This is a genomic window from Streptomyces silvisoli (assembly GCF_029269905.1).
In the GTDB taxonomy this organism is placed as follows: domain Bacteria; phylum Actinomycetota; class Actinomycetes; order Streptomycetales; family Streptomycetaceae; genus Streptantibioticus_A; species Streptantibioticus_A silvisoli_A.
The window spans coordinates 1-57671 of sequence record NZ_JARJBC010000019.1 but is presented as its reverse complement, the minus strand read 5'-3'; the positions used below and the strand labels follow the sequence as shown (position 1 = coordinate 57671).

The window sequence follows — 57671 nt, the reverse complement described above, 5'->3', positions numbered from 1 at the left end:
ACGCGTGTGTCGGCACAGCCATCACGACCACATCCGCCTGGTCGGCAGCTGCGGCCAGCGACGCGGTCGCCTTCAGCTCCGGATGCAACGGATGACCCGCCAGATAGTCCGGATTCTCGTGAGTGGCAGTGATCCGCTCAGCCAGTCCCGGCTCGCGCGCCCACAGCAGGACCGGCACATTGCGGGCGGCTAGCGACGCGATCGTGGTTCCCCACGAACCAGCGCCGACGACCGTCATCCGCGGCGTGCGCACGTAAAAAGGCTAAGTGAGTGCGCGGGATACCTCAAAAAGAGGAGGCAACCCAGCGCCCACGCGCGTCAGGCGGCGGCGTGAGACCACCCACCACGCACGTTGGGGAGACCGAGGACACAGGCTCTGACGGTGCGGGAGGTCGCGTCAGGGACCCGTTTCTCGTTGAGCGGCTGGGTTGCGGGCGGCGCGGGCTGCCGCTCGTTCCGATATCCGTGATCTACGCACGCAGCTGAGCCCCCTTCCGATGGCCGTGAGCGGCCGCCAGCAGGGGTCGTGCGGACGTCCGCCATGTTCGCCATCCGCAACAGATGCTCGGCACCGCGGCCGCGTCTCATCCGCAAAGACCGTCACGGTTCGACAGGTTACGCGCGGTACGCCGCGGCGCGGGGGTCTTGTCCAGTGGCGATCCATTGCAGGAGGGGTGGGGTGCGCAGGGTTACGGCCGGTGTGACGGGGTGGTGCGAGGTTGCGCCCAGGCGGGTTGGGCTGGCGGACGGTTGCGACCAGGCGTTTCGTTGCTTACTCGGCGGTAGGCGGCGGCACGAGAGGCGACGGGGCATCGGATTTCCAACTTGTGTGAGTTTTATGGTGTTTTGCTTGTATATGTCGGCCGAGTGGGCACACCATGGACTTGAGGAGCGGCAATCCGCCGCCCCCGTAAGAGGTTAGGAGAGCGCCATGCGCAAGCCGATACGGCGCCTCGCCGTGGCTGCGGCCACCGGGGTGCTCACTGCCGGTGCGTTCGCGACCGTCGGCGGCCTGTCCACCGCATCAGCTACACCGCAACACCCGACCCACGTCGCCACTGTCAGCGTCCGCGGCGGAGGCGGCGGCTGGGGCGGGGGCTGGTACTGACCACGGCGCCCGTTACGGCCCAGGCACTCTGCCTTGAGCAACGCTGGTGAGCGGTTGGCAGGTGCGGGAAGCGGCAAGGCGACCCGCATCGCCAGCCGCTCCACCGTGCATACGGCCCGGGCGTCGCACCAAGCCCGTGCCACGGCTGCTGATCCACCACGGTTGTCCGTCAGCCCTGGATCTGGTGCCAAGGTGTTCCCGCCCGTGGCGGCTGTGATGGTGTGTGGCTGCGGAAAGGTACCGGCGTCCTCGTCGGGCTTCTAGTGCCACCACAGGTTGGCATCAGTACCAAAGTCCTGCCGATGCTGGTCGCATGACCCAATCCGTCACAGCGCCCAGCGTGTCACCCTGAAACCACGTCCCTTTCGACGTTGTCGGAGGTGGCTGAGACTCGGAACTGCCGCCGGCAAGCGGTGGGGATCCTCCGTATCGCCAGGGGGACTGTCCGGATCGGCTTCGGCTGTCCCAAGGGCACGTTATCCGCAAACACCCCTCCACGACGAGAGGAGAAGTGACGATGAGCCGCTCCTCTGACGAACCGCGTTCCACCACCGAGCCGGACGCGCAAGCCCATGGCGCGCTACCGCACGGCGGCCCACTCGGCGCCCTGGCCGATGCCGCCTGGCAGGCGGTGCTTGCCGCCGGGGTTGCCGCGGTCGCGGTCGGCGTGGTGGTGCTGGTGTGGCCAGGCGCCACGCTGCGCGTGGTCGGCGTGGTGTTCGGCATCTACCTGCTGGCCACCGGTGTCTTCCACCTCGCCGCGACCTTCGGTAGCCACATTCCGGGGCACCTACGAGCCCTGCACTTCGTGGGTGGTGCGTTGCTGGTGCTGCTGGGCCTCTTGTGCTTCCGCGGCGCGGCGGAGTCGATCCTGCTGCTGGCCCTGTGGATCGGGTTCGGCTGGCTGCTGCGCGGCATGCTGACCACCGCCTCGGCGGCATCGGCCCCAGCCATGCCCGCGCGGGGCTGGCAGATCTTCCTGGGCATCCTCACGCTGCTCGCCGGGGTGGTGCTGATCATTTTCCCGTTCGCCTCGATCGCGGTGCTCACCGAGGTGGTCGGCATCGTGCTGGTGGTGCTCGGGCTGAGCGAGGTCGTCCACGGCTTCCAGCTACGTCACCAGTTGCGGCGCCTCACGGCGGCTGGCCGGACGGCCGCTGCTGGCCACACCTGGCGCCCGCATCTCGGCCACTCCTGAACCGACTATCCGCCGCCAGGCTGCGGCACGGCTGGGTTGCCGGAGCCCACGCCGAGGAGAGCCGTCGGCTACCGGCCCGAGGTGTGTCCTGCCGATGCGGCTGCGACAGTAGAAGGCACGGTCTTCGGACCGCAGCGTCGTTGTCTCCGATCCGGCTCCCGTCCGGGAGGTCCTTCATGCGTCCCGAAGAGCGGAACGCTACCAACCCGCCCACGGTGCTCAGCGACCAGGAACTCACCGAAGTGGACGCCCAATGGCGGGCCGCGAACTACCTCGCGGTCGGACAGATCTACCTGATGGCCAATCCGCTGCTGTCCGAGCCGCTGCGCCCTGAGCACGTCAAGCCGCGGCTGCTCGGGCACTGGGGCACCTCCCCCGGGCTGAACCTCGTCTACACCCACCTCAACCGGGTGATCAAGGCCCGCGACCTGGACGCGATCTGCATCTGGGGTCCTGGCCACGGCGGGCCTGCCGTGCTCGCCGGTTCCTGGCTCGACGGCAGCTACACCCGGACCTATCCCGACATCACCCGCGACGCAGCTGGTATGGGCCGCCTGTTCCGACAGTTCTCCTTCCCCGGCGGTGTACCCAGCCACGTCGCCCCGGAGACGCCAGGTTCCATCCATGAAGGCGGCGAGCTGGGCTACTCCCTCTCCCACGCCTACGGCGCCGCGCTGGACAACCCACAACTACTGGTCGCCTGCGTGATCGGTGACGGCGAGGCCGAGACCGGCCCGCTGGCCACCTCCTGGCACTCCAACAAGTTCCTTGACCCCGTCCACGATGGCGCGGTGCTCCCGATCCTGCACCTGAACGGCTACAAGATCGCCAACCCCACAGTGCTCGCCCGCCTGCCTGAGCCGGAACTCGATGACCTGCTACGCGGATACGGGCACCATCCCCTCCACGTCACCGGCAGCGACCCGCACGCGGTCCACCAGGCGATGGCCCACGCCATGGACCAGGCACTCGACATGATCGCTGCCATCCAGCGCAGTGCCCGCGAGGAGGGCATCACCGAACGGCCACGCTGGCCCGTGATCGTTTTGCGCACACCCAAGGGGTGGACCGGGCCCGCCGAGGTCGACGGCGTGCCCGTGGAGGGCACCTGGCGCGCCCACCAAGTACCGATGGCGGCGGTACGCGAAAGCCCCGCGCATCTACGTCAGTTGGAGCAGTGGCTGCGCTCCTACCGCCCCGAGGAGCTCTTCGACGAACACGGGCACCCCCGCCCCCACGTGCTCGCCTGCCTGCCCCGAGGCGAGCGGCGGCTGGGCGCCAACCCGCACGCCAACGGCGGACTGCTCACCCGTGAACTGCCCATGCCGCCACTGGAGAAGTACGCCATCGGCCTCGACAAGCCCGGCACCACCCTGAACGAACCCACTCGCATCCTCGGCGGCCTGCTGGAACAGATCATGGAGGACACCACCGAGCGCCGCGACTTCCGGATCGTCGGCCCGGACGAGACCGCCTCCAACCGATTGCAAGCCGTGTACCAGGCCACCGGCAAGGCGTGGGAAGCCGAGGTGCTAGCCACCGACGAGAACCTCGTGCGCGGCGGGCGGGTGATGGAAATCCTGTCCGAGCACACGTGCCAGGGCTGGCTGGAGGGATATCTGCTGACAGGCCGTCATGGCCTGTTCTCCTGCTACGAGGCGTTCGTCCACATCATCGACTCCATGGTCAACCAGCACATCAAGTGGCTGCGCACCACCCGGCGCCTGCCCTGGCGGGCCCCCATCCCCTCGTTGAACTACCTGCTCACCTCGCACGTGTGGCGCCAGGACCACAACGGCTTCTCCCACCAGGACCCCGGCTTCGTCGACCACATCCTCAACAAGAGCCCCGAAGCGGTGCGGGTCTACATGCCGCCGGACACCAACACCCTGCTGGCCACCGCCGACCACGTGCTGCGCAGCCGCAACTACGTCAACGTCGTGGTCGCGGGCAAACAGCCGTGCTTCGACTGGCTGACACTGGACGAGGCCCGGGAGCACTGCGCACGCGGCGCCGGAATCTGGGAGTGGGCAGGTACCGAGGACGGCACCCGGGAACCCGACGTGGTGCTGGCCTGCGCAGGCGACGTACCGACCCAAGAAGTACTGGCCGCCACCGGCCTGCTCCGCCGGCACGTACCCGACCTCGTCGTACGAGTGGTCAACGTCGTCGACATCGCCCGCCTGCTACCGGCCGAGGAGCACCCGCACGGCATGCCCAACAGCGAGTACGACGCGCTGTTCACCCGCGACAAACCCGTCATCTTCGCCTACCACGGCTACCCCTGGCTGATCCACCGCCTGAGCTACCGCCGCGCCGGACACCCGCACCTGCACGTGCGCGGCTACAAGGAGGAGGGCACCACCACGACCCCCTTCGACATGGTGGTCCGCAACGACCTGGACCGATACCGCCTGGTCATGGACGTCATCGACCGCGTCCCCGGACTCGCCGTACGCGCTGCCGCCGTCCGTCAGCGGATGGCGGACGTCCGCACCCGCCACCACGCGTGGATCCGCGAGCACGGCGTCGACCTGCCCGAGGTCGCCAACTGGACCTGGACACACTGATCAGGGCCTGCGGTTGGTCCGGCGAAGGTAAGTGGCCGCGGTCATGTCTTCGGGGAGGCGCCCATTGCCTCGGAGGCAGAAAACTACAGGCGCGCGTTCTCCTTCTTGAACGCCAACGCGAGCAATCGACACCGCGAGCATGTTGGCAACTGCCATTGTTCCCGGCGATGTCCACCGAATCGGTGGCACACGGAGGCGCTGCGGAGAGCTGCGGCGTAGTACTCGTAGCCGTGCCGGAGTGTCACTGTCCTGAACGAGAGCGCGCCCCACCGCTAGAGCCGGTAGGGCGCGCTCCGGAACGACGGGAGGGCTGCGTTACGGGGGCCGCTGGTCCTCCGCTACTCGTCGTCCTCGTCAATGGGTTCCGGTTCGCGGACGAACCACAGATCGAGGACGTATCGCTCGGTGACGGGGCATCGTTGCCAGGCTTGCCCAAATTGGTCCGGGCCCCATTCTTCGTCGGCGCCTTGCGCGATGGTGTCGCCGTAGTAGTCGCCAGTGGCCTGTCGCGCGGTCCACGAGACATGCCCTTCGTAGACACCGGACTTGGGCAGGTCCATGGTGCCAGCCGGTCCCAGTGTGAACTGGTTGACGACGAGCACGCCGGTCTCAGATTCCAAGGTCACCGGGACGCATCCCTCAGCTGCCTCGATCGGGTCCTGCGGCGTTTCCCAGACGCGAATGACGACTTCGACCTCGATGGCCGGCTGCAGGCTGAGGATGTAAAGGTGGTACCCGTTGCCAGCGACCACCTTGGTCTCCGCCTCGTCGAGTGCGTTGCTGTCTCCGAGGTAGGCGTCGGCATCGTAAATCTGGATGACACGACGATCTGGTAGAGCCACAGTTTGGAACTGCGCGATGGGCTCCATGCTTTGCCGCTCCAGCGTGATGGCTAGGAAGTGATCTTCACGTAGAAGGGGTCACCGTCGAGCATACGGTTCATCGTGTAGAGGGCGTTGATGCGCTCACCGCCCTTCCTGTTGTCAGGCCCACTGATCAGACTTGCGGAGAATCGGTTATTTCCGGCGTTAGCCTATGCCATTCGGAAACTCATCGCTGCTGCTCGGAGGCGGTCTGGCGCGCTACTACGGTCTACTGGAAGCTGTCCGGGTGATCGTCTCATTGGTGTACCAGGTGGCTCGGAAGCTGCTCGCGGCTCCGGCGTTGCTGCTGCGGCGGGACGCGGCCAACGACGCGGAACTGCTTGTTCTGCGGCGCGAGAACGCGGTGCTGCGGAGGCAGCTGACGAGGCCAGTGCGGTACGAGCCGACGGATCGCCTGTGGTTTGCGGCGCTGTCCTCGCTGATCCCCCGGCGCCGGTGGGCGCAGGTGTTTGCGGTGACGCCCGCGACGCTGCTCGCGTGGCATCGCAGGCTCATCACGCGAAAGTGGGACTACAGCATGCGACGGAAGCCCGGCAGGCCGTCGACCGCGGGTGCGGTGAAGGCGCTGGTGCTGCGGCCGGCCAAAGAAAATCCTCGTTGGGGCTGCCGTAGGATCCAGGGCGAACTGATTCAGCTTGGACACCCGGTCGGCACGACGACGGTCTGGGAGATCCTCACCGCGGCGGGGATCGACCCAGCCCCACGCCGTGGAGGACCGACGTGGCGCGAATTCCTGACCGCGCAGGCCGAGGGCGTCATCGCCTGCGACTTCGTGCTCTTCGGCGGAGGTTCGGGTGCTGGGCGTTCGTCCAGAATGTGGCGGACCGCCTCGATGCTCGTGCCGAGGACATCGGCTGCGTACTGAACCGGGTTTTTGTGCTGGCGAACGAGTCGGTGCAGACGTGAGATGTCGATGTGTGCCGGGTCGGGACCGGGAAGTTCGAGTCCGCTCAGCAAAGTGGCGGGAGGATGCCAGGTCACGGGCTCGTCGCGGATACGGTGCTCGGCGAGGAAGATTCTGGCTTCGTAGGCCAGCGCTGCGGCCAGCTTGGGGGTTTGCACGGCGGCAAAACGGGCGGCTTGGGCTCGGAACTCTGCTTCGTTGAATCTTTGGTGGTCGGGAGCCGCTTCGAGGGGAGGCCCGCTGATGCGCTGGAACAGGTGGCTGGGGGCAATGCGTTCACGGCGGCCGCTTCCCGGGCTTGTGTCTGTGCAGCGGCAAATCTCCCGCCAGCGTTCGGTCGGCAGCAGATTCGTGTAGTCCAGACCACGGCGTCGCCGGTAGTCGACGGGAACGTGAACAGCATCGAGGTGGTCGGCCAATCGAACCAGAGCTCTAATGCTGCAATCACAGTTATGGGGTTTGGTCTCGGCGTTTGTAGTGGCTGCGGTGGGCGCGGGTCTGGCTGAGTCGTCTCCACCATGACCAGTGCAGGTGGTGGGTCGGGGTGAGATGTTGTGGGTGGAGGAGCAGTCCGATCAGGCGGCGGATTTCCGCGACGGACAGGGGTATCAGGTGGGTTTGTCCAAGGGCGTGGCCACCTTTGACAGTTCGCGGGCGCGGATGGCGGTCAGTGTGGCGGGTGCGGCCATGGACAGGGTGATGTGCCGGTACCAGGCGTCGTAGCGGCGGACCTGGTAGTGGTCCAGGCCGCACTCGTTCTTCGCGGCCTGGAAGCATTCCTCCACCTGCCACCGAGCTCCGGCCACTGGGGCGGGTCCCTCAGCCGGGTGTCGGCCGGGCCGTAGCAGACGTAGTAGGCGATCTCGGTGGGATCGGCGAGGCTGCGGCGGGCCAGTACCCAGTGGCCGAACCCGTTCTCCCACCAGATCCGGATCGGCACCCGGGCCCAGTCGTAGAGCCGCTGCCCGTGGGCACCAGCCCCGGCTGACAGGCGCTTCCATGCCTGCCGCGGCAGGCCGGCCACAAGGCGTCGACCCGGATATCGGCACCCCGGGGGGTGATAACGGTGTCGTTGACCTTGGTCGCCAGCACGTGCGCGACCGCGCGCTGCTCCAGCCAGTACCGCAGTCGCTTGGCTTGCCCGTATGCCTCGTCCGCGGTAACCCACGCGAAGGGCACCTTCGCGTTCAAGGCGCGCTGCGGCATGGCTTGGAAGTGCTCGATCTTCGTGGAAACGGCACGTCGTCCGGGATACCGGCCGCTCGGCACCGCTGCCGGTCGTCGGTCCAGGACTTCGGCAGATACAGTTCCCGGTCGATCAGCGCTCGCCCCCGCTCGGAGGCGTAGGCGCGGAAGGTGCAGTTACTCGAAGTCTCCACCCGCTCCTTCACCCAGTGGAGACCGTCGGCGTCCGTCACGAACCGCACGATCTCGCCCTCCGCGACCCCGTCCTGCAAGAAGGGGGCGTTCTCCACCCGGGCGGTATCCCCGCTCAGCCGTGTGGCCCACAACCCCTCAGTGTCATGGGGAAGCCAGCCTTCACGTGGCACAAGCCGATACCACACCTTGATCCGATTGCGCTCAGCAGCGACGGGCTCGGATGGAGTCGTAGAGGTCACGGTCCAGATGATCGCGCACTTGCCTCTACCCATCGAACGCAGGTCCGGCTGCCCTTCGTCCGGAAAGGGGCCAGCGAGCTGCCAGGGGCCGGCCGGGGCGCAGAAGTAGCCGGGATGTCCGTGGCGACGGTGAATTCGCGGTGGCGGCCCATCTCGCTGTCCAGCCCCCTCCAGCCGCGGACCAGGCTCGGCCGCGGCTGATGTCCGGCAACTATCCGGCGTCGCGGTCGTTCGGAGGCGTGGCACGGGTGTGTTTTTGCGATAGGCGGTGCCCAGACGGTCGGATCATGTGCGCGCGGGCTCGCCCGTGCAGCATCATGACACCCGGCAACTTACCCGAGGCGTAGGAGAGTTGACTGTGTCAAGCTCGCGCGATGATGCGGACACCGGTGTCCCGCAGATCGATCTGGTGACGGCCGTGCAGGCGCTGCGGGCCCAGATTACGGAGGCCGCCGCAACCGATTCTGACTCGGACATCCGCTTCCAGGTCGGGCCCATCGAGCTCGAGTTCACCGTTGCGCTCACCCGCGACCGCAGCGTCAAGGGCGGCGTCAAGGCGTGGGTCGTCACGGCCGACGCCGACGCAAAGCGCTCAACGGCGCAGACACATCGCGTGAAACTCAACCTCACTCCGGTTAACGCCGCCACCGGCACGAGTCCTGAGATCAGCAACACGGACTCCGGTCACCGTCTCGTCCGGTGAGCGTTCCCCGGCACCCTGGCCGCACGCACCTCGTCGCCGTCACCACGGCGAACGATGAGGTACGCGGCAGCGGTTACCTTCTCAACCCTCGCCTGGTACTGACGGCTGGCCATGTCGTCGCGAACGTCCCAGCCACCGAACTGCAGGTCTGTCGTCTGCAGACGTTGCGCAGCACGTCGGCGGAGGTGCTGCGGATCGAGAGCGATGTGGCTCTCCTGCTCACGGCAGAGAGCCTGGCCGATCCGGACGAGCTGCCGTCTGTGGAGATGAGCGAACTGGCGTCAGACGCCCGCTTCGACGACTGCTCTGCTCTCGGTCTACCAGCTGTCATGACCAGGGCGACGGCTGGTGTCGCCCCGCTCGAGGTCTCCTTCCGTATAGCGCCGAACAGCGCCGACATCCACGGCTACCTCTCGCTCGAACTCCTCAGCAACCCTCCCCAGGGCCCAGCACCCTGGCGGGGCATGTCGGGTGCCCCGGTCTTCCATGCCGGGCGCTGGCTGGTGGGCGTGATCGTCCGTGACTCGGCCGACTGGGGCCACTCCCGGCTGGAGGCCGTACCGATCGGAGCCTTCTTCGATGCCTTGCCCCTGGCCGACGCGGTGTTCCGTGTCCCGCAGCCGATCACCGAGTCGGAGGCCCGCGACGTCTCCTTCCTGGATGCGTACCGCAAGGAGGTGATCCGCCGCTACGGGCATATCGAGCTGTTCGGACTGGGGATGCACGGGCATCTCGCCGATGACATCGGCATCGAGCACGCCTATGTCAGCCTCCACGCGGGGCTGCCCACTATAGGCCGGTCGTCTACCGCACAGGAGCGCCCAGTCGAGCAGTTGATCCCGAAGAACACCCGGCTGCTGCTTCGGGGTGACCCCGGGGCTGGCAAGTCCACCCTCCTGGAATGGCTGGCCGTCTCCATCGCACGCCGCTCGTGTGCTGGTCCGCTGGAGCCGTTCAACGAGCGAGTCCCCTTCCTCATACGCCTGCGCGACATGTACGCGCCGCGGTGGAAGCAGGTCGAGGGCCTCGATGGGGTTCCGCCGGAACCAGAGCAGTTCCTCCATTTCAACCGGATGGCGAACGGCTCCACTCCCCCGGACGGCTGGGTTCGTCGCATGCTCGACCAAGACCGTGCGCTGTTGCTGGTGGACGGTTTGGACGAGGTGCTGGAGGCCCACCGCGACCGGGTCCTGCGCTGGATCAACCAGTTACTGAGAGATTTCCCGTCGCTGCACATCATCGTCACGGGACGGCCGGAGGCACTGCACCACTGGAATCCACCGGACCGACTCGGTTTCGTCGAGCTCAAGCTCCTCGAGCTCAACGAGGAGCAGCGTGCCGAGCTCATCCACAAATGGCATCAAGCTGCCATCCTTGGCGTCAGCTCCTCCCGGCTCAGCGATGAGGAGCGTGGGCGCCGCATCGACCGTCTCTCCAGTCTCGAAGCCGCGCTGACGCAGCACATCAACGCCTCGGAGGATCTGTCCGCGCTCGCCGCGACCCCGCTGCTGTGCGCCGTCCTGTGCAAACTGCACGAGGTGCACGGCACCCGGCTCCCCCGTTTCCGGCAGGAGCTGTATGCCCGGACTATCGACATGATGCTTGGCCTGCGCGACGCGGACAGGGAGGTTCCAGACCCGCTTCCCCACCTCGATGTCGATCAACGCCGCGCAATCCTGTCCTGGATCGCCGGGTACCTCACCACCGAGGGAGAACGGGAGATCCCCCCAGAGCGGTTCGACGAGAAGGTCCAGGATCGGCTACGCAGCCTCGGTCGTGAGGCCGGGGCCCATTCGGCAGAGGACATCCGCAAGGCCCTGCAAGAACGCAGCGGGTTGCTCGTCGCCCCCAGCGAGGAGTTGCTGCGATTCAGCCACCGCACCTTCCAGGACTACCTCGCGGCTACCGACATGGTCGCCCAGCGCGCCTTCGGTCAACTGGCAAGCCATGCCGGGGAGGAGGCCTGGGACGACGTCCTGCACTTCGCGATGAGCCAGTGCAACCTGGCGGACACCGGCGAGTTCGTCGCGCAACTGCGCCGGAAACTACGCTTGGTGTCGGACCGAAACCACCGAGCACGCATGCGGATGGCCGCTGCATCGTGCATCCCATACGCCGTGCAGATGTCAGCGGAAGACCGAGAGTCCCTGATCGCCGGGGTCGCAAAGTCCTTCCGTACGATCGCCAAGAAAAGGCGTGGCCGTACCGACTTCAGCCCCGTGCGTCCTGACTTCAGTCAATACGCGGCCGTAGGCCCCGACCTGTTGGCCGCCCTGCAGCGCGACTTCGACTGGCAGGATCCGCAGCTCTGTATCAACGCCGTTTTCCTGGCGGGCGAAGTCGGAGGCCCAGAAGCCCTCCGATTCCTCGCCCGGATCCCGCGCGAGCAGCGCCAGGAGTTGGCCGCCACTCTTGCGGCGATGTGGGACGCCTTCCCGGGTCCCGACTATGTCGATGAGGTGCTGGCGGGACTGGACCTGCGCTTCCTGAGGATCCTCTCCCTCGATCAGTTTGCCCATGCGCGGGCTGTGGGCGAGGTCAAGGCCCTCATAGTGCAGAGGGCCCTCCCCATCGAAGCGACAGCCAAGTTCGCCGAGGAGCACGGCGTCCAGAGCCTGCACCTGCGTGAGTCGACCCTGCGCCACGGCATTTCACTCGCAGCCCTGTCTCACGCGCGCAAGTTGACTGAGCTCGATCTCGGATCCGGCGCCACGGGGGCCATGACCTCGTCCGAGGCCCCTCCGCTTCTTCCCATGGGGTGGGGCTTGGGCTCGGATGAAGCCTTGTTCTCGCTGCCGCCACTCCCAGGGCTCAAGATGTTGACTCTTATGGCCATGCCAGCTGACTGGGCAGCGCAGACGGCCGGATGGACTTCCCTTACCCACCTGTGGCTCTTCGACCGGGCCGCTGGAGCCATTGGCGAACTTCGGGGGCTGCCCGCCCTAACCGAGCTCAGCGTCGCATCCGAGACGGAGTACTCAGTACCATCGGCCCTGGTTCACCCCGGGGTGACCCGCCTGGCCCTGGTGCTCGGCGAAGCTGACTGGGAGTTGGACCTTGCCCACCTTCCCTCCGCTTTTCCAGCACTCACCGACCTGCTGCTCGTATCCGGACAGAGAGGCCGTCAGGCGATAGACCTGGCCCCGTTGCAGCGTGTGTCGGACCTCCGTATCTGGATCTCCGGGGTCTCCCGCGCCGACGGGCGGATCCGCGGAGCTGAAGCCTTCACAAATGGTCAAGTCCAATGGCACAACCACCTCCACCTCCTTCGACGGTCGTATCGGCCGCCGTCCAATTAGATAGCCCCCAGGGAGTCCACCCGCAGGTCGATCGATTGGCACCGAGGTTGCGGCGTCGTCCGAACCACGACGAGCCGCCGCAGCCGACCCAAGCCGCCAGCGGCAGGGTGCCTGTGGGCCTGCGATGCAGACCGGGTTTTGTGCTGCGAGAACACCGGTGGAGGACTACCGGCAGGCGGGTCCGGCCCGCAACGCGTGTGCGGTTCGCTATTACGGCTGAAGGGTGTCTTTACTGCCGTACAGCGGCTGACCAGCGGATGTGTGGGCGGCCGTGCCCCGGGCATGATCTCATTTCGTGGGTCTACGGCTGCTGTACTTGATCTTCTCCCAACTCTTGGGCTGGCTGACACTGCTGGGGCGCTCCTCCGCCGCGTACAAGGCCGAGCTCCTCACCCTGCGCCACGAGGTCGCCGTCCTGCGCCGACAGGTCAAGCGGCCGCGGATGTCATGGGCCGACCGTGCCCTGCTCTCCGCTCTTGCGCGGCATCAGCCGCCCGCCCTGCGACGGCACCGGTTGGTCGCCCCGGGCACGCTACTTGCCTGGCACCGGCGCCTGCTGCGCTGGAAGTGGCGCCAGCCACCGGTCAGGCCCGGTCGCCCCCCCACTGCCCGAAGAGATCGTCGCGCTCATCCTGCGCCTGGCCGAGGAGAATTCCACCTGAGGGTACGTCAGGATCCAAGGTGAGCTGCGGCGGCTCGGCCACCGAGTCGCTGCTGCCACCATCCGCCGGGTGCTACGTCGTTCCGGTCTGCCGCCCGCACCGCAGCGCGACTCGCAACAGACCTGGCGCACCTTCCTCCGCATGCAGGCCCACACCCTCCTGGCCTGCGACTTCATGCACGTGGAGACCGTCTTCCTCAAACGCCTCTACGTCCTCTTCATCATGGAGATCAAGACCCGGCGCGTCCACGTCCTCGGCATCACCGCCCACCCCACGGGCCAGTGGGTGACCCAGCTCCCCCGGAACCTACTGATGGAGTTGGGAGACCGGGCCGACAACTTCCGGTTCCTGATCCGTGATCGCGATGCCAAGTTCACCACCGCATTCGACGCTGTCTTCACCGGCAACGACACAACTGTCATCCCGACCCCACCGCAGTGCCCGCGATCGAACGCAGTCGCCGAACGGTGGATACGCACAGCACGCGCCGAATGCACCGACCGCCTCCCCATCACCGGCGAACGACACCTGCGCACTGCGCTCAGCGATTACGCCGAGCACTACAACACCGGCCGCGCCCACCGCAGCCTCAACCTACGAGCCCCCAACGATGATCCGAACGTCATCGCCTTACCCACTGCCGCAGTCCAACGCCGCCGAGTACTCGGCGGACTGCCCAACGAGTACCACGCCACAACGATTAGACCGCCTCGCGGCCCGCAGGAAGTCCCCAGTTCAGCAGCCTGATCGGAGTTTTGACACCCTTCAGAGGACCGAGGCCAGGCAGGGCCCAGGGCCGGGGGCACAGGCTTCGCTGCCCTTGGAGATCGCGGCGTTCTACCGTCAACAGGGTTACTTCGAGGACTTGTTGGTCGCCTTCCGTGATGCCGAAGTGCTGGCCCCGGTGAGGGGTGAGCGGTCGCGGGCGGTCGACCCGTCGCCGCGAGGAATGGCAGCCCGGGCCCCCGAGCAGCGGTTCTACCGACTGGGATCATCTTCGTCCTGTCCACGCTGTACACCGTCACCCGCCACCTGCTGTCGCTGCCCGCGTTGCTGCTGCGGCATGACATCTCCAAGGACGCAGAACTGCTGGTGCTGCGGCACGAGAACGCGGTGCGGCGCCGTCAGTTGGCTCGCTCGGTTCGCTGCGAGCTGGGGCATCATCCGCCAGGCACCGAGCCGCCTTCGTTCACCGAGGCACCGAGTGGCACGTGATGCGGCTCGGGTGTCAGCCGGTCAACCGTCCATCTGATGGAAACGCGTTTCCGCGAACGAGAACGCTGTCGGGCGCACGGCGAACGGCTGCCGGAAAGGGTGGTTGAGCTGTGCGGTCAAGCAGACGGCGAAGGCCACCGCCGCGCCGACGAAACACAGGCCCACGACGTTGCGCGGGTGGTCCGCCAGGCCCAGGATGGCCGGAAAGGCGATGAGGAAGCAGCCGGCCACCAGCAACGCGAGCCACGTCACCACCGGCATGCCCGCCTGGACCTGGGCCGCGCGGTCGGCGCGTGTCTGGTACACGGTCGCCAGGTTGGACTGGGCCGCGGACTTCGCCGCCACCTCGTCGGCCCGGCTGACCTCGATGGTGTTCAACGCCCCCCGCACGTCGTCCAGCGCTTGCCATGACGCCGGGTCGGTCCTTCCCGTGGCGAGGGTGGGAAACTCCTCCCGGACCACCCTGTCGGTGTACCGCTTCAGCAGCGCACGCACCTTGGTGCGGCCCTCATCCGGCAGCCCGCCCGCCGCCCAGTAGACGTCGGTGAGCGCACGGGCTTCGTCGTAGGTGCGGGCTCGTGCCGTGCTCAACGCGGACCAGCTGCCGGCGACTTGGAATCCGGTGAGCAGGACGAACGAGCTGAGCAGTACGCCTCCGATGAGGGAGAGTGCCTGGCCGCTGAACTCGCCCGTCGACACGCGCTGGCCGCGGCCCAGCAGTTTGCCGATGGCCAGGGCGAAGACGATCCCACCCAGGATGGCGAGGAGGCTGACGAGGTAGGCGGACATGGAAACTCCCGGACTGGCGAAGCGATGTGGGCGGGTTCAGCGAGCGAGGGCTCGATGAGCACGTGATTCAGCGGCCGCGATGGACGATGCGCGGTGCCACCGCGGCGAGGGCCGCGGGCAGCAGGACGGCCATCATGGTGAGCAGCCACCACCGCTGCGATTCATCGGGGGGACCTGGATCGGTTGGCTGCTCCGCCGACGGCACGGTCGGCGTCGGTACTGGGGCGGTGGCGTGCACCGTCGGGGAGGCGGGCGGATGCGACCGAGTCGACGGACTGAGGGGCTGTGGCGGGACCGCTCGCGAAGAGCGGATCGGCGGGGACGGGGGCACGCGAGCCGGGCCAGGGCGAGGGGCAACCCGGGTAGGCGGGACCGGGGCAGGCGGGACCGGAGTGGGCGGGGCCGGGGTGGGCGGGGCCGGGGTGGGCGGGGCCGGGGTGGGCGGGACCGGAGTGGGCGGGACCGGAGTGGGCGGGACCGGAGTGGGCGGGACCGGAGTGGGCGGGACCGGGGATTGTGGCGGTGGTGTCGGGCGTGGCATCAGGCAGTCCTCTCCCACATCGGTGGAGAGGCGTACAGCCAACCAGGGGCCCACCACACCCGCCGGCGACGACAATGACACCTCGATCAAGGAATCGCCATCGCAGACCACGACGGCGAGTGCACACCCGGCCGGGCCGGTGCGGGACACGGCAGGCGCTCCCGCGGGCGTTCGGGTGGAGCAGCCCATCGCGATGTGCACTCCCGACCGGCGTGCGACGGCCCGGCCGTGCCCGGTGTGTTCGGCTCCCAGCCCCGCGGACACAGAGCGGTTCGGCCTTCCTGCATCTCCTTGTGGTCCGGGTGCCGCTTGAACAGCAGGGGCCAGTGCGATCCCCAGGCCGCTGCCGGCGAGGAGCACGGCCATGGCCCGTCGGCGGGTCGAGCCGAGCGGCGCGTTGGCCGACCGGCCAACGCCGGCCGGCTCACACCACGCTGAGGGTCCGTCCTGCCTGGTCATGACCTGTCCCACCCCCTGCTCACCTGGACCGAAGCTTCCGGCGAGCGGCACCCGCGTAGTCATGCGGGATCAGCGATCGTTCAGTTCGAGGCCAACGCGGACTGCGCTCTCCAGGGCGCCTTCGATCCACGCCGGTTTGAGACTGGTGTGTTCTCCGGCGAAGTGGACGCGTCCTTCCACAGTCCGGCCAGCGGCATGATGTTCGTGCAACTGCCCCGGGGTGAAGATGACGGCCTCGCCCAGGGCGTAGCGGGCCCTGGCCCAGGACTGCGTGGCCCCCACCCCCGTGAACTCCGCACGGACCCGCGGGCCGAACAGCCGGGCGAGATTGTCCAGCGCGAACGCATATCGTTCGCCTGGGGTGAGCGAGTCCCAGCGCATGGCGTCGTCCGACCATGTGTAGGACGCGAGTACCACGCCGCCCCTCGCCCCCTCGACCAGGGAGGGGAAATAGGCGAATCGATTGGGGCTGTCGGTGACACAACCACCGCCACTGAACCCTCCCGGGCCCTGCTCCCAGAAGCGGTTCTTGAACTCCAGCAGCACCTTCGTGGCCGAATCGTAGTGGAGTTCGGTGATGGCTCGCTGCTTCGGGTAGGACAGGGCCGGTTCGAACTCGCAGAAGCGTACCGCCGAAAACGGCGCGGTGACGATCGCGTAGTCACCCCGGAACACCTCCACGGGACTTCGCGGGGCGCCATCACATGAGTCCTCCCCGCCAGACTCGGCAGTCGTCTCGATCACGACCCCATGCGTTGTCTGAACGAGTTTGGTCATGCGTCGGTTGAACCGAATCACGCCCTTCAGGGATTCGCTGAGCTTGTCCGTCAGCGACTGGGTCCCCCCTTCGAGTTCCCAGTACCGGGAGGTGGGATTGATGATGGCGCGGTCCATCAGGGCGGGGATCAGCGAGTAGTGCAGCCGCGAGGTCATGTTCTCCAGCGTGCCCGCCGCCTGAACCTGGGCGAGGTTCCAGCCAGCGTGCTCGATGAGGTAGCGGTGCGTCGAGTAGTCGTCGAAGCGGTTGATGACTCTGGTCCACGCCGCGATCTGGTCATCGATCTTCAATCCCGGCGAAACGGTGACGGGTGCGAGCGCCTTGTCCACGGCCACGGACATGGGGGTCGCCACCGAGGCCCCGAACGAACGGTTGACCGCGCCCGGTGCCTTGGCGTACTGCGCCCGCGTCACCTTCACGCCGTTGACCTGGACGAGGGTGTTCAGCGTGGCAGGAGGTGCGGTGAATCGCGTGGGCCCGCCGTTGGTCCACGTCTCACCGGTGAACGCTTTGTAGACCACCGGCGGGACCGCACCGCGGGCACGCGCTCCCGGTGCGACGTCCACGTTGTAGAACAGATGCCGCCTGACACCGAGCCTGTCGGCGAGCGCCAGCACCAACGGGTGGAAATCGGGAAGCCGCATGGCCCCCGCCTCGGCGTGCAGCGACGTGTCGGAGAACACCCCCCGGAACGTCTTGATCCGCCCCCCGGTCCGATTGCCGTTCGCCTCCAGGATGGTGACCGAGTGACCGGCCGCGCGCAGCAGGCTCGCGGCCACCAGACCGGAGATTCCAGCGCCCACGATGAGGATCTTCTTCGGCCGTCTGGTCCTGGGCAGTCCGTGGTCGATGAGGATGTGCAGGTAGTGGAGTTTTAGGTCCTCACCGTTGTCGCCGACCAGCAGCAGCTTGCGCGCCAGGTCTTCGCTGGTGCCCACGGTACGGCTGTCCGCCCGGGCAACGGTGAACGATTCAAGTCCGGTGGTGGCGGCCACAGTACCCGCCGTGAGGGCCGCGGCGACGCCGATGAATCCACGCCGTCCAACGGAACCTGGATTTTCAGTTTTCACACCAAATAGGCTATCCGGCTCATACATGAGCCGTCATCAGAACGGTTCGTTGTAGCTTGATTTCGCGTTCTATCCCCTCGAACAACATTCTTGTTTTTCGGTGACTAATTCGAACTAATTTTCCGGGGTGATTCCACCCCGCAATGCTGCAGAAACGATGCACCGGCCATCTACTCGGGCCGCTCGGCCCCTGCACTCCGTCCGCGGCGGCCACCAACCCCATCCCGCCCCGTCCCCCTGCACAGGCCGGAAAACCGGCGTCCTCGCTACGGGAACCACGCGACGACGGCGATTTCAAGCCACCTTCAGGCGGCTGCGGCGATGTCCGGGGCGAGCGCGCCCCTGTGGGTGCCGAGAAGTCCATCCATGCAGGTGAGAGGCGGATCGCGCCTTCTCACCACCGGCGGTCGGGGACGTCGAACATGGTGATCGATCGTGCTGCTCCGCTTGGCCTGTCTGACGATGCCGAACGCCTTCGCCGCGCTGCGTCCGCTACCGAGCAGCGGTCGGGACAAGGACGTGGAGGTCCTGGCGTTGCGGCACCAACTCGCCGTGCTGGAACGCCAGCTCCAAGGGTGCCCTTGCCGATAACCTCATCCGCCCTGGTGAGGGCCGTTGAGCAAGGATTCGCGGGGTGTCGACCGTGTCGCCGGGTCGGCGCTCTGGCGAGACCGGCGATTGCCCCGGAATGATGATCAGCCGTGCTGCTGCGATTGGCCTATCTGGGTGTGACAAACGCGTTCGCGATTCCGCGACTGCTGCCGACGCGCGACCGCGACAAGGATACGGAGATCCTCACACTGCGCCATCAGATCACCGTGCTGGAGCGGCAGCTGAGCGGACAGCGCGTACGGTTCGAGGCGAGCGACCGAGCCTTTCTAGCAGCCCTACTGCACCGGATGCCCACACACGCGCTGCACCAAATGCGCTTGCTGGTACAACCAGACACCGTTCTTCGATGGCACCGCGACCTGATCGCCCCCCGCCACGCCACTCGCTCCCGGCCCAAGCGCGGCGGCCGACCGCACACCATGCGCTCCATCCAAGCCCTGGTCCTGCGCCTGGCCGCCGAAAACCCGGCATGGGAGTACCGGCGCCTGCACCGGGAGCTACTCGTCCTCGGCATCAAGATGGCCGCCTCCACGGTCTGGCAGATCCTCAAGGAAGCCGGTATCCCCCCGTCGCCCGAACGCACCTCCACCACCTGCACGGACTTCCTGCGCTCCCAGGCCGATGCACTCCTGGCGTGCGACTTCTTCGAGACGAGCACCCTGTCCGGAGCCCGCCTGTACGTACTCGCGGTGACCGAGCACACCAACCGGCGGATCCGAATCCTGGGCCCCACCGAGCATCCGACCGCGTCCTGGGTGACCCAGGCCGCGAAGAACCTGGTCATGGACCTCGAGGACGCCAGCAACCGCGCCCGCTATCTGATCAGGGATCGGGACGGGAAATTCCCCGCGCTGTTCGACGCCGTCCTGCAGGACGCGGGCATCAAGGCCGTGCTCACCGGGGTCCGCATCCCCCGCATGAACTCCATCATGGAAAGGTGGGTACAGACCTGCCGACGCGACCTGCTGGACCGCACGCTCATCTGGAACCAGCCCCACCTGCTTCACACATTGCGCGAGTTCGAGCACTTCTACAACGAGCACCGACCGCACCAGGCCCTCACCAACGCGCGGCCGCTACACCCACTCCCCCAACAGATCACCCACCCCGAGGACATCGCCCACCTCGACATACGCCAAATGAGACGACCTCTAACTGCACCCAGACAAACGACCCGGTCAACAGCCCGAACCGGGATTTTCACGCGGGACAGGCACCGCAAAGAGACGAAGGCTGAGTGTCAGGAGCGATTCAGACCCCACGTCTGCAGTGCATAGGGCCGCCCCTTCTCCTCCCCCTTGATCAGCGGCACGTCGAGCAGGCTGAAGCCCGCCTTGGTGGCCACGGCGACGCTGGCGGCGTTTTCGGCCTCCAGCCCAAGGATCACTTGTTCGACGCCCAGCTGCTCGAAGGCATACGCAGCCATCACCCGCACCGCCCGCGCAGCCAGCCCCCTGCCGCGGTGCGCCGGGCCGATCGCGTAGCCGAGTTCTGTGCCCTCGGGGGTACGCCGCAGCATCACCTCGCCGAGCGGGGCGCGACCGTCAACGGTGATGGCGAGCAGGATGGTCGTGCCCTCCGTCCGCAGTTGCCGGTCTCGGTTCAGTCGTGCGCGGGCGGCCGCTTCATCGAAGGGGGAGACGATCGGCGTCCAGTACGCGATGTCGGGGTGGTCGAACAAGTCCGGCATCGCGCCCAGGTCCGCTTCCGTCCAGTCGCGCAGGACGAGACCTTCCCCCGTGAGCTCAATCCGATCGGGAAAAGGCAACGTGGTGCTGCTCATGGTGAGAGACCTCCCTGTTTGTCAGGACGAGGCAGGATAACCGGCGGGCAGTCATCGGCCCACCGGAATCCCAGGGGGCGATCACAACCGGCCGTGGTGGTGTCCAACGCAGGATGGGCCCGCCTACACCTGGGCGCCCGCCACGCTGCAGGCCCTGCTCGTGCCGACAAGCCACAAATCCGCGCCCGAGCGGATGGGCCGGGCGCGGATCGCCGAGGGGACGAGTGAATCTGCGGCAGTCGACGCGGGAGTTGAGGTGCGGGGCCACCAGAGACGAAGAGGACACGCGGCTCGTCGGCGCCGCGCCTGCGCAGCGCCCGGGCCAGTTCGAACGCCAAGAGAGCGCCCATGCTGTGCCCGAAGAGTGCGTAAGGGACATCGAGTTCGCCCGCCAGCACGGTGGCGAGCGACTCAACGAGCGGCTCGGCCCGTTCGAAGGCGTTCTCGCTCCAGCGGGCCAGCCGGCCGGGCAGTTCGACGGCGCATCGGCGCCCTACCGCGCTCCCGTTTGGGGAGTGCCCCGTCTGCGGAGCGGCGCCAAGGGGCATTGCCCGGGCATTACGGGACTGTGAGCGCCGCAACGCACACCGGTATGGCGCGCTGACTTGCAGGCATAGAGATCCTCGGCAATTCCGGCTGCTGCGCGCCCCCGTCCCGTGGGGAGCATCGCACCCCGCTCCCATGGCCAAAGGTCAACCAGAACCCGCCAAGGGGCATTTAGACCTCTCGATGGCCGCTACATCAACATCATCCCGGGTGACCTCGCCGCCCACCGGTTGACGACGGCGCGCAACGTCCCCGTACCGCGCCCCACATCCACCCGACCGGGCGACGGACAAATCGCCCCCGATTGGCACCACTTGAGGCTGGGAGCAAGAGCGCTCCCAGAGGGCTCCCCATCCGCTCCCACCGCAAACACGATAAAGGCCGCTTCCGTTGCTCACGGAAACGGCCTTCGACCTGCGGTTTCGCAAGTCGGGACGACAGGATTTGAACCTGCGGCCGCTTGACCCCCAGCCGCGCGGCAATTCCCTCCATCTGGCTGCGTATTGCGCATCTCGCGTCGCTCATGCACCGTCAAGAGCCTTACCTCGCCGTACAGATCAGCCGTCAACTGCCCTTTGTGAAGGTAGCGGCACGACAACCCAGGCACGTTCAAGGGCTACCAGGCGGAGAGGACGTCCCCCGCCCCCCACATGAGATCAGTCTTCCCCCGTTCGAGATTGGGGATAGTGCCGGACAAGGAGGCAATGACGATGCCTGTACTGCCGAGGGTAAAGCCAGGTACCTGGGGGGCGCTGCGGAGAAGCTCTGCCAAGTCGTGATCGTCAAACGGGGTACCGAGCCACTTGATCGAGCCGACGAAGTGCACCTGCCGGGCGACGGGTGCACGGTCCGCTCCGACCAGGTCCACCTCCGGGTTGAACTGGCGGTTCCACCAGCCGCCCACCACTTCCGTGTCAGGCCAGGGCAGGACGCCGGATGCCGCGGCGAGTTCGAGTGACTCACGCACCAGCGGCTCCACAGCCCTGCCCCGCCAGGTGGCCCAACGGCGTTCCACGAGCCGGTAAGCCGCTTCGGGCCGTCCACGACGGGCCTGTTCCTGCGCGGATCGCAGGGCCGCCAGATACAAACGGAGGTTGCTGTCGGCGACCCGGTAGAGCGCGGGCTTGCCCGGACGAATCGAGAGCGGCTCGTCGATGGCGAGAACTCGCTTCTCCTCCACCATGCGGCGCAGCAACGGCGACAACGACCCCGAGGGCAGGGCTCCTTGTCGGCCGCCCGCAGCAGCGGCGATGTTGGCGTGGGTGCGGTCCCCGCTGCCCACCGCTTCCAGGACCCGGCGCGCCTGATCGGGCGAGGGGAATTCGGCCAGCAAGGATGATTCGGGCACGCTGAACAGCGGAGAGGCGGGGTCGGCACATTCACCCTGGATGAAAGAGAGGGCCGGAGTGCCGTGCGGCCAACTACGCAGGATGCCGGGCAGGCCCCCGGAGACCAGGTGGGCGTCGATCGCGTCGGCAGCATCGAGGCCCAGCGCGCCACCGGTTTCTGCCGGGTTGAGCGGACCGAGCACGAGATTGTCAGCCCGCCCGTAGAACGGGCGGTCGTAGGCGGTAAGCCGCTCCATCATGTGGATGTCGCTGCCCAAAAGGAGCAACAGCACAGGACGCCTGGCCAGCAGCCGGTCCCACGCAGTCTGCAATGCGCCATCGAACAGATCATCCTGCTCAGCCAGCCACGGCAGCTCATCGAGGACGACAATGGCCGGTGCATCCGGCAACACCGAGGCCAGCACCCGGAAGGCATCCGGCCAACTCCCCGCCGCACGCGCGGGAACCAGCTCCGGGTCGGCCGGCAGGGAGGATTCCTTGAGGTCGGCAAAGAACCCGGTCACCGCCTCGACCGGAGATGCCCCCTTCGTTGCGGTGAAGAACAGATACGGCACACCCGCCCGGTTACAGAACTCCTGCACCAAGCGCGACTTACCCACCTGACGACGCCCCCGAATGGCCACGGCCGTCCCAGAACCCGACGCGGCGACCCGCTCCAGACGTTTCTCGAGCAGAGCCAGCTCGGTCGTCCTGCCGACAAAAATCGAAGCCATTTCGCCACCTTTGTAGCTCTAATCTATGTAGGTACATTCTACCAAGGCCCGACCGCGCTGGCGCCGCGCTCAGCAGTGCGGGTGCCGATAAATCATCCGTGCAGGAACGGCCTTGATCATCGATTTCGGAGCGTGCCCGCCGCTTGACCGCCTGGCTTCACTGCGACATGGCTCGGGCGGCATCATGACCTGACGTGCTGCTCCGTCTGACCTACCTCACGGTCACGAACACCTTCGCCCTCCTGCGCCTGCTACCGATGCGCGATCGTGGGAAGGAAATCGAGATCCTGGCGCTGCGCCACCAGCTGCTGGTCCTGCAACTCCAGGTGGGCAGACCCGAGTTCACCGACACCGACCGTGTGGTTCTCGCCGGCCTGCTCCACCGCCTCCCGACCGGGAGGCTGCGCCGACTTCTGCTACGCCCGCGAGAACGGCCCGTGCGGATACCGCAGAACCCACGGCGAACTCGCCGCCTCGGTATCAAGGTCGCCGCCACACTCACTCGGCCGACCGACGGCCAGTCGACCCGCGTCGCCAGTCCGTACGGCTGGTGCGTCACCATCACGCGCACTGCGCAGTCCGGCCAGGGGTGACGCGGGCGTGGCGCGGAGCTGCCGGCATGGGCGATGGGCGCGGGCTGAAAACCTGTGACGCACCCGGAGACTGGACCCACTTGGAGCAGCGAATCGGTGGCGGCACGTCGAAGATCCGACCAGATCGGCTCAGCCCGACCACGCATGCCCATGGCGGTAGCCAGTCGTACGCGAGCTGCCTCAGAGCAGGCACCTCGTGGCTTCTGCCACGGCGTCCGTTTTCGATGATGGCTTCGCGCGTGATGACGCGCCCGACAGGAGGTGAAGTCGCATTCACCGCCCACTTCCGCCCACGCTGCGCGCCTCCTGCTCAACTGCCAAGGCCAGTACGCCATCAAGGTCGGCGGCGTCGGCCTCGATCAGCGGTTCTGCTGATGCCTTCCCAGAGTGAGGCGGTAGATGATGAGGACGATGACCGAGCCGACGATGGCCGCGATCCAGGTGGAGAGGTGGAAGAACCCCTTGATGGAGTGGACGTGGAAGATCACCTTCCCGAGCCAGCCGCCGAGGAGGCCGCCCACGATGCCGATGACCATCGTAACCACGCACCCGCCTGGGTCCCTTCCTGGCATCAGCGCCTTCGCGATGATGCCAGCGAGCAACCCGAGCACTACCCAGGCGACGATTCCCACGACGGCCTCCAATCGCCGATCGCATCACACCGACTGCCGACGCCCATCTCCCGCGGACAGGACTTCCCGCTCTCCCTCACGACATCGTGGGCGTACCAATATCCCTTTCACGCCTCTTTTCGGCTGTCCCACCAATTTAGCTCCATCGCGTCGTGCCAGCTTCATGACCGATCGAGCCTCCGCGCCACGCCCCGGGCCGGCCGCCGACAGCAGGCCGCCGACGCCCCCACCGACGCCGCCTACTTCCGGCCAGCAAGCGAGTGAAGCTCGACGACGGCCGCGAGCCGCTGCTCCGGACGGGCGACCGTCCAATGAGTGTGCCGTGACCGTGCTACGCCTGGCCACCCGCCCGCTCCGGCGCGAAGACATGCGCCGCCCGCTCTCGCCGCAAGCTCTCCAGCGTGTCCCGTTGCCGTTCGGCCCGCTCCAGCAGGTCGTCGAGCAGGCTCTCGGAGAGCGCCGGCTCGCCGTCGGCCGCCTCGCGCAGCGTCCGCCAGCCCGCGGCCTTGCCCTCCACCCCCAGCCGCAGCATCTCCAACTCCAGCAGCGGACTGAGCGGCGAACGCCGCACGAGGCGACGGCACCATCAGCGCCACCGTCCCAGCTGGCCGCACCGTGCTCTACCGGATCGCTCCGAGGCCCCTCAGCGCGGGTGGCTGCTGGTATGCGCCTTCGTCGACTGCTGCCTGGACGCCCGGAACAACCAGACCTCTGACCGGCACGAAGATCGAGATTTGTGACTGCAACGGCGGCGCCGACCGGCGCTCGTCCACGCCATGGGAAGGCGTCTGATCGGATTCGGCTCGTCGAACACGGCAAAGACCGCAGTGGGGCGGGGGCAGACTGCATCCCGTGGATAGTCTCCCGATCTACCGGACGCGGCTTGCGCGAATCCATCAGCCCGGATCGAAGAGCGTCGTGTTCCCAAGTCCTGCCGCGGGCAGATCAATTATCAGCGGATCCGGGCTCGGTGGCACCGAACGCGCCCGGGCAAAAAGATCTGTGGTCGAGTGCCACACAGGCTATTGCGATCCGCACGAGCGCTCGGATACGCTCGCGTCGCCCAGTGGTCGTTGATATCAAAATCTTGGAGCGACTCGCGATCGGCTTGGGGACGGGGTACTTCATGAACGCTTTGGCCATTTCGGCCGTCGGCGTCAGGCACCGTTGATGCCGGGGGCGGAAGGGAAAGAGATCCAATGCCCCGGCGAATCGGGCGGATTACCGTCCGGGGAAACACTGGAGCGCCACGGAGAATTGGAACCGCCGGCAGCCGCGGTTTGCGGAGCCACCGGAAACAGGGATTTCCGACTGTTCTGGCTCGCGGGCGCCATTGACGGTCTGGGAACTTGCGCCTCTTCGCTCTTCCTGCCCCTCATTCTGCTCGGGGCCGGATACTCCGCCACCCGCGTCGGCCTTGTGGCTACGGTGGGCTTGGCCACCGGTCTGTCCGTTGCGCCGTTCGCCGGAGTCCTCGCCGACCGCTGGCCGCGCAAGCGGATGATGTGCTGGTCCGCACTCCTGGCGTCCGGTGCCATGGGCTCTGCCTTCACGTCCGTGGCGCTGGGCCATGTCGTGCTGATCCACCTCCTCACCGTCGCCGTGGTGGAGCAGGTGGCAAGCGCGGCCTATGCGGCGGCAGCCCACGGCACCGTACGCAGAATCGTTCCGCCCGAGCGGTACCCGCTGGCGATGAGCCGACTGGAAGCGCGAGACGAGGCCGTGCAGATCATCGGTCCCACCGTTGCCGGACTGCTCTGCCAACTCGCCCGCTGGCTACCGCTACTCGCGGACGCGCTCTCCTTTCTGCTCGTCACGGGGCTCAGCAGGGCCATCCGCACCGAACTGAGCCCCGAACCTGCGGAGAACCACCCGGCATCGTTTCGCACCGACTTCGCCGAGGGCCTCCGCTTCGTCCAGCGCGAGCCGTTCCTGCGCTTCGTCATGGTGTGGACTGCGGGGATCAACGCCGTACTGAGCACCTTGTACTTCCACGCGGTGTTCACCTCCCACGCACGAGGGGCCGGTCCGTCGTCGATCGGAATGATCCTCACGCTGGCCGGTGTCGGCGGCCTGCTGGGAGCGCTAGCCGCTCCCCTGGCCATCCGGCGGATCGCCCCCGGCCGCATCGTGACCGGCGCCTCCTGGACCATGGTGCCGATCGCCGTGGCACTGGCCTTCGCAACGCGCACCTGGACGTACGGGCTGCTGCTGAGCCTGGTGTCGTTCACCGCGCCCTCCGTGGTGATCATCCTGCAGACGAAGGCCGTACTCGTCACTCCCGACCGGTTGCAGGGCCGTACCGGCACCGCCCTCGCGACGGCCGGCCAGGCTGTCGCCGCTCTCGCTCCTGCCGCCGCGGGACTCCTCGTCTCCGCCTTCGGCGGCCGCCCGGTGGCCCTAGGTTGCGCCGTCGCACTCACCGCGCTCGCCGGTTACGCCACCGTCCGCGCCGGTCTGTTACGGCTCGGTGCGGGCGAGCGAAGACCCGCTCCCCGGACCGGCCCCCAGGAGAGGGCGTCATGACCTCCGCATCCCGAGCGGCCGCCAAGGCGACCCGCACCTACGGCGTCTACCGGCCGGTGCTTCCCGCGGTGTGCTCACTGAACCCCGACCGGATGGTGTACACCGGAGACGCCGAGGGTCGCTGCGAGATCTTCGCCTGGGACCGGTCCACCGGCGTCAGCCGCCAGGTGACGGACCGTCCGCAGGGCACCTTGCTGTGTGCCATCGACGCCGACGCCGCGGTGTGGTGGTTCGACGCGGACCAGCACGGCCAGGGAGTTTGGCGGGTACAGGACTTCACCGGCGGACCGCACAACTCCGCCTTCCCCGACATGCCGCCCGGAAGACCCTGCGGCCTGGCCCTGACGGACCGTGGGAAGGCCGCCGTCGCCGTTGCGGACGCCAGCAGCCTGACCGTGCGTCTGGGCAGGCGCGGCGAGCCGGGCGAAGTGGTGTGGCGCACTGGGCTGCCTGCCATCCTGGGCGACCTCGCGCCCGGGGGCGATCTACTGGCGATCTGCGGACCTCCTCACTCGGCGCACGCGGTCACCCTCGTGGTCCCCGGCGGCGCGGTCGTCGCCACACTGTCCGGTGCCGCGAGGCGGATCTGGGGCCTCGGCTTCGCACCCCGCAGACGCCTGGAGCCTGTGCTCCTAGTGATGTGTGAGGACGACGGCCACTACCGCCTCGGAACCTGGCGGCGTGCGACGGGACTGGAGTTGTTCCCCTGGTGCGCCCTGGACACGGAAACCACGGCGCGCTGGTATCCGGACGGTGAACGGGTCCTCCTCCGCCAGGACCGGCACGGCCGAAGCCGCCTGTTCACGGCGGACCTCATCCGCCGTACGGTGACGCCGGTGCCGGTCGCCGAGGGAACGGTCCTCGACGCGGCGCCGCGCGCCGACGGCGACCTGCACCTCATCTGGACGGACGCGGTGACCCCGCCGCGTACCCTCTGCTTGTCCGGCAGATCCCTGCCCGGCCAGCACGGCTGGCGGCTGCCCGCCTTCGGCCGCCGGCAGGACCTGTGGACTCCGAGCCCGGACGGCCCCGTCCACACACTGGTCACCACGCCCGCCGACCGGGAGCCGCCGCATCCGCTGGTCCTGCTGGTCCACGGCGGCCCCGCCGACCACGCCCGCGACGCCTACGACCCCATGGTCCAGTCGCTGGTCGGCTCGGGGTTCGCGGTGGCCAGGGTGAACTACCGCGGTTCCACCGGCTACGGCCCCCACTGGCGCTCGGCCTACTCCGAAGGCGTCGGCCATACCCAGGTCGCCGACCTGGTACGGGTTCGCGCCCACCTGCTGAACGAGGGGATCGGCCGGGAAGGCGCGATCGGCCTGAGCGGCACCTCTTGGGGCGGCTATCTGGTGCTGCTGGCCCTGGGCACGCACCCGGGCCTGTGGGACGCCGGCGTCGCGGTCAAACCCCTCGCCGACTACGCGACGGCGTTCCGCCACTCCACCCCGGCGCTGCGCTTCTTGGACACCACCTTGTTCGGCGGTACGCCGGAGCAAGTGCCCGAGCACTACCGGCATGCCTCGCCCTCAACCTACGCGCGGGCGATCCGATCGCCGCTCCTGCTCGTGGCCGCCCGGCACGACGCCAAGTGCCCGCCCGAGCAGATCGAGGCGTATCTCGCCGTACTGCGCGAGGGCGGTATTCCCCATGAGCTGCTGTGGCTGGATTCGGGCCATGACGGCTATGACGGCGCCGAGCACGTGGCCGTCCTGGAGCGCTCATTGCGCTTCCTCGGCCGGGCGCTCAGGCCCGCCCCCGCCCCGGCCCCAGACGTCTCGGCCGCACATTGAGCCGGGCGAACCGCGGCATCCCCCGATGAAGGAAGGAGGTGCAGGTGATGCAGAAGGAAATCTTCCACGACGACCCGTTGGAGGGCGCCGAGGAGAACCGGAGCGTCGGCGTCGGCGTAGTCGTCCGGTTCCGCAACGCCGAAGAGCAGGACGAGGAGTAGCGGCATCCGGGGCCGGCCCGCGCCGCCCGGCCGGGTCGGCCCTGTCCCCCGCCGTCTCCAAAGCCCCCCGCCCGCAGTGACACCACCGTTCCCATGAGAGAGGCCAGCCTGTGCGCATACTCCTGGTGAACATGCCCTGGGCTCCGATCGATCTGCCCTCCCTGGCCCTGGGCATTCTCAAGCGCAGCGTCGACGAGCACGTACCCGGCGGTGCGGCGGAGGTCCTGCACGCCGATATAGATTTCGTGGACTGGATAACGAAGCGGACCGAGTTCTCCCTTACCGACTACGGGTACTACTCCCTTGCCTCCTACTTTCTCGGCTGTGGTGACTGGGTCTTCTCCTCGGCGCTGTACGACGACCGGCAGTGGCGGGTGGCGGAGTTCACGTCGAGCATGAACGACCGGCTGCCTTCGGCGCGTATGAGAATGACCACCCAACTGCACGAAATGGCCCCGGATTTCATCGAACACATCGCGGAACGCATCGTGGCACACGCCCCCGATGTCGTGGGGTTCACCTCCACTTTCCAGCAGAACACCGCCGCGCTGGCTGCCGCCAAGTGCGTCAAACGGCTGGCGCCGCGCATTGTGACCGTTATGGGTGGGGCCAATTGCGACGGCAAGCAGGGCGAGGCCGTCCACCGGAACTTCCCGTTCGTGGATTACGTCGTACGCGGTGAGGGTGAGGAGTCGTTTCCCGGGCTGCTCGAATCCCTGGGCGGCGGCCGGGACTTCGCCACCGTTCCCGGTCTGTGCTGGCGGGACCCGAGCAGCGCGTCGGTGGCCAATCCCATGAGCACCACCCCGCTGCCCCCTGCGGCGATCCTCTCCCCCGACTACAGCGGCTACTTCGAGCGACTGGCGACGTCCGCCGCGCGCAGCTGGGTCGAGCCGAAGCTTGTCGTCGAGGGCGCCCGCGGCTGCTGGTGGGGCGAGAAGCACCACTGCACCTTCTGCGGGTTGAACGGTTCGTTCATGCAGTTCCGCAGCAAGAATCCGAGCGCGTTCTTCGAGGAAATCGTCGGGCTCGCCCGCACCTACCATGTCCTCGACATGTATGTCGTCGACAACATCCTCGACATGGGATACGTGACCTCGCTGCTGCCGCGCATCGTCGACAGCGGATTCGATCTGCGAATGCACTACGAGATCAAGTCGAACATGCGGCGCGGCCAGTTGCAGACCCTCGCCGACGCGGGTCTGATCTACGTCCAGCCGGGCGTCGAGAGCCTGAGCAGCAGAGTTCTGGGCCTGATGGACAAGGGTGTCACCGGCTGCCAGAACGTGCGGATGATGCGGGACGGCGCGGCCGCCGGCCTGTCGGTGGTCTGGAACTATCTGCACGGCTTCCCGGGGGAGGCCGCCGAGGACTACGACGAAGTGACCGTTCAGCTCCCCGCGTTGGAGCACCTCAACCCTCCGGTGGAGGAGTCGGCCCGGATCGCCATCGAACGCTTCAGCCCGTACTTCAACAACCCGGACCTCGGCTTCTGCGAGCTGCGCCCCGCCGAGCCCTACCGGCTCACCTACGACCTGCCCGACGCCGAGATGTTCGACCTGGCCTATGTCTTCGACGTACCGCCGCGCGGTGTGGGGGAAAAGGTCGTCGAACGGCTCAACTCCGCGATCCGGCAATGGAAGCAGTCCTACGCCCGCAGTCGGCTCACCTACTGCGACCTGGAGGACCGGATCCTTCTGGTCAGCAGGAGGCGCGCCTTCGACTGGCATGTGCTGGAACTGAACCAGCCGGTCGAAATGGCCCTGTTCCGCCTGCTCGACCAGCCGCACAGCGTGGCCGCCGCAGTGCGCAAGCTGCGGGACGCACACGGCAACGCAGTGGACCACACACAGGTGAGCGAACTGCTGCGTGGCTGGCGCGAACGCGGGCTCGTCTTCGAAAACGGTGGCCAGGTTGTCCATGTCGCCGTGCCCGCGGTCAACGAGGAGCTGCTGCGGATGCACGCCCTGCGCCGGCCCTCCGCCGACGAACTGGCGTCAGCGACCGTCTGACAGCCACTCCGCCCACCGGCGGCCACCGCCAGCCGCGGGCCCGGCACCCCTCCCCCGCTCAAGGAGAACACGATGACCGCAGCCACCGCCCTGTCCGCGTACCCCTTCACAGTCAGGGCGTGGCGCGACCACGACACCACCGCGAGCGAGTTGCCCGGCATGTGCCTCGGCGACATCGAGGTCGACGGCGCGGGCGGACAAGCCGCCCGCAAGCTGTTCGAGGCGGGTGCCCGCAAAGTGGCGCTGCCACGGCCGGTGGACCTGACGGACGCCGCGGACACCCGCTGGACCGTACGCGCCTTGAGCTTCGTCGGTGATCTGACGAGCCTCGCGATCGCCGTGGACTGGCAGGTCCGCCCAGGGCCCGGCTCCGGTTCCTGGGCCAGGCTGAACCATCTGCATCCGCCGACCGCGCTGTTGGACGTACCGGAGTCGCAAGAGGCACTGCGGACCTGGCGCAACGGCTACTACATCTGCAAGTGCGTCCATCGGCAGGGGCCGGGTTTCGTGCAGGTACGGGACCGGCGCTTCGGTGAGCTGCGCCGGTTCATCATCGACGAGCCCGTGTACCAGGAGACGATCGCGGCGCTCGCCGACGGCGCCCCAGCCGCCGCACTCCCTCAGGACGTGGTGGACGACTTCGTCACCGAGGAGTTGGCGGTGCGGTTCGGCGACCACATCTGGTGGGCGCCCTACCGGGTGCGGCGATGGCCTCAAGCACCGATGGTGATCTGACGGTCCTCGTTCCCGTTGTGGCCGAATCCAGTCCGGGCATCGCACCGAAGGTGTTGAACAAGTGCGCGTGCCCGGTGGGCCGCCCGAGGAGGGCAAGGACCCAGATCCCTCGTGGTTCGCACTTATCGCGATCGGGAGGCGTGTGAACGCGCGTATGTCCAGCTGCCTGATCGGGTGAGCTTGGTCGTTCTCCGCGCAGGATGTGACGTAAGGACAGAAGCATCGGCGGTGACTGTTTCACCCTGGTTGAGAGTGATCCGCCGATGCTTCCTGAGGGAACGATACCGCCGTCTTTGACGGCTGTGTTGGCTGTCTGCCGTTCCTGCTTCACGGCGCCGACGTTCCGAACGTTCTGTGTGCTGGTGACGGGGCTGATCGCACAGACACGCCGCCGCACGGTGTGCGGGATTGCCCTTGCCGATAACCTCATCCGCCCTGGTGAGGGCCGTTGAGCAAGGATTCGCGGGGTGTCGACCGTGTCGCCGGGTCGGTGCTCTGGCGAGACTGGCGATTGCCCCGGAATGATGATCAGCCGTGCTGCTGCGATTGGCCTATCTGGGTGTGACAAACGCGTTCGCGATTCCGCGACTGCTGCCGATGCGCGACCGCGACAAGGATACGGAGATCCTCACACTGCGCCATCAGATCACCGTGCTGGAGCGGCAGCTGAGCGGACAGCGCGTACGGTTCGAGGCGAGCGACCGAGCCTTTCTAGCAGCCCTACTGCACCGGATGCCCACACACGCGCTGCACCAAATGCGCTTGCTGGTACGGCCAGACACCGTTCTTCGATGGCACCGGGACGTGACCGCCCGCCGCCACTGCGCCTGCCGAGAATGTCATCCGCCCAGCTCCGGCGCTTGCAGGGCGGTCGCGGCAGGATGAGCACTCGTGTTGCTTCGTCTCGCCTACCTGGCCGTCACCAACGCGTTCGCCGCGCTGCGGCTGCTACCGATGAGCGACCGCGCCAAGGACGCGGAGATTCTCGCCCTGCGGCACCAGATCACGGTCCTTGAGCGGCAACTCGGCGCGGATCGGCTGAAGTTCCGTCCGGAAGACCAGGCCTTCCTCGCCGCTCTGTTGGTGCCTCTGCCGCGCCAGGTCCTGCGCCGGCTCCGATTGCTGGTACGGCCAGACACCGTGCTGCGATGGCACCGGGACGTGAGCAAGCAGCGCCACGCCCGCACCTGCAGGACGAAACGGCCAGGCCGCCCGCCCACCCTTCGCTCGATCCGCATCCTGATCCTGCGCCTGGTCCACGAGAACCCATCGTGGAGCTACCGCAGGGTGCACGGCGAACTCGCCACCCTCGGCATCAAAGTCGCCGCCTCCACCGTCTGGGAGATCCTCCAAGCCGAAGGCATCGACCCCGCGCCCGACCGGGCCGCCACCACGTGGGCCGGCTTCCTGCGCTCCCAGGCCGACGCCCTCCTGGCCTGCGACTTCATCGAAACCGTCACCCTGACCGGCCAGCGCCAGTACATCCTCGCGGTCATCGAGCACGCCACCCGCCGCATCAGGATCCTCGGCACCACCACACATCCGAATGCGAACCGGGTCGCCCAGGCTGCCCGGAATCTGGTCATGGACCTGGAGGACGCCCACGTCACCGTCACGTACCTGATCCGGGATCGAGACGCGAAGTTTTCCTGTCGCCACGAGTTCCTAGACCGCACCTTGGTCTGGAACGAGCGCCACCTGCACCACATCCTCCGTCAGTTCGAACTGCATCACAACGCCCACCGGCCCCACCAAGCGATGAACCAGGCAGCACCACTACGCGCCGTCCCCGAACCGCTCGACTCCGGACAGGCCTCCCACATGAACATACGCCGGAGAGACCGCGTCAGCGGAGTCATCCACGAGTTCCACCATGCCGCTTGAACTGCATGGATGAGGTTTTCGGCAGGCGCAGTGCCGGACTACGCGTTCGGGCCGCGGAAGCGCGGGGGCAGGGCGCCCATGCGCGACTTCTCCGGCGGCAGGCCGACCGCCGACTTCGGATCCGCTCCCTTCGAGAACGAACCCCACCTGGCCCTGCTGAGCACTGACGGCGACCGGCCCCGGGACTGGCTGCGCGCGGGTCAGGCCATGGAGCGCGTCCTGCTCCTGGCCACGCTGGAGGGGCTGGCCGCCTCGTTCTCCACCGAGGCCCTCGAATGGCCCGACCTGCGATGGCCTCTACGAGATCCGGTGTCGGGGACGGGGTGCGTCCAGACGATGCTGCGCCTGGGGTACGGCCCAAAGGGCCCCACGGTGCCGCGCAGGCCCGTGCGGGAGGTCCTGGTCATCGAGGACTAGCGGTGATCATCCCCGCTGCCGGACGGCATCCGGGACACCCATAGGCCCAGGTGCAGGCCTTGCGTCCGATCGCCCGCACAGCACTGCCATGTCGGTGCGAGCCGTCGGTCAAGTCCGTGGGCGGACGACCGCGAGGGGGCACTGGGAGAACTGCAGGAGAGCGTGACTGACCGAGCCCAGGGCGAGTCCGTGGAAACCGCCACGGCCTCGGGAACCGACGACCATGAGGTCGGCCCGGTCGGAGGCCCGGGCCAGGGCGGGAACCGGGGATTCCCCGGTCAGATCCTCCAGCACCTCCACACCTGGATGCTCCTTGCGCAGCGGTGCCAGCCACTCCGCCATGGCGCGTTGCTGCTCCTCGGCTGCCTTGTCCGAGCTGGTCACCGCGGGAGTTCCCGGTCCGCTCCAGGCATGCAGGACGTGCAACTGCGCGCCGCGCAGGGAGGCCTCCTGGAAGGCATAAGCCAAGGCTGCCAGCGAGTGTGGCGAGCCGTCAGCGCCGACGACGATGCGGCGGTGGCCCATGGTGACGTGGTTGACGATGACCACGGGGCTCGCGGAGTGGCCCACGACCTGCTGGGCGACCGAGCCCAGCAGCAGGCTTCCAAAACCACCGAGGCCCTTGGCACCGAGCACGATCATGTGCGCGTGCTCGGCCTCGGACAGCAGAACGGCTGCCGGCACACCCATGGGCAAGTCGGAGGTCACCTCCAGGTCGGGATGGGCCTCCTGGGCGATCGCGGTGGCCTCGTCCACGATGCCCTGATCACTGTGGTGCTCCAGCCAGTCACGGCCTGCCCGGGAGACCCCGTATTCGTGTTCACGAGGCAGGACGTGGACGATCCGCAGTGCGCGGTGATGCAGGGTGGCCTCGTGGGCCGCCCATGTCAGGGCACGCAGACTCCGCCCCGAGCCGTCGACTCCAACGACGATCGGATCAGCCATCAGCCCTCCTGATCATGTGTTGCTTGCCGTCAACGGGGACTCCGGCGGTCCATCGCTGTCAGCCGCCGCCTGCGGACTGGTGCTGTCCTTCCTCTACCGTCCGGCAGATGCGCCGCCAGCGCACGTCGGATGTCCACCGCGCCGAATGGCCACCGCCGGGCCGAGCGCCGCGATCGGGGCCGCCCACCGCGCCAGTGCGCTGGGCATCGGCTGTTTGCGGGCCCTCCGGCCCTGTCGCAGCCACCCGACGGTGCGAAAGGCGTGTGGCGATCTGCCCGGTGAGGGTCGTGCGCCCCGTCCAGCGCACTCCATGGGCCTGACCGCTTCCCCGTTCCGCGATGTCGGCTGCCCGTGCCGATCAGTCTCCGCTGGGTGTGCGCGTCGATTCGTGAAGGGGGCGAGGGGCCTTGCGAGAGGCGTCGACGATGGCTGCGAGGTCCGCGAGTTGACGGGACAGGTACCAGAACAGGTCGTCGAAGGAGACCATGCCCACCAGGCGGCCTTTGGCCACCACGGGAAGGTGGCGGGCCTCGATGGACCGCATGGCGTGGAGGGCGGCTGTGAGGGGGGTGCTGGCGTCCACGGTGACCGGGTCGGTGGACATGACCATTTCTACTTTGCTGTGCGAGGAAAGCCCGTAGGCCATCGCCCGCACGACCAGGTCACGGTCGGTGACCATGCCGATCACCTCATCGCCGTCGACGACCGGCAGTGCGCCGACCCCCGCGGCAGCCATGTGCCGTGCCGCGTCCTCAAGCGACGCTGCCGGGGGAACGCTGGCAGGAGGTGAGGTCATCGCGTATCGGATCTGCATCAGGGTGACCGGTCCTTTCAACGGTTCACGGGGCATGGGCGGCGAGAAAGTCCGCCGCGTCGGCGAGGGTGGTCAGGGCCGGATAGTCGTCCTCTTCGATGCGGTAGCCGGTGCGTTCGCTCAACATCTCGACCAGCCGGAGGAAGTCCAAGGAGTCGAGTTCCAGGACATCGCGGAACTTGTCGTCCATGGCGAGGGTGTCGAATTCGACATCGGGCACGATGCGGGCGATCGACTCCTTGACGAGTGCGAGGGCTTCGTCACGGGTCATAGCGTCTCCGGTTGCTGTAGGAGGCGGTCCACAGCGGCCAGGAAGCGGGCGCCGATGGCGCCGTCGCTGGCCCGGTGGTCGGCGGACAGGGTGGCGGTGACGGTGGGGCGGGCTCCGATCAGTCCGTTTACCGCGCACGGCCGTGTCACGACCCTGCCGAAACCGACCAGGGCGACCTGCGGCGGGTAGATGACGCCGAAGACGGCTTCAACTCCCTGATCGCCCAGGCTGGTCACGGTGAGCGTCGGGTCCGAGGTCTCAGAGGAGCGAAGTCGCCCGCTACGGGCACGGGACGTAAGGTCCTTCAGCCGGGCCATGAGGTCGGCCAGGGCCATGGTGTCCGCGTCGTGCAGCGCCGGAGCGACGAGTCCGCCGCCCCGCAGGGCCACGGCAACTCCGAGGTGGACAGCAGATGCCAGGACGAAGTGGCCGTCCTGCCAGAAGCCGTTGAGCTGGGGCACCTCGCGGGCGGCCAGAGCCGTCGCCTTCAACAGCAAGGCGGTGGGGATGAGCCGGCCGGCCACATCGGCGCGGCGGTTGTGGTCGCGCATCCAGGCGTCGGCGGCCATGAGGTCGATGGTGGTGGACAGGTAGTAGTGCGGGATCTCGCGCTTGGACCGGCTCATCAGGTCACCGATGGCGCGCCGCATGGCTGCCGCGCGTTCGGCGCCGGTGCTGACCTGTGCCGCGGGGCTGACGGGCCCAGGCTCGGCCGTCGAGGTGGTCGGCTGGGTTGTCTTGGCGCGCGCTGCCTTGCGGACGTCGTCGGCGCGTACGGTGCCGCCCGCCCCACTGCCCATCACCCGTCGCGGGTCGACACCGAGCACGTCGGCGAGTCGCCGGGCCAAGGGCGTGGCGCGGATCCGAGACCGCGCCTGCGCCGCGTGGTCCACATCGGCGCGGGTGATCGAGCCGCCGGGACCCGTGCCGTGAACGGCTGTGAGGTCCACGCCCTGCGCCGCGGCCAGGTGCCGGACGAGAGGTGAGTGCACCTGGTCGGCCGCCTGTACGGGGGCCTGCGCCTTCGGCGCCTTGGCGGGCTTCCGTACGGGTCCTGGTGGTCGGGCCTCTGCCCCGGTCGCGATGGTGGCGAGCGGTGTTCCGACCGGAACGGTGGTGCCGGGCTCGACGAGGAGTCGTTCCACCGTGCCGGAGCCGAAGCACTCGACCTCGATGGTGGACTTCGTCGTCTCGACAACGGCGACCACATCGCCCTTGCGCACCGTGTCGCCCGGCCGCACCAGCCATTCCAGGAGGGTTCCTTCCTCCATGTCTGCGCCGAGTGACGGCATGGTGAAGTCCGGCACGTCAATCCACCGCCCGGTGCGCCGCGGCGACGATGTCCTCGGTCTGCGGTAGGGCGGCTTGCTCCAAGTGGTGGGCGTAGGGAATCGGCAGCTCGGCCCCGCACACCCGCTCCACCGGGGCGTCCAGCTCATAGAAGGCGCCCTCCATGATCCGGGCCGAAATCTCGGCGGCGAGGCTGCCGGTGCGCCACGCCTCGTCGATGACGACCGCGCGGTGGGTGTGGCTCACCGTCGCCACGATCGCGTTCTGGTCGAGCGGACGCAGGGTGCGCAGGTCGAGCACTTCGGCGGCGATGCCGTCGGCTGCCAACCGCTCGGCCGCGTCGAGGGTTTTGGGCAGGCTGCCACCGTAGGTGATCAGCGAGATGTCGGTGCCCTGCCGCCGTACCGCGGCGGTGGCGAGGTCCGCCGGCCGGGCCTCTTGCGCGGACGGGCCGGAGGCGTTGTAGAGCGAGCCGTGCTCGAAGATGATCACTGGATCGGGGTCGGCCAGTGCCGGGGCGAGCATCTGGCGGGCGTCCTCGATGGTCGCGGGTGCCAGGACCCGGATACCGGGGATGTGCGCGTACCAGCCTTCCAGGCTGTGCGAGTGCTGTGCGGCCAGTTGCCGCCCGGCTCCGGTGGTCATGCGGATCACCAGCGGTACGGCGAGCTGACCGCCCGACATGTGGAGCAAGGTGGCCGCGTTGTTCACTATCTGGTCGAGGGCCAGCAGGCTGAAGTTGACCGTCATGACCTCGACGATCGGCCGCAGTCCGGCGAGGGCGGCGCCGATGCCAGCGCCGACGAAGGCCGACTCCGACAATGGTGTGTCCCGGACCCGCTCCGGTCCGAACTCCTCCAGCAGACCGAGGCTGACGCCGAAGGCCCCGCCGTAGCGGCCCACATCCTCGCCCATCAGGAAGACGCGGTCATCGGCGCGCATCGCCTCCCGCATCGCCTCCCGCATCGCTTCGCGGTACGTGGTCGTGGCGGTCACCTCTGCAGTGCTGGTGCGCGTCATCCGGCCTCCCCCGCAGGGCTGGTGACGAAGCGCAGTAGGTCCTCGACCGGTTCCCCTGGCGCGTCTTCGGCGGCCCGCACCGCCTTTTCGATCTCCGCCGTCACCTGGTTCTCCAGGTCGGCCAGAGCCGCGTCGTCGAGCTCCCCGTCGTCGCGCATGCGCTGCGTCAGCGCAGGGATCGGGTCGCGCGCCCTCCACTTCTCGATCTCCTCCTTGGAGCGGTAGCGGTCCGGGTCGTACATCGAGTGGGCACGGAACCGGTAGGTGCGCAGCTCCAGGAAGAGCGGCCCGGCACCGGCTCGTATGCTGGTGACGGCCTGTTGGGCGGCGCGTTCCACGGCGAGTACGTCCATGCCGTCGACCGCCCAGGAGGCCATGCCGTAGGACGCGGCGCGAAGCGCCAGATCGGTCTGGGCGTGTTCACGTCGCAGGGCGGTGCCCATGGCATAGAGGTTGTTCTCACACGCCAGCAACAGCGGCAGATGCCAGAGGGCGGCCAGGTTGGCCGTCTCGTGGAACTCGCCTTCCGCGAACGCGCCGTCGCCGAAGAAGCAGCAGGTCACCCTGGACCGGCCGCGCATCCGGTCGGCGAGGGCCAGACCGAGCGCGAGGGGCAGTCCGCCGCCGACGATGGCGCTGCCGCCGTAGAACCGCCGGGACGCGTCGAACATGTGCATGGAGCCACCTCGGCCCCGACTGCAACCGGTGACCTTGCCGTACATCTCGGCCATCACCGCCTCGGCCGGGAGCCCACGGGCCAGCGCGTGTCCGTGCTCACGGTAGGTGGCGACCACGGCGTCGTCTTCGGTCAGCGCCTGGTTGACCCCTACGGCGACCGCCTCCTCGCCGATGTACAGGTGGACGAAGCCACGGATGACGGAGGCGCTGTACAACTCGACGCAGCGTTCCTCGAACCGGCGGATGCGCAGCATCTCGTGGAGCAGTTCGACGTGGTGACGGACGGCGTCGCCGTGGTCGGCGCGGCGCTTCGGCGCGGCCTTGCGAGTGTGCTGCGGGCTCATCGTGATCCCTCGCTCTCCGCTCCGCTACCCACCAGCCCTGCGGTCTCCAGGGTGGAGATGTCGCCTTCGGGCAGGCCGAGTTCACGTGCCCTCAGCAAACGGCGCATCACCTTGCCGCTGCGGGTCTTGGGCAGGTTCTGGTCGAAGGCAATCTCCCGGGGTGCGACGGCGGGTCCGAGCCTGCGCCGGGCGAATGCCAGCAGTTCGTTTTCCAGGGCGCCGTCGGCGACGTGGCCAGGCTTGAGGGAGACGAACGCCTTGACGATGGTGCCGGCCACCTCGTCCGGCTTCCCGATCACCCCGGCCTCTGCCACGGCGGGGTGTTCCATCAGGGCGCTCTCCACCTCGAACGGCCCGATCAGGTGGCCGGCCGACTTGATGACGTCGTCCGCGCGCCCCACGAACCAGAAGTAGCCATCGGCGTCCTCGCGCACCAGGTCGCCGGTGAGGTACCAGCCGTCGGCGAAGCTCGCGTCGTACCGTTGCCTGTCGTGTAGATAGCCGCGGAACATCGACGGCCAGCCCGGGCGCAGCGCCAACTCACCGTCGACTCCTGGTCGTTCGACGACGGTCACCTTCCCGTCGACCACCGCGGCCCGACCGTCCGGTCCCTGTTGGAGGACGGCCGCCTTCACCCCCGGTAGCGGACGGCCCATCGAGCCCGGCCGGATGTCGCAGGCCGCGAAGTTCGCGATCATGATGCAACCGGTCTCGGTCTGCCACCAGTTGTCGTGGACGGGCAGTCCCAGCACCTCGTCGCCCCACACCACGGCCTGCGGGTTCAACGGCTCGCCGACCGAGGCGATGAACCGCAGCGCCGACAGGTCGAAGGAGCGCGGCAGATCGTACGGGCCACCACGCGGAGTGGCCCGCATCAGCATGCGCACCGCGGTCGGCGCGGTGTACCAGACGCTCACCCGCTCGTCGGCGAGGATCCGGTACCACCTGCGCGTGTCGAAGTCCCCCTCGTCGACCACGACCGTGACCCCGTGGGTGAGCGGCGCGATGATGCCGTACGAGGTGCCTGTGACCCAGCCCGGGTCGGCGGTGCACCAGTACACGTCGTCCGGATGCAGGTCCAGCGCGTACCCAGCGGTGACATGGTGCGCGACCACGGCTTGGTGAACGTGCACGGCGCCCTTGGGGGTACCGGTGGTGCCGCTGGTGAAGTGCAGCAGCGCCATCGCCTCCGGGTCGGTCGGCGGGATGGTGAAGGTCTGCGGCGCTGCGTCCACCATCTGCTCGAAGCCCATCGTGCCGGGCAGGTCGGCGGCGCGGGGGCCGACGATCAACACGTGCTCCAGCTGTGGCAGCCCGTCACGGCTCGCCGCGACCTTGCGCCGGTACAGCGCCTCGGTGGTCACCAGCACCCGCGCGTCACCAAGGCGTAGCCGCTGCTCGACCGGCTCCGGGCCGAAGGCGGAGAACAACGGACAGAACACACTCAGGTTCTTCAGCGTCCCCAACGCCGTGACGTACAGCTCGGGGCACCGGCCGAGCAGGGTGAAGACCCGTTCTTCCCGCTCCACACCAAGGCGTCGCAGGACGCCTGCGAACTGGTTCGTCCACCGGGCAAGGTCGAGATAGCTGACCGAGGTAGCACCGCCCTCCCGGCGGACGCACCGCAGCGCCACATGCCCACCACGGCCCTGGGCCACATGCCGGTCAACCGCCTCGTGAGCGATGTTCAGCCCGGCACCACCAGGCAGGCCAGAAAGCTGCTCGCTGGCCTTTCCCCAGTCGAACCGCGCGCACTCCCGCTCGTAGTCACGAAGATTCGGCCGCCCAGTCGGGCTCGACCGCTTGCGGATGACCTTCTCCGCCATGGCACGACTCCTCCCGGCGGACGCGATCGCCCTCTCACCGCCAAGGATCAACCGCGTCCGCAGGTCCGTGTAGGGACCGAACGTCCCCGACCGGACGAACGTCCCCGACCGGACCAAGGGGCCCTCCTGAAGGCAGGCCCACCCGTCGAGGCCAGGATCACACGGGCACGGTCGCCGAGCACGCCGGGACGTCGTACGCCGTGCGGTACCTCGGTCGCTATGCGCCTGCGTACAACTGGTCGAGGCCGACCAGCATCACCTCGCCGCGTGCCTGCGCCGCTCGCAGCTCGGGGGCGAATCCGGCGCCGCTGTAGCAGGCCGGTTTGGCGCGGTTGATGTCCTCGCCGCGGTCTGCGAGGACGTCCAGGATGTGGCGGATCCGCTCCAGGTGGCTGATCTCCATGACGTCGTTCCAACGTGCCAGCCCCACGGACAGCAGCACATCAGGACGACTGCCGATCCTCCCGCATACCACCACCTCGGCTTCATGGCAGGCGCGCTTGGCCGGTTCGGGCAGTGAGCCGTGCTCCGCGACGTTCGGTGTCGCCCCGAAGGTGGCCGGAGCGGCGAAGTTGACCGCCCACTCCCGGCACACCTGCGCGAAGTGCGGGGCCAGCACCGCCGAGTCGAAGACGGCGCGCGCCCGCCGCCACACGCTGGCCGCCTCCTCCTGCTCCAGTGCGGAGCGGTTCGGCCGTACGACGGCGTGGTCGAAGGCAAGCAGCGGCTCAGTGATGCGGTATCGGACCAGGGACGGCCGGAACGCGTCCCGTTCCATCACAAGCAGGTCGTGATCGTGCAGCAGCGTCAAGGCGCGGGTCACGTCGGTCAACTGGTGGTGTAGGCACTGGGCGACCTCACCCCGGGTCGAGCAACCGGAGGCGATGGCGGCCAGCACCGAGTGGCACATCGCACGGTCGAGGTGGTCGGCCTCCTCCTCAAGCAGATGAGACGCCTCCCGGAAGATCGGCATACGGGGATTCAGGAGGGTTCTGCACAGCCAGGCGTCGAAGTCGCGCGGGTCGTCCGGGGTGTCGTCGCAGACGTAATCGCCGCGGTACGCGGGCGTGCCGCCCACGACCGCATGCACCAGGAGCGCGAGGCGGGGGTCACCGATGCCCCAGAACGTAGCGGCCTGCCGGAAGTCCAGCGGGCGCACCACCAGATCCAGCCCGGCCAGCCCGTGCAGCGGCGAGGGACCGCTGAACAACCTGTGCATTACGGACATGGCACTGCCGGACAACAGCAGCCGAGTGCGGTTGCGCCGCCGTCCATCGCGCAGCCGACGGTAGGCGGCGTGGATGACGGACGGCAGTGCAGGGCTCTGCTGGACGAGGGTGGGGAACTGGTCGACGACCACCGGTAGCGGACTTTCGTCACCCAGCGCCAGCAGTGCGTCGACGGCTTCTTCCCAGCGCTGCCAACCGACCGGGTGCGGTGCCTGGGTGTACTGGGCGAACTCATCGGAAAGGCGGCGCAGGGAATCCGCCTCGGCGGCTTCCTGAGCGGCGAAGTAGAAGCCACCCATCACCTTGGCCAGCGCCTGCAGCAGGTACGTCTTGCCCTGCCTGCGCCGCCCGGTGACAATGCCCAGTGTCGGCTCTTCGCGAGGGTCGTTCGCGAAGGCCACCAGTTCGCTCCACTCGGCCTCACGGTCGAAGATCGCCCTTGGCTTGGCACAGGTGACAGCATCGGATGCGGTCATGGGTCGCTCCCATCGTCCGGTAGCGCTGTTCGTCTCCTCCTGGGGTTCTCAGCCCGGCGGCCCCGCCGCGCCGCGGTCGCAGCGGCGTGACGGAAGCCCCGGCATCTGCGTGAACGGGATCTCCGGCGGAGCACCGGTGCGCTTCTTGGACGCGGAAACTCCCGTGCCGCGAGTACCGAAACGCGCCTGGCGAGCGCGGACGCACATGTCATCGCCCACAGCGCCTGCCCCAGCTCGGTCAGTACGGCAGGCGCCGCCCGGCCGGGGTACGCAGGTCCAGCGGTGGTGGGGCCTCCGGCGAGCGTTGTCGTTTGATGCGGACCGGTGCATGGCGCGCACTTCCTTGATGGTCGCCTCCGGCGCGTCATCCAGATTCGGCTCGCAGCCCAGACGCCGTAGTCCGTCCGTCGACACCACAAGGAAACGAAACCTGGGACGGCGCCTACATGCCCTGCGCAAGCAGTACCTCATGAGCGAGGCGGGCGCTGCGGCTGAGTTTCTCCTCTTCGGGAGCTTGCGGGGCAAGACCTTCGAGGGCTTCCAGCCCTTCCGCGAGTGCCCGCACCGCCTGGGCGAGGGTCTGCACCCGCGTCTCGAGGGTGTTCAACCGCTCGTTGAGTTCCTCTTCGGTCACCGTGCCGTGCATTCTGTGTCCTCCCTAAGCCCTCCCCTTCCTGCAGTCCTCGCGGCTCTGCCCCAACGACTGCTCTGGCGGCACTGACAAGGGTATTTACTTCTGTCCACGCGCGGGTAGGGGCCGAACGACCCTGGCTCGGCCTTTTGCTTCCTCAGAGAACAATTTGACAATGCGCTCCGCCATCGCCCGGGGGCGCGTCTACCGTCGGTGCAGCTCCCACAACCAGATGTTCGGGCGGTAGCCGCCATCGACGATGCTGACCGCCTCCTGGCGCCCATCCGAAGCAGTGGTCTGGCGACGCCTGTCGCCTGGCCCCGGCGCCTTGTGCTCCCTGAAGCGCCGTCTCCGGCAACGAGCATGTCGTGGATCATGTTCATGCCGCGAACGAACCCGTATTCACCGGGGTGAGCAGCGACACGGCGACGGTGGTGTACACGAAGGCGGGAAGGTCGGCGCTCACCCCCAGGATCGGGGAAGACCACACGGGAGGTGCAGTCTCCGTATTCCTGCCGCTCGAAGACCAGCCGCAGCGGTGCCCGGTTCGGGCTGCTCTGAACCTCGACGCCGACGTGCCCGTGCGACTCCTGAGCGGCTACCAGAGCCCCGCAGCAATCCGCCGGAGCGGCTGACGACGTGGCTGCGCAACCGCAAGGTCCGCGGCGCCAAGGCTTTGGCTGCCAAGGCTGTCGAGGCCGCCGACCGCCAGCACACCGCCGTTGCCGGGGAGAAGTCCCGGGGCCGTGAGCCCCTACGGAGTGCGGGTTCCGGGCGCAAGATGGAACGTGAAGCGGAGTCCTTCCACCAGTGCGGGCGCTGCCACAGCTTCGGATGCCGACCCGTCTCAGGAAGGCGACAGCCATGACGAAGCGTGTTGCTGCCATCAGGGGACCGGCTCATCCCTACCGCGCCGCCCCCGCGGTGGTGGCGACCCCTGCTGTGGCTGCGCACGACCACCCCAGCCCACCAGTCCTCCGCGCACCACGCCCGCCCCGCTGACACGCCCAAGGGGTACGGACGGGACCGCGTTGGGGAAAGGACGTGATGAGGAATGAGCCTGGCTCGTCGCATCGCAGCCCTGTTCAGAATCAAGATCGGGAAGGCACTGGACCGTGCCGAGGATCCCAGAGAGCTCTTGGACTACTCGTACGAGCGGCAGTTGGAGCTGCTGACCAAAGTCCGGCGTGGCGTGGCGGACGTGGCCACCAGCCGCAAACGCGTCGAACTCCAGCTCACCCAACTCGAACAGTCCTCCACGAAATTGGAGAGCCAGGCGCAGCAAGCGCTCGCCGCCGGGCGTGAGGACCTCGCCCGCGAGGCGCTCTCCCGGCGTGCGGCCGTCACCACGCAGATCGCCGACCTACAGGAGCAGGAATCGGTGATTCAGGCGGAAGAGGAGAAGCTCACCCTCTCCGCGCAGCGGCTGCAGGCGAAGGTGGACATCTTCCGTACCCGCAAGGAGACGATCAAGGCCAGCTACACCGCCGCCGAGGCCGAGACCCACATCAGCGAGGCCGTTACCGGCATCTCCGAAGAGATGGGCGACGTCGGCATGGCCATGCAACGGGCTGAGGACAAGACCCAGCAACTGCAGGCCCGTGCCAGCGCACTGGACGAGCTGATCGACTCCGGCGCACTGGAGGACGCCACCCTTCCCGCAAGCCGCGATGACATCCAGGCCCAACTGGAAGCCGCCACCAAGAGTCATGACATCGAGGCAGAACTGGCCGGGATGAAGGCGCAGTTGAGCGCGTCCGCGCCCCCGCCGTCCCTGGAAGCGGAGGAAATGCCCGCGGTCCCTGCGGCAGAGCCGTCGAAGGAACCACCAGAAGAGGAGTCCACGTCGCGATGACCGCCACACAAACCCGATTCCGCCCGGACCGGCAGCTGACCGTACGCATGCTGGTCACCATGTTCCTGCTCGGGCTGCTGTACATCGCCTTCATCGCGGCGCTCGTCGCCCTGTTCAAGTCCTGGATCCTGGTCGTCGTCATCGCTGCCGGACTGTTGGCCGCCCAGTACTGGTACTCCGACAAGATCGCCCTGTTCGCCATGCACGCCCACGAAGTGAGCGCCCAGGAGCAGCCGCGCCTGCACGGCGTCGTCGACCGCCTGTGCGCCAAGGCCGACATGCCCAAGCCGCGGATCGCCATCTCCCATATGGACATGCCGAACGCATTCGCCACCGGCCGCAACGCCGACCATGCGGTGCTGTGTGTCACCACGGGCCTGCTGCGGCGCCTGGAGACCGAGGAGTTGGAAGGCGTCCTCGCCCACGAGCTCTCCCACGTCGCCCACCGCGACGTGGCCGTGATCACCATCGCGTCGTTCCTCGGCGTACTCGCCGGACTGCTCGTCCGCTTCGCCTTCTACTCCGAACTCTTCGGCGGACGGCGCAACGACCAGAACACCGCGCTCCTGCTCGCCCTGATCATGACGGTCTCCGTCGTCGTGTATGTGATCAGCTTCCTGCTCATCCGAGCCCTGTCCCGCTACCGCGAACTCGCCGCCGACCGCGCCGCCGCGATCCTCACCGCCCGGCCCTCGGCACTCGCCTCCGCACTGACGAAGGTCAGCGGCGACATCGCCCGCATCCCGACGGAGGATCTGCGCACTGCCCAGCCGTTCAACGCCTTCTTCTTCACCCCCGCCCTCGGCGACGGAGCGACCCTGTACAACCTCTTCTCCACCCACCCCACCCTGGAACGGCGCCTCGCCCAACTCGCGAAGATCTCCGTTCAATTGGGCGAACCTGCCTGATGTGGGCGACCGCTGTGGGTGCCGGAAAGCGCATCCACGCCAGACAGCGTGTCGGCGCTGATGGAGGGTTCCCTGTAGGCACGCCCGATGTCCTGACCATGCACGGTGACGCGCCGTGACCCGTACAACAGTGGGTGTACCACTACGGGCGGCTGCTCGCCCATGTCCTCACCTTGCCGCTCCGTGGCGCTCGCCCCGCCGGCCCCAGCGGCTGGAAGCTGGTGTCAGGACCCGTCACGGTGCGATCGGCACACGACTCCCGGGTAGAGCTGCACTTGCCCCCGTTCAGCGCAACGGCGCTACGCCACGCAGATCACGCCGTCGCCCGCCGCTGCGCCAGGCCGAGGAACGCGCCACCGCTCTGCTGCGGGACCACCGCGCTGCCCTCGACGCGCTCGCCGACCTCCTGGTCGCGCGTGAGAGCGTTGACGGCTCCGCCGTAGTCGATGTACTGCGGCGGGAACAGGACGGCAAGCGGCGTACGGACGAGCGTGTACTGGACACCCGCGTCAACAGATACGCCGCCCCGCGAAACGCACGAACCCAACAGTGAGATACCGGGAAGACATGGCGCCCGGGAGGCACCGCGCGCCCGATCCGTCCGAGCCCGTTGATGGCGACCTTCGGCATGCGATGCCTCGCCTCCGCATGGTTCCGGCCCCCCGGGACCCCTGCTCATGCAGGCACCGGGGCAGCAGAAATGGCCAGTGGTGCTACCTGGCGTAGACGTGCTCGGCGAACTCCGCAACCTGATCGTCGGTGAGGTGCCGAGCCACCTCTGCCTCGCTGATCATGCCGACCAGCTTCTTGTTCTCGATCACCGGAAGCCGCTTGATCTGGTGACTTTCCATCTCGTGCAACGCCTCGCTGACGTCGGCGTTCGCGTCGATCCAGCGCGGGGTGCCCTCGCACAGCTCGGCGCACCTGGTGTCGGCCGGGTCGTGGCCCATCGCTACGCACTTGACCACGATGTCGCGGTCGGTGACGATGCCGCACAACCGCTCGTTCTGGTCGCTGACCGGCAGGGCGCCCACGTCGAGTTCCCGCATCAACTGCGCCGCCCGGTCCAGCGTTTCCTCGCGGTATATCCACCGGACGCCGGGGTGCATGATGTCTTTCGCCGGGGCCTCGCCGCCTCCTACCTGCGTGCGCCTCGTGACGATGTATCCGCCGTTTCTATGCTGGCCTGGCACTGGAGGTCGCGCGACCGTACCGATGCGGTGGGGTGGGGTGGGCTGGAGGCGCCGTATGTACGTCCACCCGATACGCAAGGCCCACATGGCATGCCCGTGCCGGATTTCACGGAAGCCCCGCATTCCCCACCGATAGCCAGGGAGGACGTCGTGCACTTCGTGCCGCATGGGTTCAAGCTGGAGACAGATCTCCATACAGCCAGTGGGGCCACTCAAGGCCGGGCTGCTAGTGCCGGGTGATGTGTGATCACGGTGAGTGCAAGGCAAGGGAGAGAGGCCATGCGGGTTGGAGTGCTGACCGGAGGTGGCGACTGCCCCGGTCTCAACGCGGTGATTCGCAGTGTCGTACGCAAAGGCGTGCAGGAGTACGCATGGGAGTTCGTCGGAATTGTGGACGGGTGGGGTGGCGCGCTCAAGGACATGACCATGCCCCTGGACGTCCCTGCCGTGCGCGGGATTCTGCCGCTTGGCGGCACGATTCTCGGTTCCACTCGCACCAACCCTCTCCGCCTTGAGAACGGCATCGATCGCATCAAGAACACTCTGAGCGCGCACAAGATCGAGGCGCTCGTCGTCATCGGCGGCGAGGACACACTCAGTGTCGCGACCGCACTGTCAGATGAGGGGGTCAACCTGGTCGGCGTGCCCAAGACCATCGACAACGACGTGGGCGGCACCGACTACACCTTCGGCTTCAACACCGCTGTCAGCATCGCGACCGAGGCCATCGACCGCCTGCACACCACCGCGGAGTCGCACAAGCGCACGCTCGTCGTCGAGGTGATGGGCCGCCACTCCGGATGGATCGCCCTGCATGCTGGCGTCGCGGGGGGCGCGAATGCCATCCTCATCCCGGAAATCGAGTTCGATCTCGACCAGGTGTGCGCTTGGGTGGAGAGGCGTTTTGAGATCCATTACGCGCCGATCGTCGTCGTGGCGGAGGGAGCGGTTCCCAAGGCCGGACAGATGGTGGTCAAGGACGAGTCGCACGATGAGTTCGGGCACGTACGCCTGTCCGGGATCGGTGATTGGCTGGCCCGGGAGATCGAAAGCCGCACCGAGAAGGACGCTCGCACGACGGTCCTCGGCCACGTCCAGCGTGGCGGCACCCCAACCGCGTATGACCGATGGCTCGCCACCCGCTTCGGCCTGCACGCCGTAGCCGCGGTCAGGGATGGCGCCTTCGGCACGCTGATGGCTCTGCGCGGCACGGACATCGTTCGTATCCCGCTCGCGGATGCGACGAAGGCGACCAAGCGGGTCCCGCTGGACCTCTACGCGGAGTTCGACGTGTTCTTCGGTACCTGACGCCGCTCATGTGATGACGTCACACGTGAGGTACGACGACCACCGGGCAGTGAGAGTGATGCAGGACGGCGTGAGCCACGGGTCCCAGTCGCCGCTCGGCCCTCCGCAGGCTTGAGCGTCGGCCGAGGACGAGCAGGTCGGCTCGTTGTGAGGCGTGGACCAGTGCGTAAGCCGGGTGCATGAGCACGACGTCAGGCAGCACCGAGACTTCCGGATACTTGTCCTGCCAGACATCAAGTGCGTCGGAAAGCCGTTGGACTTCCTCGTCCTCCCACGCCCCTCGGTCTTCTTCGGGCACCCCGAGCAGAGTTGACGGCGAAGCGCCAGAGAGCGCCCACGCGTACACAGCGTGCAACCGGACACCACGGAGCTGAGCCGCGCTGAACGCGAAGTCCAAAGGCGGGTCGGCCACGCGCCGCACATCCACACCCACGGACACCACGCCATGCGCTACGGCGGCTGGGTTCTGGGGAACGATCGCTACAGCGCAGGAGGCGGCGCTCGCCGTCGCCAGCGCGGTTGAGCCCACCGTGAGGCCGTTGAACCCACCTTCCCCTCGTGCTCCGACGACGAGGAGTTCGGCCGTCTCCGAGGCCGAGAGCAAAGCAGTAGCGGCGGCGTCGGCAACTTGCAGGCCGCTTATCGCCACGTGGGGATACCGCGCGGCAAGATCGGTCTCCACACGTCGGATCACGTCCTCGTCTGTCCGCCGCCATGAGAAGGCAACCGGCAGTTCAGTGGGGTCATCGCGGGCAGGGGCCGGTGTGGCGTGTACGAGTCGCAGCGGGAGGCGTCGAAGGGCCGCCTCCTTGGCAGCCCACTCGCCCGCGACGAGGCTCTCTCGGGATCCGTCGATCCCGACCACGACAGAGCGGGTCATCCTGTACTCCTTCCCGGCTCCCCCCGTGAGCGCATCAGCCGAACAGGCTCTTTCGGCAAAAGCCAGCGCGGTTCGTACGGCCTACCGGTCAGGTGACCATTGTGGATTTGGAACCCCGGCGACACCACTCGAGGCGGCCCGGGTAAGGAGGGGGAGGGCGGGCGGTGCAGGTGGTTGAAGAGCACCGAGGACGCCGCGTGAAGCAGACACGGCGACGGAGCACGCCGGGGCCTGCGACGTCCCGGCTCAGGCGCGCCCACATTGACCGATCAGCTGGCGCTGCGAGCAGCCCGGTTTTCCCGCAAACCGGGTCGAACGCCCCTTTCAGGGGTTCTGTGCTACATGTGACTCTGATGTTATGACGAGGCAACCAGGTAAAGGCATCAACGGTGCCGGGCTCGGCACGGGGAAGAAGACCCGCCTCAACCGGATCCTCCACCAGCACGGCCTGCGTAACGGCACCGCGATGTTCCTGCCCTACGACCACGGGTTGGAACACGGTCCGCGGGACTTCTTCGCCAACCCCGCGGTGAGCGACCCGGCATACATCATCCGGCTCGCGCGGGAGGGAGGGTTCAACGGCATCGCCATCCAGGTTGGACTGGCCGAGAAGTTCTACTGGGACTACGCCGGCGAGGTTCCCCTGATCCTGAAGCTGAACGGGAAGACGGACATCCCCTCCGACGCCGAGGCCCTCTCCCCACTGCACGCGTCCGTCACCGACGCGGTCCGCCTCGGAGCCGACGCCGTGGGTTACACGCTCTATGTCGGCAGCCCCGCTCAGGAAACAGACTTCCGGCAGCTTCGACAGGTCCGGGAAGACGCTCAGCGGCTCGGGATGCCGCTGATCGTGTGGGCCTACCCCCGCGGCGCGGCGATCGAGGCGAAGGGCGGCAGGGATTCCTTCTACGCCGTCGACTACGCTGCGCGAATAGCCAGCGAACTCGGCGCAGACATGGTCAAGGTGAACTTCCCCCACCCGGAGAAGGTATCCGGAGTCAAGGAGGCTTACCAGCGCGAATTCTCTCCCCAGCAAGCCATCGAGTCGGTGGTACGGTCAGCGAACCGCACCCTGGTACTGGTTTCCGGCGGAGAGAAGGCGGGTGACGAGGCCATGCTGGACAAGGCACGCCAGTCGATGGAGGCAGGCGCCACCGGGCTGATCTTCGGCCGCAACGTCTGGCAGCGCGAACACAATGAATCGCTTCTGTTCATTGCCCAACTCCGCGAGATTCTCGCCAAGTACCCCCAAGCAGGTGCACGGGTCTGAGTTCCACGGGCTTATCACCCCGGCCGAGTAGGACGCCGACGAATCGTCGCGTTGTTCACGTCGGCGTTCCTACAGGAGGGCCGCTCACTGCTCGTCGCGACACTGGGGATGGTTTCGTGCTCAGTCGCATCGCAGGAGTCGTGGTGCCCGTCTTCGGCCGTCTGCAGGTCACCGCGGATGCCGGTGCCGCACCGCCCGTGGTCGGCATCATCATCGCCAACCACACCTCCCTCAGCGACCCCGCCATCGTCCTGGCTGGGCTGCGCCGCCTCGGCACCGAACCCGTCGTCATGGCGGCTGCGGGGCTGTGGCGCATCCCTTTGCTCGGTCGCCTCCTGGCTGGGGACGGGTACATCCCGGTTTACCGTCACCACGACCGTCTCTTCCATCTCGCGCACTCGACCGGCGCCCAGGTCGTGCCCGTCGGCCAGGCCGGAGCACGAGCACTGGCATCAGGCGGCCCCGTCGAGCAGTTCGCCAGGCTGCTCACCGCTCCGCTGCGCCGCCCGAAAGTGCACACGTACACGTCGGCGCGCCGCTGCGCCTCAACGGCGAACAGGCCCCGGTCCTTGCCCTGGCCCACACCGAGCTGACCCGGGCCTGGTACACCGCTGCCCGACGACTCGCCGAGCCAGAGCCCGGATACGGAAAGCAGGTGCGCCGGGGGCCCGTCGGCTCCTGACGACAGGACCAGCACCCCCACGCCAGGGGCAGGGGCAGGCCGGCCGAGCCACCATGGAAGCAGGAGCCTCCAGGAGGTGAATCCCGTGGCAAACCTCGGAGTCGCGATCGTCCGGCAGTACCAGCGCGGCGTCGTGTTCCGCTTCGGAAAACTGCGCAATGTGCGTAATCCGGGTATCCGGTTCATGATTCCCCTGGCGGACCGGATGTGGAAGGTCACGATACGAACGGTCACCATGCCGATCCCGTCCCAGCAAGTGATCACCCGGGACAACGTCTCCATCGGCGTCGCCTACTTCCGACGCGTCGACCCGGTCAAGTCCATCGTCGAGATCGAGGACGTGTCCTCCGCGATCAACCAGATCGCCCAGACCACCGTGCGCAATGTCGTCGGCCGCTCCCTGCTCGACCAGGTCCTCACCGACACCGAGACCCTCAACACCCAGATCAAGGACATCCTCGACCGCCTCACCCAGCAGTGGGGCGTATACGTGCTGCTGGTGAAACTCAAGGACATCGAGCTTCCGCCCGCCATGCAACGGGCCATGGCCCGCCAAGCCGAGGCCGAGCGCGAGAAGCGCGCCAAGATCATCGCTGCCGAAGGAGAGGCACTGAGCGCCGACCGCCTCGCCGAGGCCGCCGACGTCATCAGCGACCACCCCATCGCCCTGCAACTGCGCAACCTGCAGATCCTCGCCGAGATCGCCGCGGAGAAGAACTCCACGATCGTCTTCCCCGCCCAGTTCCTCGAAAGCGCGCGGGCCCTGACCCGTTTCGTCGAGGAAGAAGCCGGAAAGATCAACGGATCCCTGCCAGAACTGGACACGCGCAGCCAACCAGCGACAAGCGGCAGCCCCGCCAAGGTCTGAGCCAGGGCTTGGGCATCGTGGATGACGAAAGGAGTCTTCGCCCGGCCGGGAGTCGCCCGTGCCGGGATCCTGGCCGGCCACCGGGCCGTGCACACCACCAGGGACAGCAGCCAGGCCGACACTGTGCCCACCTGGATGTCCGCGTGACGAGATTTCAAGACTGTGCGATGGACGGAGATTTCGGGCGCTGCCCATCGCGCTACCGCTCGATCACAACAACATCGCCCATATAACGCCGCCGCGCGACGGACGGAAGGAGCACCCCCTATGCGCGCACACGTCGGAGACTGGATCGTAGTGGAATCCCAGCATCTGGGCGGGCACCGCCGCCGAGGCCAGATCGTGCGCCTTGAGCATCCGGACGGCACACCGCCGTACGTGGTGCGCTGGATCGACGACGACCGGGAAACGGTCTTCTTCCCCGGCCCCGAAACCCACCTCGAATTCGAGGAGGAAAATGCCGCACACAGACACGCTTCACCGTAAGTTGTTGGCCGGGCCGGGTGTGGCCACTCTGCCCCTGACCACGGCTGGTCCACGGGACACTGCTGCAGATCTCGGCTGCTGGACCAGCCAACCAGTGGAACGACATACACCGCTCCACTCGGGAGAACGTGGAGCAAGCCATCGCCGATGTCCGCCGCACGCTCGACCACTACACCCAGATCACGACCCGGCTGTGTGAAGCAGGGGACTAACAGACCGCGCGTCTACTCAACCCCTCAGCGCGGACGCGCGGCCCGAACCGGCGGTGGACGCGTTGCGCTGCCCCCGCCGAACCTCTGGGCGGGGAGCGCCGCAGGGGGATGCCGTACTGCCGGGCGGTTGGTGCCCGGGAGGCGTGGACGGTGCAGCGGCTCCCCAGAGGGCGGACAGTGGAGGAAGAACCTGCACCGTCAGCGCTTGAGGAGGGAGTGGGGACATGCTGCACCGAAAGATCGGGGACATTATGACGACGGCCGTGGTCCGCGTGCGGCGTGACACGGGCTTCAAGGACATCGCCCTGCGCCTCGCGGAGCACGACATCACGGCAGTCCCGGTCGTCGACGACCAAGACCGCCCCGTCGGCGTGGTGTCGGAGGCGGACCTGCTGCGCAAACAGCAAAGCCAGCCGGATCCGGGTGGACATCTGGGTGAAGCGCACCTGCCGCCCGCGGAACGCGCCAAGGCGCACGCATTGACTGCCGAGGGGCTGATGACCAGCCCCGCCGTCACGGCACGATCACAGTGGTCGGTGGTGGAGGCGGCCCGCACCATGGCTCGCCACCACGTCAAACGGCTGCCCGTCGTGGACGACGGCGACCGACTGGTGGGCATCGTCAGCCGCGCCGACCTGCTGCACGTCTTCCTGCGGCGAGACGTCGCGATCCGCGAGGAGATCAGTGCGGAGGTCCTGTCCCGGACCCTTGGCCTGGATCCCGCCGCGGTCACGGTTGAGGTCGCCGACGGGCGGGTGACGCTCAGCGGCGTCGTGCCGCACCGCAGTCTCGTCCCCATCGCGGTACGTCTGTGCGAGGGCGTCGACGGCGTCGTCGACGTCACGAACCACCTCGGCTTCGACGTCGATGACACGGGAGGTCCGCCACGGCCGTAACCATCCCTCCGTGCACGCGGCCCGGTGTCAGGGGCACTGTGCGGGCTCGGTCCTGCCGCTAGAAGCGAGCCCTGCCACTGCAAGAGCGCGGTAGCGCGGCCCGGCGGCTCCGGTGCCTCGGCATGCGTACGGCACTTGGAGGCCTCACCCTGGCCATAAGCGGTACCAGGCCGACGCTGTGGACTCCGCCAGCCGGTCGCCGAATGAGTCTCCGTCACCAGCGGACACGTTTCGTCCGTCTCGCGCAGATCGGCCAAAGGCGACCAGACCGCTGCCACCGGGGAGGGCACGGTGTTGGCGGCTTCTATTGATCAGAAACTCAAATGGTTCTCTTCGAGGGTGTAGCGGACGTGGGGGCCGCCGAAGTAGCCGCGGACGATGTGGGGTTGGCGCTGGCGGTGGTGGAAGAACCTGCGGGTCTCGGCCGCGAGTTGGGCCTGGGTGCGGGCCCTGCTGCTCATGGGCAGGCTGCGTTTGAGGTCGGCGTTGACGAGTTCGTCGGGGTCAGTTCGGGCGAGTACGAGGGCAGGAACACCATGAAGTTCATCCGGCCCTTCGTGCTGATGGCGGACATGGCGTTCACGGAGAACCGGTTGCCGGTGCGGCGCACGATGGGGGTGCGCCCCTTCACGCCCCAGGTGCGGCCGGTGACCTGGTCGGAACGGATGCCGACCTGGTCGGCGAACAGCACCTCACCGTTCTCGGCCTTCGCCGTCGCCCGGATCTCAGGCCATCTCTCCTCCAGCCAGGTCCGCACCGCCTCCGGGTTCTGCTCGACCGCGCGCTTGTCGGGCCGCTGGAACGACAGTCCCCAGCGTCGCAGGTACTTGCCGACCCCGGGCTCGGTCATCCGCACCCGATACAGCTTCGCGATCAGCTCACCCACCTGGCCACGCGTCCACAACTGGCCACGAAGACCCAGGTCACACGACAGGTGATCCAAAATCGCCTGCTGCACCGCCGCCTGCCCGCCCCCGGACAGCACCTGATGCTCACCCACACGCCGCCCACGCGGACGCGCGGTCAACGCCTCGCGCCCACCGGCCTGCCACTTCGCCCACCAGCCGTCCACCGCCTTGAGCGAGACCCTGAACACCGCCGCGACGTCCTCACGGTCCCGGCCCTCCACCAGCGCGGCCACCGCCCGTAGCCGCAACGCTTCCTGCGCCGACGGCGACAACTGCCGTGCATCCCCGACCAGTTCACTCACACAGCACTCAACGACCCAGAGCACTTACCGTTTCGGATCAATAGCCGACGCGTACGAGGAGAACTGGGCCTATAGTCCGGCGTACGTGCAGTGGATGGCAGCCCAGATCGGCACCGCCCTGGCCCTGAGATCCACCGATCGGTTCGCGGATGTCGGTTGCGGTACTGGCCTGTTCACGCGCGAGATCGCCCGGCTTCTGCTGCCCCAGCATCCTTTGCTCTGCGTCGATCCGTTCGCGGCCATGCTCAAGCAGGTAGAGGATTCGGGGCGCCTGCTACCGGTTCAGGCATCGGCCGAAGACCTCGCAGCGCAGCGCATCAAGCTGCGCTATGCGCTGTTGGATGCGGTATTGGTCAAGGAAGCACCCGCACAGGGTTCCAGCAGACCGTGATAGCGCGCCAGACCCCCTCCGAGCAGCAGCGATGAGTTTCCGAACGGCACAGGCTCCTGACATCGAGGGCGTGGATGCCAAGCCTCCACGGGTTGTGGAGCTGCTACGTGCCCAGTTGTCGTGTTGTGACGTTACCGGTCAGTCCTCGCTACACGGCGGGCTCAGTCTCATGCCCAGCTGCCGACGGCGGCGCGACGGTCGTGCAGAACTTCAACGGCACGACGTGCCCCAATGCCGAGCAGCTGGCCGCCATGAGGCGCGATTTGGTACTCGCACTCAGCGGGGCGGACATCCCAACTGTTGGGGCAAGCGGGCCCAGCACGCCGCTCAGGTCCTGAGTCTTGCCAGGCCACTGGGCCGACCGCCCTCGTCGGCGATGTCTGAGGGTGGGCGAACATCAACGACGTTCCGGCTCCAGTGCATTCGCGCCTTGGGGACCGTCAACGTGAGATAGCGGGCAGTCCTCAAGGCTCGATGCGCTCTTCTACCGCCAAGTTGCCCTCGCGCATGACCACGTAGGCACCCTTGCCAGGAACCTCCGTGACTGCCTCGACCAGCTCGGTTCCGCGGTAGACAAGTCCGACTCCATCGTCTGTGCAATGCGTCGTCGGCAAGGTGCCGTCTGCGACAAGCCGGTGGATCAGCGGGCGGCGTCCCTTGTCCACGTCATAGTGCACGCCGTTGCCGTGGGGAAGGAACCCAAGAGCATTGGTGAGCGGGCGCAACTCTGGCCCGAACGAATCCGTCGCGCCGCCTTGGAACCAGCAGATGAACCCCGCGCTCACTCCACTGAGCACCACGCCTGCCTCCCAGGCGCGGCGCATGATGCGGTCCAGACCATGAACGCGCCATATGGCCAGCAGATTGGCTACCGAGCCGCCCATGACCCAGACGACATCCTGATCGAGAACTGTCTCCTCGACGTCCTCCACGTTGGGCATAGGGAACAGATGCAGCGGCGTCAGGTCGAATCCCGCCACGCGCGCAGCCTCTGTCATGCGGGCTGTGAAGTGCTCGGCGTCCCCGATGGCTGTGCCGACGTACATGACGCGAGGGCGTCGGCCATGGACACCTGAGACATCCACCGCGTGGTGCACCAACGCATCGAACATCACCATGGTGCGGCCTCCAGCTCGGTGCCCCCCAGAGGTCGCGACGATGGTCGGTTCCGATGCCGCCATAACCGCGATCGTATCGACCTCGTCCCAAGGCACCGGACCAGCCCGGGGGCGGGAACAGGGCCCATGGCCGACATACAAGATCCGCGCCAGAACAGGCAGTCAATCGCGGACGGCGAGGGTATGCCAGGACTCGAACCTACGGCCAACTGCAGAACGGACTCCTGTCAGAGAATGCTGATGCCCAGTCACCTCTTCTCTGAGCCGCGACGGTACCCATCCCATGGGCGGGCCGGATGCGTGCAGAGCGCGACGACTGCTTCCTCCCTCTTGGGCATCAGGACCACCGGGGCACTTACTCAGGTGTGTCGAAACGAGCATGGTCATCAACGACGAGCTCCTCGCGAGGTGAGCACAGAGATCGACGGACGAGCACCATGCCGCTGATGTCCATATCCGGAGTCGTGTCCAATTGGACGTCTCACGGCCGAGTGAAGCGCTCCCTACCGCGCGCATCTGCGCCCTACCACGCTCCCCTTTGGGGAGTGCCCATCTGCGGGGCGACACCAAGGGGCATTGCGCAGGCTTTCCTAGACCGCGAGCGCCTTATCGAAGACAGACTAGGAGGGCTGACCTGCGGAATCAGGGAGTCGAGACCACTGGAGCCGACCCGCCATCCCCGCCCCATGGGGAGCACACACCCCGCTCCCTTGGCCAAAGGTCGACCAGAACCCACCAAGGGGCATTTAAGCCTCTCGATGGCCGTTACAACAACATCATCGCGGGTGACCTCGCCGCCGTCTGGTTGACGACGGCGCGCAACGTCCCCGTACCGCGCCCCACATCCACCCGACCGGGCGACGGACAAATCGCCCCCGATTGACACCACTTGAGGCTGGGAGCAAGAGCGCTCCCAGAGGGCTCCCCGTTCGCTCCCACCGCAAACACGACAAAGGCCGCTTCCGTTACTCACGGAAACGGCCTTCGACCTGCGGTTTCGCAAGTCGGGACGACAGGATTTGAACCTGCGACCCCTTGACCCCCAGTCGCGCGCCAAATCCCCCTCATTTACGCCACCTTAAGACTCTCGCAGCCCTGAGCGGCCGTCAAGACCCGTACGGCGCCATACACCCCGGCCATCAAGCGTCAGGACCAGCGCCCCCAATCAACCCTGCCGCTCGGGGCGACGGGCCGACCCGGGACAGATGACCCGAGTATTCAGACTTTAATGATCTCGACGGTCGGCCCGCACAAGAGGGTGAGATCTTCCGGATCGGAGGTGAGGACGGTCACGGGTCCCTGAGCGGCACGTGCG

At 67.6% G+C, this 57671-nt stretch carries 49 protein-coding genes and 6 pseudogenes (1 of these 55 running past the window's edge); 29 read left to right on the top strand and 26 right to left on the bottom strand.

Going from position 1 to position 57671, the window contains the following annotated elements:
* A protein-coding gene (locus tag P3G67_RS26080) for an NAD(P)H-dependent glycerol-3-phosphate dehydrogenase (protein WP_276095686.1) crosses the window boundary here: on the bottom strand, positions 1 to 253 show its beginning. 752 nt of this gene lie to the left of the window's left edge; the window shows 253 of its 1005 coding nt (coding positions 1-253); it begins with the start codon at positions 251 to 253; its stop codon lies off the left edge, out of view.
* 678 nt (positions 254 to 931) lie between these two features.
* On the opposite strand from P3G67_RS26080, the gene P3G67_RS26075 reads away from it, so the two are divergent.
* From P3G67_RS26075 to P3G67_RS26065, 3 genes are all read left to right on the top strand, one after another.
* Positions 932 to 1108 (top strand): hypothetical protein, encoded by a 177-nt coding sequence (locus P3G67_RS26075; RefSeq protein WP_276095685.1) that lies wholly within the window; start codon positions 932 to 934, stop codon positions 1106 to 1108.
* Between the two features lie 517 nt (positions 1109 to 1625).
* Complete coding sequence (locus P3G67_RS26070) at positions 1626 to 2306, top strand: HdeD family acid-resistance protein (protein WP_276095684.1); 681 nt, start codon at positions 1626 to 1628, stop codon at positions 2304 to 2306.
* A 176-nt stretch (positions 2307 to 2482) separates the two neighbouring features.
* Entirely contained in the window at positions 2483 to 4876 is a 2394-nt protein-coding gene (locus P3G67_RS26065) for a phosphoketolase family protein (protein ID WP_276095683.1), read from the top strand.
* A 338-nt stretch (positions 4877 to 5214) separates the two neighbouring features.
* On the opposite strand, the gene P3G67_RS26060 is transcribed toward P3G67_RS26065, so the two are convergent.
* Positions 5215 to 5745 (bottom strand): hypothetical protein, encoded by a 531-nt coding sequence (locus tag P3G67_RS26060; RefSeq protein WP_276095682.1) that lies wholly within the window; start codon positions 5743 to 5745, stop codon positions 5215 to 5217.
* Between the two features lie 241 nt (positions 5746 to 5986).
* Here P3G67_RS26060 and P3G67_RS26055 point away from each other — a divergent pair.
* Positions 5987 to 6535 (top strand): annotated as a pseudogene (locus P3G67_RS26055) (integrase core domain-containing protein); the annotation flags it as partial.
* A 737-nt stretch (positions 6536 to 7272) separates the two neighbouring features.
* Here the strand turns inward: P3G67_RS26055 and P3G67_RS36355 are convergent.
* A pseudogene (locus P3G67_RS36355) lies at positions 7273 to 8316 on the bottom strand (IS701 family transposase).
* A gap of 325 nt (positions 8317 to 8641) precedes the next feature.
* On the opposite strand from P3G67_RS36355, the gene P3G67_RS26045 reads away from it, so the two are divergent.
* The 4 genes from P3G67_RS26045 (at position 8642) to P3G67_RS35885 (ending at position 14162) form a co-directional block, all read left to right on the top strand.
* On the top strand, positions 8642 to 8986 hold the full coding sequence (locus P3G67_RS26045; protein ID WP_276095681.1) for a trypco2 family protein: 345 nt from the start codon (positions 8642 to 8644) through the stop codon (positions 8984 to 8986).
* Entirely contained in the window at positions 8983 to 12285 is a 3303-nt protein-coding gene (locus P3G67_RS26040) for a serine protease (protein WP_276095680.1), read from the top strand. The genes P3G67_RS26045 and P3G67_RS26040 overlap by 4 nt, the downstream gene beginning before the upstream one ends.
* 731 nt (positions 12286 to 13016) lie before the next feature.
* Positions 13017 to 13694: an integrase core domain-containing protein gene (locus P3G67_RS36135; RefSeq protein ID WP_276095679.1), complete on the top strand. Its 678-nt coding sequence runs from the start codon at positions 13017 to 13019 to the stop codon at positions 13692 to 13694.
* Positions 13695 to 13997: 303 nt separating this feature from the next.
* Complete coding sequence (locus P3G67_RS35885; RefSeq protein ID WP_313881312.1) at positions 13998 to 14162, top strand: hypothetical protein; 165 nt, start codon at positions 13998 to 14000, stop codon at positions 14160 to 14162.
* Between the two features lie 21 nt (positions 14163 to 14183).
* Here the strand turns inward: P3G67_RS35885 and P3G67_RS26025 are convergent, their stop codons facing one another.
* Positions 14184 to 14951 carry a bestrophin-like domain gene (locus tag P3G67_RS26025; RefSeq protein WP_276095678.1) on the bottom strand — a complete coding sequence of 256 codons (768 nt, stop codon included), beginning with the start codon at positions 14949 to 14951 and terminating at the stop codon, positions 14184 to 14186.
* Between the two features lie 1069 nt (positions 14952 to 16020).
* Complete coding sequence (locus P3G67_RS26020; RefSeq protein WP_276095677.1) at positions 16021 to 17724, bottom strand: FAD-dependent oxidoreductase; 1704 nt, start codon at positions 17722 to 17724, stop codon at positions 16021 to 16023.
* Positions 17725 to 18234: 510 nt separating this feature from the next.
* On the opposite strand from P3G67_RS26020, the gene P3G67_RS26015 reads away from it, so the two are divergent.
* Both P3G67_RS26015 and P3G67_RS26010 read left to right on the top strand, forming a co-directional pair.
* Complete coding sequence (locus P3G67_RS26015) at positions 18235 to 18390, top strand: hypothetical protein (protein ID WP_276095676.1); 156 nt, start codon at positions 18235 to 18237, stop codon at positions 18388 to 18390.
* 110 nt (positions 18391 to 18500) lie between these two features.
* On the top strand, positions 18501 to 19688 hold the full coding sequence (locus P3G67_RS26010; protein WP_276095675.1) for an integrase core domain-containing protein: 1188 nt from the start codon (positions 18501 to 18503) through the stop codon (positions 19686 to 19688).
* On the opposite strand, the gene P3G67_RS26005 is transcribed toward P3G67_RS26010, so the two are convergent.
* The 3 genes from P3G67_RS26005 to P3G67_RS25995 all read right to left on the bottom strand — a co-directional run bounded on the left by P3G67_RS26005 (position 19652) and on the right by P3G67_RS25995 (position 22802).
* Positions 19652 to 20194 carry a GNAT family N-acetyltransferase gene (locus P3G67_RS26005; protein WP_276095674.1) on the bottom strand — a complete coding sequence of 181 codons (543 nt, stop codon included), beginning with the start codon at positions 20192 to 20194 and terminating at the stop codon, positions 19652 to 19654. The two genes, P3G67_RS26010 and P3G67_RS26005, sit on opposite strands and share 37 nt — an antisense overlap.
* Positions 20191 to 20742 (bottom strand): thioesterase II family protein, encoded by a 552-nt coding sequence (locus tag P3G67_RS26000; protein ID WP_276095673.1) that lies wholly within the window; start codon positions 20740 to 20742, stop codon positions 20191 to 20193. Before P3G67_RS26000 ends, P3G67_RS26005 begins: the two co-directional genes overlap by 4 nt.
* 614 nt (positions 20743 to 21356) lie before the next feature.
* Entirely contained in the window at positions 21357 to 22802 is a 1446-nt protein-coding gene (locus P3G67_RS25995; protein WP_276095672.1) for an ATP-binding protein, read from the bottom strand.
* 194 nt (positions 22803 to 22996) lie between these two features.
* Here P3G67_RS25995 and P3G67_RS36130 point away from each other — a divergent pair, with 194 nt between their 5' ends.
* Positions 22997 to 23395 carry a hypothetical protein gene (locus P3G67_RS36130; RefSeq protein ID WP_276095671.1) on the top strand — a complete coding sequence of 133 codons (399 nt, stop codon included), beginning with the start codon at positions 22997 to 22999 and terminating at the stop codon, positions 23393 to 23395.
* Between the two features lie 359 nt (positions 23396 to 23754).
* On the opposite strand, the gene P3G67_RS25985 is transcribed toward P3G67_RS36130, so the two are convergent.
* Both P3G67_RS25985 and P3G67_RS25980 read right to left on the bottom strand, forming a co-directional pair.
* Entirely contained in the window at positions 23755 to 24027 is a 273-nt protein-coding gene (locus P3G67_RS25985) for a GlsB/YeaQ/YmgE family stress response membrane protein (RefSeq protein WP_276095670.1), read from the bottom strand.
* Positions 24028 to 24358: 331 nt separating this feature from the next.
* Positions 24359 to 24598 (bottom strand): hypothetical protein, encoded by a 240-nt coding sequence (locus P3G67_RS25980; protein WP_276095669.1) that lies wholly within the window; start codon positions 24596 to 24598, stop codon positions 24359 to 24361.
* A gap of 599 nt (positions 24599 to 25197) precedes the next feature.
* Here P3G67_RS25980 and P3G67_RS25975 point away from each other — a divergent pair.
* The 7 genes and pseudogenes from P3G67_RS25975 to P3G67_RS25945 form a co-directional block, all read left to right on the top strand.
* Positions 25198 to 26553 carry an MFS transporter gene (locus P3G67_RS25975; protein ID WP_276095668.1) on the top strand — a complete coding sequence of 452 codons (1356 nt, stop codon included), beginning with the start codon at positions 25198 to 25200 and terminating at the stop codon, positions 26551 to 26553.
* Complete coding sequence (locus tag P3G67_RS25970) at positions 26550 to 28346, top strand: S9 family peptidase (protein WP_276095667.1); 1797 nt, start codon at positions 26550 to 26552, stop codon at positions 28344 to 28346. The genes P3G67_RS25975 and P3G67_RS25970 overlap by 4 nt, the downstream gene beginning before the upstream one ends.
* A gap of 271 nt (positions 28347 to 28617) precedes the next feature.
* Positions 28618 to 30519, top strand: a complete 1902-nt coding sequence (locus P3G67_RS25965; protein WP_276095666.1) for a RiPP maturation radical SAM C-methyltransferase — start codon at positions 28618 to 28620, stop codon at positions 30517 to 30519.
* A gap of 72 nt (positions 30520 to 30591) precedes the next feature.
* On the top strand, positions 30592 to 31254 hold the full coding sequence (locus P3G67_RS25960) for a DUF5825 family protein (RefSeq protein ID WP_276095665.1): 663 nt from the start codon (positions 30592 to 30594) through the stop codon (positions 31252 to 31254).
* Positions 31255 to 31788: 534 nt separating this feature from the next.
* On the top strand, positions 31789 to 32139 hold the full coding sequence (locus tag P3G67_RS25955; RefSeq protein ID WP_276095664.1) for a hypothetical protein: 351 nt from the start codon (positions 31789 to 31791) through the stop codon (positions 32137 to 32139).
* Between the two features lie 6 nt (positions 32140 to 32145).
* Positions 32146 to 33138, top strand: coding sequence for a helix-turn-helix domain-containing protein (locus tag P3G67_RS25950; protein WP_276095663.1), 993 nt, complete (start codon positions 32146 to 32148; stop codon positions 33136 to 33138).
* 30 nt (positions 33139 to 33168) lie between these two features.
* A pseudogene (locus P3G67_RS25945) lies at positions 33169 to 33555 on the top strand (Acg family FMN-binding oxidoreductase); the annotation flags it as partial.
* Positions 33556 to 33663: 108 nt separating this feature from the next.
* Here the strand turns inward: P3G67_RS25945 and P3G67_RS25940 are convergent.
* From P3G67_RS25940 to P3G67_RS25900, 9 genes are all read right to left on the bottom strand, one after another.
* Positions 33664 to 34500, bottom strand: coding sequence for a universal stress protein (locus tag P3G67_RS25940; RefSeq protein WP_276095662.1), 837 nt, complete (start codon positions 34498 to 34500; stop codon positions 33664 to 33666).
* A gap of 358 nt (positions 34501 to 34858) precedes the next feature.
* Positions 34859 to 35314 (bottom strand): CBS domain-containing protein, encoded by a 456-nt coding sequence (locus P3G67_RS25935; protein WP_276095661.1) that lies wholly within the window; start codon positions 35312 to 35314, stop codon positions 34859 to 34861.
* Between the two features lie 25 nt (positions 35315 to 35339).
* A complete protein-coding gene (locus tag P3G67_RS25930) occupies positions 35340 to 35585 on the bottom strand; it encodes an acyl carrier protein (protein WP_276095660.1) in 246 nt (81 codons plus the stop codon).
* On the bottom strand, positions 35582 to 36892 hold the full coding sequence (locus tag P3G67_RS25925; protein ID WP_276095659.1) for a dihydrolipoamide acetyltransferase family protein: 1311 nt from the start codon (positions 36890 to 36892) through the stop codon (positions 35582 to 35584). The genes P3G67_RS25930 and P3G67_RS25925 overlap by 4 nt, the downstream gene beginning before the upstream one ends.
* 1 nt (position 36893) lies before the next feature.
* Positions 36894 to 37895: an alpha-ketoacid dehydrogenase subunit beta gene (locus tag P3G67_RS25920; protein WP_276095658.1), complete on the bottom strand. Its 1002-nt coding sequence runs from the start codon at positions 37893 to 37895 to the stop codon at positions 36894 to 36896.
* The gene (pdhA, locus tag P3G67_RS25915; RefSeq protein ID WP_276095657.1) at positions 37892 to 38917 is read right to left on the bottom strand and encodes a pyruvate dehydrogenase (acetyl-transferring) E1 component subunit alpha; all 1026 of its coding nucleotides are present in this window, start codon (positions 38915 to 38917) and stop codon (positions 37892 to 37894) included. Before pdhA ends, P3G67_RS25920 begins: the two co-directional genes overlap by 4 nt.
* Positions 38914 to 40743, bottom strand: coding sequence for an acetate--CoA ligase (gene acsA, locus P3G67_RS25910; protein ID WP_276095656.1), 1830 nt, complete (start codon positions 40741 to 40743; stop codon positions 38914 to 38916). Before acsA ends, pdhA begins: the two co-directional genes overlap by 4 nt.
* 217 nt (positions 40744 to 40960) lie before the next feature.
* Positions 40961 to 42448, bottom strand: coding sequence for an AAA family ATPase (locus P3G67_RS25905; protein ID WP_276095655.1), 1488 nt, complete (start codon positions 42446 to 42448; stop codon positions 40961 to 40963).
* Positions 42449 to 42890: 442 nt separating this feature from the next.
* Positions 42891 to 43094: a hypothetical protein gene (locus P3G67_RS25900; protein ID WP_276095654.1), complete on the bottom strand. Its 204-nt coding sequence runs from the start codon at positions 43092 to 43094 to the stop codon at positions 42891 to 42893.
* A gap of 563 nt (positions 43095 to 43657) precedes the next feature.
* Here P3G67_RS25900 and P3G67_RS25895 point away from each other — a divergent pair.
* From P3G67_RS25895 to htpX, 3 genes and pseudogenes are all read left to right on the top strand, one after another.
* Positions 43658 to 43815: pseudogene (locus P3G67_RS25895) on the top strand (IS110 family transposase); the annotation flags it as partial.
* 318 nt (positions 43816 to 44133) lie between these two features.
* The gene (locus tag P3G67_RS25890) at positions 44134 to 44934 is read left to right on the top strand and encodes a PspA/IM30 family protein (protein ID WP_276095653.1); all 801 of its coding nucleotides are present in this window, start codon (positions 44134 to 44136) and stop codon (positions 44932 to 44934) included.
* Positions 44931 to 45842, top strand: coding sequence for a zinc metalloprotease HtpX (htpX, locus tag P3G67_RS25885; protein WP_276095652.1), 912 nt, complete (start codon positions 44931 to 44933; stop codon positions 45840 to 45842). The genes P3G67_RS25890 and htpX overlap by 4 nt, the downstream gene beginning before the upstream one ends.
* Positions 45843 to 46155: 313 nt before the next feature.
* Here the strand turns inward: htpX and P3G67_RS25880 are convergent, their stop codons facing one another.
* Together P3G67_RS25880 and P3G67_RS25875 are read right to left on the bottom strand one after the other, a co-directional pair.
* Positions 46156 to 46389 (bottom strand): hypothetical protein, encoded by a 234-nt coding sequence (locus P3G67_RS25880; protein ID WP_276095651.1) that lies wholly within the window; start codon positions 46387 to 46389, stop codon positions 46156 to 46158.
* 166 nt (positions 46390 to 46555) lie between these two features.
* The gene (locus tag P3G67_RS25875; RefSeq protein WP_276095650.1) at positions 46556 to 46951 is read right to left on the bottom strand and encodes a CBS domain-containing protein; all 396 of its coding nucleotides are present in this window, start codon (positions 46949 to 46951) and stop codon (positions 46556 to 46558) included.
* Between the two features lie 363 nt (positions 46952 to 47314).
* Here P3G67_RS25875 and P3G67_RS25870 point away from each other — a divergent pair, with 363 nt between their 5' ends.
* The gene (locus tag P3G67_RS25870; protein ID WP_276095649.1) at positions 47315 to 48343 is read left to right on the top strand and encodes a 6-phosphofructokinase; all 1029 of its coding nucleotides are present in this window, start codon (positions 47315 to 47317) and stop codon (positions 48341 to 48343) included.
* A gap of 19 nt (positions 48344 to 48362) precedes the next feature.
* Here P3G67_RS25870 and P3G67_RS25865 read toward each other — a convergent pair whose 3' ends face one another.
* The gene (locus tag P3G67_RS25865; protein ID WP_276095648.1) at positions 48363 to 49223 is read right to left on the bottom strand and encodes a universal stress protein; all 861 of its coding nucleotides are present in this window, start codon (positions 49221 to 49223) and stop codon (positions 48363 to 48365) included.
* A gap of 466 nt (positions 49224 to 49689) precedes the next feature.
* On the opposite strand from P3G67_RS25865, the gene P3G67_RS25860 reads away from it, so the two are divergent.
* From P3G67_RS25860 to P3G67_RS25835, 6 genes and pseudogenes are all read left to right on the top strand, one after another.
* Positions 49690 to 50493: a class I fructose-bisphosphate aldolase gene (locus P3G67_RS25860; RefSeq protein WP_276095647.1), complete on the top strand. Its 804-nt coding sequence runs from the start codon at positions 49690 to 49692 to the stop codon at positions 50491 to 50493.
* Positions 50494 to 50609: 116 nt separating this feature from the next.
* Positions 50610 to 51175: pseudogene (locus P3G67_RS25855) on the top strand (1-acyl-sn-glycerol-3-phosphate acyltransferase).
* An 85-nt stretch (positions 51176 to 51260) separates the two neighbouring features.
* Positions 51261 to 52043: a slipin family protein gene (locus P3G67_RS25850; RefSeq protein ID WP_276095646.1), complete on the top strand. Its 783-nt coding sequence runs from the start codon at positions 51261 to 51263 to the stop codon at positions 52041 to 52043.
* Positions 52044 to 52064: 21 nt separating this feature from the next.
* Positions 52065 to 52190 (top strand): hypothetical protein, encoded by a 126-nt coding sequence (locus tag P3G67_RS25845; RefSeq protein WP_276095645.1) that lies wholly within the window; start codon positions 52065 to 52067, stop codon positions 52188 to 52190.
* A gap of 120 nt (positions 52191 to 52310) precedes the next feature.
* Positions 52311 to 52529 (top strand): DUF1918 domain-containing protein, encoded by a 219-nt coding sequence (locus P3G67_RS25840; RefSeq protein ID WP_276095644.1) that lies wholly within the window; start codon positions 52311 to 52313, stop codon positions 52527 to 52529.
* 436 nt (positions 52530 to 52965) lie between these two features.
* Positions 52966 to 53637: a CBS domain-containing protein gene (locus P3G67_RS25835; RefSeq protein WP_276095643.1), complete on the top strand. Its 672-nt coding sequence runs from the start codon at positions 52966 to 52968 to the stop codon at positions 53635 to 53637.
* A 311-nt stretch (positions 53638 to 53948) separates the two neighbouring features.
* Here the strand turns inward: P3G67_RS25835 and P3G67_RS25830 are convergent, their stop codons facing one another.
* Together P3G67_RS25830 and P3G67_RS25825 are read right to left on the bottom strand one after the other, a co-directional pair.
* Positions 53949 to 54098 carry a hypothetical protein gene (locus P3G67_RS25830; RefSeq protein ID WP_276095642.1) on the bottom strand — a complete coding sequence of 50 codons (150 nt, stop codon included), beginning with the start codon at positions 54096 to 54098 and terminating at the stop codon, positions 53949 to 53951.
* The gene (locus tag P3G67_RS25825; RefSeq protein ID WP_276095641.1) at positions 54095 to 54847 is read right to left on the bottom strand and encodes an IS630 family transposase; all 753 of its coding nucleotides are present in this window, start codon (positions 54845 to 54847) and stop codon (positions 54095 to 54097) included. Before P3G67_RS25825 ends, P3G67_RS25830 begins: the two co-directional genes overlap by 4 nt.
* 94 nt (positions 54848 to 54941) lie before the next feature.
* Here P3G67_RS25825 and P3G67_RS25820 point away from each other — a divergent pair, with 94 nt between their 5' ends.
* Positions 54942 to 55238 (top strand): class I SAM-dependent methyltransferase, encoded by a 297-nt coding sequence (locus P3G67_RS25820; protein WP_276095640.1) that lies wholly within the window; start codon positions 54942 to 54944, stop codon positions 55236 to 55238.
* A gap of 464 nt (positions 55239 to 55702) precedes the next feature.
* Here P3G67_RS25820 and P3G67_RS25815 read toward each other — a convergent pair whose 3' ends face one another.
* Complete coding sequence (locus tag P3G67_RS25815; RefSeq protein WP_276095639.1) at positions 55703 to 56419, bottom strand: Type 1 glutamine amidotransferase-like domain-containing protein; 717 nt, start codon at positions 56417 to 56419, stop codon at positions 55703 to 55705.
* A gap of 1155 nt (positions 56420 to 57574) precedes the next feature.
* Positions 57575 to 57671, bottom strand: a pseudogene (locus P3G67_RS25810) (DNA-binding protein); the annotation flags it as partial.

Coding starts and splice junctions, on each gene's coding strand:
- P3G67_RS26005 (WP_276095674.1), bottom strand. CDS start 20,194: ATGAGCAGCACCACGTTGCCTTTTCCCGATCGGATTGAGCTCACGGGG.
- P3G67_RS25920 (WP_276095658.1), bottom strand. CDS start 37,895: ATGACGCGCACCAGCACTGCAGAGGTGACCGCCACGACCACGTACCGC.
- P3G67_RS25930 (WP_276095660.1), bottom strand. CDS start 35,585: ATGACCCGTGACGAAGCCCTCGCACTCGTCAAGGAGTCGATCGCCCGC.
- P3G67_RS25960 (WP_276095665.1), top strand. CDS start 30,592: ATGACCGCAGCCACCGCCCTGTCCGCGTACCCCTTCACAGTCAGGGCG.
- P3G67_RS25845 (WP_276095645.1), top strand. CDS start 52,065: ATGACGAAAGGAGTCTTCGCCCGGCCGGGAGTCGCCCGTGCCGGGATC.
- P3G67_RS25875 (WP_276095650.1), bottom strand. CDS start 46,951: ATGCACCCCGGCGTCCGGTGGATATACCGCGAGGAAACGCTGGACCGG.
- P3G67_RS26060 (WP_276095682.1), bottom strand. CDS start 5,745: ATGGAGCCCATCGCGCAGTTCCAAACTGTGGCTCTACCAGATCGTCGT.
- P3G67_RS25820 (WP_276095640.1), top strand. CDS start 54,942: ATGGCAGCCCAGATCGGCACCGCCCTGGCCCTGAGATCCACCGATCGG.
- P3G67_RS25935 (WP_276095661.1), bottom strand. CDS start 35,314: ATGCAGATCCGATACGCGATGACCTCACCTCCTGCCAGCGTTCCCCCG.
- P3G67_RS25830 (WP_276095642.1), bottom strand. CDS start 54,098: ATGAGCAGCAGGGCCCGCACCCAGGCCCAACTCGCGGCCGAGACCCGC.
- P3G67_RS25970 (WP_276095667.1), top strand. CDS start 26,550: ATGACCTCCGCATCCCGAGCGGCCGCCAAGGCGACCCGCACCTACGGC.
- P3G67_RS25905 (WP_276095655.1), bottom strand. CDS start 42,448: ATGACCGCATCCGATGCTGTCACCTGTGCCAAGCCAAGGGCGATCTTC.
- P3G67_RS25975 (WP_276095668.1), top strand. CDS start 25,198: ATGCCGGGGGCGGAAGGGAAAGAGATCCAATGCCCCGGCGAATCGGGC.
- P3G67_RS25835 (WP_276095643.1), top strand. CDS start 52,966: ATGCTGCACCGAAAGATCGGGGACATTATGACGACGGCCGTGGTCCGC.
- acsA (WP_276095656.1), bottom strand. CDS start 40,743: ATGGCGGAGAAGGTCATCCGCAAGCGGTCGAGCCCGACTGGGCGGCCG.
- P3G67_RS26075 (WP_276095685.1), top strand. CDS start 932: ATGCGCAAGCCGATACGGCGCCTCGCCGTGGCTGCGGCCACCGGGGTG.
- pdhA (WP_276095657.1), bottom strand. CDS start 38,917: ATGAGCCCGCAGCACACTCGCAAGGCCGCGCCGAAGCGCCGCGCCGAC.
- P3G67_RS25815 (WP_276095639.1), bottom strand. CDS start 56,419: ATGGCGGCATCGGAACCGACCATCGTCGCGACCTCTGGGGGGCACCGA.
- P3G67_RS25900 (WP_276095654.1), bottom strand. CDS start 43,094: ATGCACGGCACGGTGACCGAAGAGGAACTCAACGAGCGGTTGAACACC.
- P3G67_RS26070 (WP_276095684.1), top strand. CDS start 1,626: ATGAGCCGCTCCTCTGACGAACCGCGTTCCACCACCGAGCCGGACGCG.
- P3G67_RS25890 (WP_276095653.1), top strand. CDS start 44,134: ATGAGCCTGGCTCGTCGCATCGCAGCCCTGTTCAGAATCAAGATCGGG.
- htpX (WP_276095652.1), top strand. CDS start 44,931: ATGACCGCCACACAAACCCGATTCCGCCCGGACCGGCAGCTGACCGTA.
- P3G67_RS26065 (WP_276095683.1), top strand. CDS start 2,483: ATGCGTCCCGAAGAGCGGAACGCTACCAACCCGCCCACGGTGCTCAGC.
- P3G67_RS26000 (WP_276095673.1), bottom strand. CDS start 20,742: ATGCCCCTTGGCGCCGCTCCGCAGACGGGGCACTCCCCAAACGGGAGC.
- P3G67_RS26025 (WP_276095678.1), bottom strand. CDS start 14,951: ATGTCCGCCTACCTCGTCAGCCTCCTCGCCATCCTGGGTGGGATCGTC.
- P3G67_RS25995 (WP_276095672.1), bottom strand. CDS start 22,802: ATGGCTTCGATTTTTGTCGGCAGGACGACCGAGCTGGCTCTGCTCGAG.
- P3G67_RS25865 (WP_276095648.1), bottom strand. CDS start 49,223: ATGACCCGCTCTGTCGTGGTCGGGATCGACGGATCCCGAGAGAGCCTC.
- P3G67_RS25940 (WP_276095662.1), bottom strand. CDS start 34,500: ATGGCTGATCCGATCGTCGTTGGAGTCGACGGCTCGGGGCGGAGTCTG.
- P3G67_RS25870 (WP_276095649.1), top strand. CDS start 47,315: ATGCGGGTTGGAGTGCTGACCGGAGGTGGCGACTGCCCCGGTCTCAAC.
- P3G67_RS25840 (WP_276095644.1), top strand. CDS start 52,311: ATGCGCGCACACGTCGGAGACTGGATCGTAGTGGAATCCCAGCATCTG.
- P3G67_RS25860 (WP_276095647.1), top strand. CDS start 49,690: ATGTTCCTGCCCTACGACCACGGGTTGGAACACGGTCCGCGGGACTTC.